Below are 57,671 nucleotides of genomic sequence, written 5' to 3' on the forward strand. Positions count from 1 at the left end.
CGGTCGCGCAGCATCATCAGGCAGCCCAGCGGCGTGCAGGGCACCATGGCCTTTTGCCCGGTGGCCAGCCGGCCCGCATTGATGACGTGGAAGCCGTCGACATCCTTGGCGGGTTCGATGGCGTTGAGGACGGCCTCGGCGTCCACATGCTTGGGCAGCGGCAGCTGCACCAGGATGCCATGCACGGCCGGATCGCGGTTCAACTGGTCGATCAGCGCCATCAGATCGGCCTGGGGTGTGGTGTCGGCCAGCTTGTGTTCGAAGCTGTTCATCCCCGCCTCGCGCGTCTGGATGCCCTTGTTGCGGACATAGACCTCGGACGCCGGATCCTCGCCCACAAGCACAACCGCAAGGCCGGGAACGATCCCACGCCCCGCAAGCGCCGACACACCAGACGCAACTCGCGAACGGATCAGCGTCGAAAACGCGCGGCCGTCGATAAGATTGAAATTCGCAATTACTTTAAGCGGCATTTCCAGCATCAGATACCCTTTCAGCCCCGGCACTGGCCGAAACGTTTCATTAGAGAGTTGTCTCATTAGGTCAGGATCGCGGTCTTTCCTTCGCGGGGTCGTAATGCGGGAATGGCGTTATGCGCGCAGCCAAGCGTTTTTGCTGTCCGTCGAGCTTGCCGACCTCGATTTCGGTGCCCTCGGCCGCATGGGTGACGTCGACGCGGGCCAGGGCGATCTGGCGGTCCATCAGCGGCGACCACATCGCCGAGGTGATCTCGCCGATCTCGGCGCGGCCGACATGCAGGCAATCGCCGTGATGGGCAGGGATGCGGGTGTCGATCTCGAGGCCGACCAGCTTCCAGCGCGGATTTTCCTTGCGCCGGATGAGGGCCTCGCGGCCGATGAAGTCATCGGGCTTGGTTTTCAGCGGCACGGTAAAGCCGATGCCGGCCTCGAACGGGTCGGTCTGGTCGGTGAACTCGTAATCGGCAAAGACAAGACCGGCTTCGATGCGCAGCAGGTCCAGCGCGGCCAGACCCATGGGGCGGATGCCATGCGGCTGGCCTGCGGCCATCACGGCATCGAATACCTCGGCCCCGTCCTTGGGGTGGCAAAAGATCTCATAGCCCAGCTCTCCGGTATAGCCGGTGCGCGACACCACGACCGGGGCGCCATTCGCACCGCCGATGCGGCCCACGGTCCAGCGGAACCAACCCAGTTCAGAGATGGCGGTCTGATGCGGCGCGGTCCAGATCGCCGCATTCATCAGATCGCGGCTTTTCGGACCCTGCACCGCCAGATTGTGCAACTGGTTGGTTGATGAGCGGATCATCACGTTCAACCCCAGCGCAACCGCCTGCTGCCGCATCCATTCGCCGCCGAAATCGCTGCCGCCGATCCAGCGGAAACGGTCTGGACCCATGCGGAACAGCGTGCCGTCGTCGATCATGCCGCCATGAGGATAGCACATCGCCGAATAGACGACCTGACCCACGCCCAGCTTTTTGACGTCGCGGGTCAGCACCCATTGCATCAGTGCCTCGGCATCGGGGCCGGTCACCTCGAACTTGCGCAGTGCCGACAGGTCCATCACCGCGACGGCGTTGCGGCAGGCGCGGTATTCTTCTTCGGGAGAGGAGTTCGGGAAGGTATTGGGCAGCCAAAAGCCCTTATATTCGACAAAATCGCGGGTCAGCGCGGCAAAGCGGTCGTGAAAGGCGGTCTGTCGGGTCATGATGGGGTCGCTGTCCGGCATGGGGCGCCAGGCAGAGGCGCGCTGGAATGTTTCGGTCGCGCCATAGCTGCGCACATGGATATCGCTGAGATGCCAGCCATTGGCCGGGCTGGTATCGTCGGGGCAGGCCGAGGACACGCAGACCACATCGGTCAGCGCCCGCATCAGGACGTAATCGCCGGGGCGCGACCATGGCTCATCGGTCATCAACACGCCATGCGCGTCGATCCATGTGTTGAAAAAGAAGTTCGCCGCCATCCAGCCCTTGCGCGGATCGACGCCGTAAGGCGCCAGCGCGGCGTTGAAATTGTCCGAGCAGTTGGCATGGCCCGGATAGCCGATATCGTCGTAATATTTCGCGGCGCAGGCCATGGCGAATGCGTCATGGCGACCGCAGGTGTCTTGCACCACCTCGATCAGCGGGGTCATGTCATGGTCGAAATATTTCGCATGCAGGCCGGGCATCGCATAGCTGTGCCCCAGCAGGGTGCGCGTCGTGGTCACATCCAGCGGGTTCTGAATGCCGCGATCCAGCTTGCGGGCGTCAAAGCATTGGAAATCGGTGCATTGGCGACCGTCCACGTCCAGCACCTGAATATATTCTCCGGCGCGGACCAGATAGGCCTGCGCTGTCGCCGATGTGACCCGGATATCCAGAATGGGATCGGCCAAGGGATCGGGCAGTTCGAACCCGGTTTTGCGGCGCGGATCGGCGCGGTCGATCAGCAGCGTCAGGGGCGTGGCCGTCTGGTGACTGTCCGGGGCCATCGCGACGGCAGGGGCCGCGACGATCAGCCAGCCCGCCGCCTGCGCTGTCAGGCTGGCGCTGTCGCCTGCGGGGCTGGTGGGATCAAACAGCGTGACCGCGCGCAGATTGGCGGGGTCGACGCCGCGCAGCCGCATGCCCCGCGCAAGCTGGCACAGGCTGTCATCGCCTTGGGCCAGAACCTGCATGATCCCCTGCGCCAGACCGGCTGATGCCCGGTCCAGCAGATCGGCGGCGCGGCCCTGCAGCGTGGCAGTCGCCAGTTCGGCGCGCTGCCCGCCTTCGGCATTGATCACCGTCAGCCGGTCGCCTGCGGCCAAGGCCTGCATCAGCGCCCCGCCGCCGGGGATATTATGGCGTTCCTGCGCGGGGGCACGTCCGGTCGGCTGGCCCAGCCGCATCCGACTGGGCTGCGGCGGACCCGGCCGGAACAGGCGGGTGAAGGGGGTGTTCATGGCTAAGACCTTGGCTTTGAAAAATGGGGCGGCAGACCGGGCCGCCGCCCCAGTCGGGGGGAGGAAAAGCTTTGGCGGATGGCAAGAGCCGTCATAGGCTCAGCATGGCCTTGCGTGTTGCCGACCACCGCATCAGCAGATGGTCGACCATCAATCCGATGAAGGCGACGGCGAAACCCAGGACCAGCCCCTTGCCGACATCGGTCGACGAAAGCGCGCGTTGCATTTCTTGGCCAAGATCCTGCGTGCCGATGAAGGCCGCGATGATGACCATGAACAGCGCGAACATCACCGATTGGTTCAACCCGATCATGAAGGTTGGCAGCGCCAGCGGCATCCGCACGGACCACAGGATCTGCCGGCTTGTCGCCCCGCTCATCTGCGCGGCCTCGACCGTTTCCGGCGGGACCCCTTGCAGCCCCTCGACCGTGTAGCGGACCAAGGGGACAGTGGCGAAGACGATGACGGCGGCGACGACCGCCACGTCATTCACGCCGAAAAGCATGATCACCGGGATAAGGTATATGAAGCTGGGGAAGGTCTGGAACGTATCGCAAAGCAACAGCATGCGTGTGGCGCGGCCTTGATTGCGGGCCGCCCAGATGCCCAGCGGCACGCCGACAAGCAGTGCGAGCGCAACCGCCGTGCATATCGTATAGATCGTGATCATGGCCCGGTCCCACCATCCCGAAAGCGCGATGGGCACGAAGAAGGCAAGACAGATCACCGCCGAGCGCAGGCCGCCGATGCGCCAGCCTATGGCTGCAAGTGCAAGCAGAACGGCCGAGTAGGGCAGCCATAGCATGCCATTGCGCAGCGGGATCAGCAGCCAAGTGATCAAGAACCAGCGCAACCATTCGGTCAGTGGTTTCACCAGATCGATTAGCGCATTGACCGCCGCGTCGATCGGGCTCGCAAGGCTAAGCGCCTGACCTCGCTCGACCACGTGGAAATAGGGGATGACGTGCGCAAGCAGAAACCCCCCGATGACAAGACCGATCCACCAAAGGAACATCCGGTTCCGGCGTGCCCAGCCCGCGCTCGGCTCGGGGTGGTCGGGCTGATGCAGCGACCACGCCTTGGACAGCCGGTCCAGCGCAATGGCCAGCAGAACGATGGTGACGCCGATTTCAAAGGACAGCCCGATCTTCAGCGCCTGCAGCAGTTGCAGCAGCTTTTGACCGAGGCCCGGCATGCCGATGAACGACGCAAGCACCACCATGGCAAGCGATTGCATGATGACCTGATTGATGCCGACCAAGATCTCGGTCCGGGCGGCAGGCAGCCTGACCCTTGTCATCAGCTGCAGGCGGTTTGCGCCGCTCATCAGGCCGCTTTCGATGATCTCGGGCGACACGCGGCGTAGGCCCAGCATGGTCATTCGGATCATCGGCGGCACCGAGAAGATGATCGTTACGATCGCGCCGGATTTCGGGCCGACACCGACAAACACCACAACCGGGATCATGTAGGCGAAGTGGGGCAGGGACTGTGCGACGTTCAGGACGGGGTTCAAGAGCTTTTCGAACCAGCCATGCCGCCAGCCAAGAATGCCAAGCCCCAACCCCAAAGCGACCGAGATCGGTGTCGCGACGACGATCACCGACAAGGTCTCCATCGCCCATTTCCACTGTCCCATGACGGCGATCCAGACGAAGGTGCCGCCCGTCAGCGCCGCCAGTTTCCAGCCGCGCAGGACGTATCCCGCCATTCCGACCGTCAGGGCAATGACGACCCAGGGGATTGCGCCCAGATGCGGCCAGCGATTGCGCCCGTAAAGCAGGTTTGCCGTCACATCCAGCGCCGCCTCGACGCCCGAGGCGACCCAGCGGGTCAATTGCGTCATCCCAAGATCGTCGCGCAGAAAATCGAACACGGCGTTGATCCAGTCGGCGAAGGGCACGACCATCCCCTCGGGCAGGCGGATCAGGCCAGCCGGCAGCATTGGCTTAAAGGCGACCAAAGCCAGCGCAAAAGCCGCGATCAGGGCGGCGGGGGATGTCGTCATCCGACGCGCACCGCCCGCGCCCGCCTGCTTTGTGATGATGCCGGGGCCCATCATCCGCGTGCTCCCAGGATCACGTCCAGCGCCAGTTGTCGGTCCATCAGGCCGACCAGCCTGCCATCAGCCGCGCTGACCGGGATATGTTCGCGCGGATCGGCCAGGATATCCCTTGCGACATCATGCAGGGCGACATCGGCCGGCATCGCCTTGCCTTCGACCTGCCTTCCGTTTTCCGGGCTGGCCAGCGCGCCCAGACGCACGACCCGAGACCGATCGATTTCGGCGGTGAACTTGGCCACATAGGGCGTCGCGGGATGCATCACGATGCGGTCCGGCGTGTCGCATTGTTCGATCGCGCCGTCCTTCATGATGGCGATGCGATCCGCCAGCCGCAGCGCCTCGTCGAAATCATGGGTGATGAACACGATGGTCTTGTCCATCCCGCCCTTGAGCCGCAGGAATTCGTCCTGCATTTCGCGCCGGATCAGCGGGTCAAGTGCCGAAAACGGCTCATCAAGGAACCAGATCGCGGGCTCGATGGCGAGGCTGCGCGCGATCCCGACCCGCTGCTGCTGGCCGCCGGAAAGTTCGCGCGGAAAATGATCCTCACGCCCTTTCAGGCCGACGAGTTCCAGCATCTCGCGGGCGCGCTGGGTTCGGGCATGTCTGGGCTGTCCGCGCATTTCCAGTGGGAAAGCCACATTGTCCAGCACGTTGCGGTGCGGCAGCAGACCGAAGCTTTGAAACACCATGCCCATGCGGCTGCGGCGCAGATGGATCAGCTCGGCCTCGGTCAGATCGCCCAAGGGCCTGCCTTCGACGGCGACCTGACCGGCAGAGATGCCCAAGAGCCGCGACATGCACCGCACAAGCGTAGACTTGCCCGACCCGGACAGGCCCATGACGACCAGCATCTCGCCGCGCGGGATGGTCAGATCGACATTGCGCACGGCCGCGACATAGCCCGCCTGCCGCAGATCCTCGTGGGTCGGATTGTCGGCCAGCATCGATGCCAGCCGCTCGGTCCGGGCACCGAAGACTTTCCAGACGGAACTGCAGTCGATCACGGCGTCGGATGGGTTCATCGGCTGTCCCGAGGCAGGATCCCGGCCGGAGACGATCCTGTCCGAACGGGACAGGGTGTCGGGGGAAAGCTGTTGGTTCATTGCAGCCACGGCTTCCACACGGCTTCGTTCGCCTCCATCCATGTGCCTGCCGCATCCTCGGGCTCCATCCCGTCGACATCGACCAGCTTGGCCATCTCGGCGATCTGGGCATTGGTGAAGGTGACCTTGGTCAGCACGCCGTAAGCCGTCGGCCATTTTTCCTTCATGCCGTCCCAGGCCGCGATCTTCAGATAGCCGTTGGCGGGATTGCCGCAGTCATAGACCTTGTCGGGCATCGGACCGACAGCCGGATCCTTGTCGCAGCCGTCTTGCCAAGCGGGGAACTCGACGAACTCGCCCGGCCAGACCGCCTCGGCAAAGTTCGGTGTCCAGTTGAACAGGACGATGGGCTTCTTGTCCTTTTCTGCGGCCGCCAATTCCGCCCATAGCGCCGCCGCCGATCCCGCATTGACGACGGTGAAGTTCATCCCCAGAGCCTCGACCTTTTCCGCATCATGCTTGAGCCAGTCGACCGGCCCGCCCAGGAAACGGCCCTTGTCACCCGTTTCGGGGGTGGCAAATTTCGCGGCGCAGTCGTTCAGCGCCTTCCAGTCGGGCAGGCCGGGGCAGGCTTCCTTGGTCCATAGCGGATACCACCAATCCTCGCGGGTGACGGCCTGTTGGGTGGCAGCATCGTGGATGCCGCCCTTTTCGACGGCTGCACGGAAGGCGGCACCAAAGGCGCCTTCCCAGACCTCGACCTCAAGGGCGACGTCGCCAAGCCGGATCGATTCATAGACCGTCTGGCTGTCGGAAGAGACATATTCGACGTTGTTGCCCAGCTCTTCGAACATGCGTCCGACGATATGGCTCATGACGATCTGGCTGGACCAGTTATGGGTCGGGATCGTGATCGGATCCGAGGCATCGGCCGCCCAGGCCAAAGGTGCCGCAAAAACAAGTGCCGCTGCCGAACCCGACAGCAAAGCTGTATATTTCATGGTCTTTTCCCTGTGAGGCCGCCCTGTTTTCCGGGCATCTGTGCTGTGGAAGGTGGTCCCTCCAAGGAAAAGGCTAGATGCGGGATGTGAACGTGTAAGACCCTTGCGATGAACGGGCTAGGTAATGTTGTGAAAAAATGTTAACAGGTCACTGGAAGCCTGCGAAAGAAGCCCAGATGACCGCGCGCGCCAGACATATCGTTATCATCGAGGATGAGCCCGTCACCCGCGCGACGCTGACGGCCTATCTTGAAACCTTCGGCTATCGGATCACCGAATGCGCAAGTGCCGAGGCCGCAGAGGAAACCCTTGCACTGGATCCGGCCGATCTGTTGATCGTCGACATCAATCTGGTCGGAAAGGACGGATTGGAAATCACGCGTGAACAGCGTGCGAAATCCGAAATCGGCATCATTCTTTTGTCCGGGCGCACCGATGACGTTGATCGGATCGTCGGGCTGGAGCTTGGCGCGGACGACTATGTCTGCAAGCCTTTCAACAGGCGGGAACTGGCTGCGCGGGTCAAGAACCTGTTGCGGCGCACGGCAGCAATACGGCAACTGCAACGCCGCATCGTGCAGTTCGAGCAGTTCAGCTTTGACATTTCCGCACGGCAGCTGTCGGACGGAGAGGGCACCCATGTCCCGCTGACGCGCGCCGAGTTCGAGTTGCTGCGCGTGCTGGTTACAAATCCCGGCATCGTGCTGGACCGCGATCGGCTACTGGCCAATATCACCCACCGCATCGACGGCACAAATCTAAGGACCGTGGATGTCCTGATCCGGCGTCTGCGGCGCAAGCTAGGTGACGATCCCAAGGCGCCGCGCATTCTGGGCACCGCGCATGGCGAGGGCTATGTGTTCACTGCCAGACTGGCCTGAAGACTGGCCGGATCGGCCCTGAGCATCGCCAGCTCTGCCTTGACCCGCATTGCGCTGGACCGGGCGGTTTGCTGCAATGGCCCCCAGATCGACAGCGCCGGGCCATCGTCCTTCAGCGCGCGCTCGAAATCCTGCAGTCCGGCCACGAGTTCGGGCAGATGAAAATTCCCGCTTGCGCCGCGCAACCGATGCGCGGCCTTGATGGCTGCCGCTGTATCATGAGCGGAAAGCGCGAATTCGATCGCCGCGACATCCTTGGACAGGCGTTCCAGGAACAACTCGCAAAGTGCCATGACACGCGGGGCGGGCAGGTCGACAAGCGCCGCGGCCAGCACCGAGCACGTCTTTGCAGGCATGATCCTGCACAAGGCCGTCCACAGCTCGGAGGGCGAGATCGGCTTTGACAGCACCTGCGTCATCCCCGCCGCATGGCACGAGGCAATTTCCTCGGATTGCAAATGCGCGGAAATCCCGATTACCTCGACAGCTTGTCCGGCAGGCATCTGCCGGATCAGGCGGGCCGCATCGATGCCGGACATGCCGGGCAGATTGACGTCCATCAGCACGGCATCAAAACGCCCAGCCAGAACCCGCACCAGCGCGTCCTCGGCATTTTCCACCATCTCGAAGCGGTGTCCCATCCGGGTCAGATACCCTTCAAGGACCAGACGGTTCACCGCATGATCCTCGACCACCAACAGGTTCAGGGGGATGTCGGCCACCTCGCTGGGCGCTACATCTGGTGCGGCCTCTGCGGGCGGGAAATGTGCCTGGAACCGGAAGGTTGCGCCTTGCCCGGGCACACTTTCGACGGACAGACGCCCCCCCATCGCCGTTGCCAGCTGTCGGCTGATGGCAAGTCCCAGGCCGGTGCCGCCATAGCGCGCCGCCGTCGTCTCATCCTCTTGTTCAAAGATGCCGAAGATCCGCTCTTGCGCGTCCTGTGCAATTCCCTTGCCGGTATCCGAAACATACAGATCGACCCCGACCAGCCCATTTTCGGCGGGCGCGCAATGCAGGGTGACGGTGATGCCGCCCTGATCGGTAAACCGGATCGCGTTGGTCAGCAGATTGAACAGGATCTGACGAACCCTTGGCGGATCGAATTGCAGCCAGCGCGTTTCGGACAGTCGAGTTTGCAGCCGAAGCCCTTTTTCCTCGGCGGCGGGGGTCATCAGCGATACCGCGTCCCGCACCAGCGCGACCGGGTCGCAGGGCACCGGCTTCATCACGATTGCCGCATCCGAGTTCTTGGCATCGTCCAGCAATGTATTCAGCATCGTCATCAGGCCTTCGCCGGATGTCAGTGCGGTCCTGACACGATGTTCTGTCGCGGTCGGCAGTTTCTCTTGCGTCAATCCATGCAGCAGGCCGATGACGCCGTTCATCGGGGTGCGGATTTCATGGCTCATGGTCGCCAGAAACTGCGATTTGGCGCGGTCGGCCGCTTCTGCCCGGGTGCGCGCCGCCGCATGGGCATCGACCTCGTCGCGCAGTCTTTGGGTCTGCTCGTCGACCAGCTGGCGCAGTTCTTCGCGATGTCGTCGCAGTTCCTTGAGGTTTCGGTCCCGCTCTGCCGCCAGGTCGCGATTTTCCAGAGCCTGCAGGCGAAAGACCTCGACTGCCTTTTCCATTCGCCCGATTTCGTCCTGGCCCTTGGGGATAACCGCCTCGTGCAGGTCTCCTTGCAAAAGTGCCCCCATCCGGTCGGCCAGGGCATCCAGCCGCTTGGTGATTTTCCCCCTGACAAAGAACCAGACGACACTGGCCGAGATCAGCAGCGCCGCAAGCGAGCCCAGGGTCGAGGTGACCAGCGTCGCGCGGATGGCTGATTGGGCGGATTTTCCTGCCGCCGCGGCGCTGGCCGCGATCGTATCCGCAAGCGCCCCCGCCTCGACGTCCAGACGCAACGCGGCTTGCCGCAACCCGGCCTGGGTCGTTTCGATCTGCGCCTCCAATGCGATCAGCTGCGCGGTCAGTTCGATGATGTTCCGTGTCCGCGGCGGCGTGTCGATTGCGGGGTCAATCCTTCGCAACAACAGCAGCGCGCGTTCGGCCCGGCTGCGATCCGGCGTCAGAGCCATCCGTCTTGTGACGATCTGCAAGCGCGAAGTCAGGGCATTGCGAAGCGACGTCAGTTCGGCATTGCTTCTTGTTTCGCTGATGCGGTTCAAAAGCATGGCGATCTCGGCGACATGGGCCCGCAATTCGAACATCTGTCCCAGCTGGAAAAGGTCCAGTTCGATCAGCTTGTCGAGTGTTTCGCCCAAGGCCTGCTGCTGGTTCCAAAGATCGTAAAGGCTGGACACCCCGGCCGAAGTTGCGGCCTCGGCATTCGCGGCCAATGTATCGGTGATCTCCAGCAGCTCGGCGGTGACCTGATGGCCCTCGGTCAGATGACGTTTCTGTTCAGCCCCGGTCGCCAGGCGCCGCTGGACCAGCAGATCCAGCTGGTCGATGCCGCGCCGCACCTCGGTTTCGGATTGGGCAAGCGCCGGGGGAAGCACCCTGCCGCTTTGCTCATAACGGCCAATACGGTCGCGCAGAGCGTCGACCTGCTGGAAAAGGAACGCCGCGCGCTCGGCTCTGGCACCGTCATTTGGGACCGAGGCAAGCAGGGGCGCCATCGCAACGACGCGGCTGGCTTCCTCGGTGAATCCGCGCACCTCGGCAATCGCGGGCAAGGTCTGATCGTTCAGACGCGCCTGGCTTTCGGCAAGGTCACGCAGTTCCATCCAGCCCAGGATCCCCATGATGCCGGGTGCGCCGGCAATGACGACAAAGGCCAGCAAAAGCTGCCAACCCAATCTTGCCTTGCGCGAAAACGACCGCAAGAACTAACCTCCATGAGACGAGATGCCCGGCCGGGCTGACCAAGGCTATATCGAAACCCAAGCGTTCGTAACCGATATGCGACATTTTCTTGAACTGATCGGGGCCGGACTGTTCCTGATTGCGATGGCCCTGCCGTCGCAAGCTGATACCTGGTCGTTGCAGGTGTTCGATCAACCCTTTCACGACGAAGGCCGTTCGCGACATCTGGACTATCAGCCGCTTGAGCAGGCGACGCGCGGCTGGCGGCTTTGCGTCCTCTATCCGCATCTCAAGGATGCCTATTGGCTCAGCGTCAACTACGGCATGGTCGAAGAGGCCCGACGCTTGGGCGTTGGGTTCGATCTGTTCGAGGCGGGTGGCTATCCCAATCTGGAACGTCAGATCGCGCAACTGCGTGAATGTGCCGATCAACGATATGATGCCGTCGTGATCGGCACCGTTTCCTATGCGGGCCTGACCCCGGTGCTGACGGAAATTGCCCGCGCCAAACCTGTGATCGCCGTCGTCAATGATATCGATCCGTCGCCCCTTACCGCCAAGGCAAGCGTGCCATGGACTGAAATGGGACGTGCCGCGGGACGCGAGCTGGCTCGGCTGCATCCGAAGGGCACGCCGACTGTGGACATCGCATGGTTCCCAGGGCCGCACGGGGCGGGATGGGTGACCTTCGTCGATGCAGGTTTCCGGCAGGCGCTTGAGGAAAGCTCGGCCCGGATCGTCAGGGTGATGTATGGCGATACCGGCCGTGAAGCGCAGGCACAATTGGTCGAGCAGTTGCTTTCAGATGGACAGCACCTGGATTATCTGGTCGGAAGCGGCCCCATGGCCGAGGTTGCCATATCGATCCTGCGCAACCAGGCGGCGACGGAAAAGACGGGTATCATATCAACCTATATGAGCCATGGCGTGTATCGCGGCATCCGGCGCGGCCGCATTGTTTCAGCACCTGCAGATGCTCCGGTTATCCAAGGCAAGCTTGGGATCGAAATGTCCATCCGCACATTGGAGGGAAAGCTCAGCATTATACACGCGGGCCCAGCAATTAATATCATCACATCGGACAATGCGGACCGGTTCGACCGCTCTGCCAATCTGGCGCCGGCAAGCTTCCTTCCAACATTTTCGGTTCATGCAACGTCAAGGTAAATTGCATGGGCAGAGAGTGGAGAAAGGATCACAATTCATGCCGCACCTGAATGTCGGCCGGCATGAGGTGGCTTTTGTTCGCCGTTTGGACCTCTACGCTTTCGTTCCGATCTGCCGAGAGCGATGCTCTGTCAAAGGAACCAGCTACACACAGCGACGAGTTCAATTGGGATGCACTTTGTATTGCGCCCATCGGCTGGCAGCACCCTGAGTGCGCCGCCTCTATGACCGCGGCCGAAACGCCAGCGTTCGGCAAGCTATCAGCGATAGGCGGGGTCGGGCGAAGCGGCACGAACGCTGGGCCGACAGGTTGGATCGTCGATGATTTAAGTGTCGCAGCTGTCTTGTTCCGATACGTCCGGGATCGGATAATCCTCGGCATTCAGGACCCAGCCCGGTTTTTGCGAGAAATCCATCCGGGGCGGACAGAAAATATCGACAAGATCGTTGTGCCCTGTGCCGGTCGCCTGCGTCGTGTGGATGACGGGTGGCGGAATTACCAGCGCCGAGGGCGAGCCGACCTTGACGGCCATATCCTCGCGCCAGTCGCTCATATCCGTGGTCCAGCTCCAGCGCAGGAAATGGGTGAAGCTGCCCTGCAAGGCGAGCGAGCATTGTTCAAAATCGTCGTGATGATGCGGCGACATCCTGGCCGGGTCGCGCGGCCCGTTCATTGTTGGCAGCGCATTCACCATGAAGGTCGTGCAGCGATAGATGCGACCGAAACGCCCCGGTTGATCCGCCACATCGAGGGGATAGTGACGGACCTTCCAGCCCCCGGCAGGCTTGGGCCAGGGATGAAATGGCGGGATGTGGCTGCGCGGCGATCTGTAGCCATCCGCGTTCGGGCAAAGCGCGACAAGATCGGCCGACTTCACCGTAAACAGCCGCACCGGCTTTGCCCCGCTGGGAAAGGTGATGCAGCTGTCACCGGGCGGGACGAAGACGATCGAACCGCCCGGGACCGTCACCGTGGTGCCATTCCATTCGACCGTTGCACCGCTTTGCCGATCATCAAGGTAAAGCACGTATTCATCGGGTTGGGACTGGCGACCCAGTTTTGCACCCGGCGCAAGCTCGGAATACTCCAGCACGAAATTGCAACCGCGCAGATACCAGCTGCGCCGCAGCGCATCCGAGACCTGCGGGGCGTCGCCGTGGAATCGTCCCAGTTGCTCTTGTGCGATCAAACCGGTGGCGGGCGGTTGCGAATTGCCCGCGAAAAGATCGGCGCGGGGATCCTTGCCTTGAAACATCGTCTTCTCCTTTTCAGGTTCTGGTCGCCGCCATCATCTGGCTGGCGGATTTGCGCAGCATCGACTGATCCGAGCCGCAGACGAACAGGGTGACGCCCTTTGCGTGCCAGCTGGCGACTTGCGACGCATCGCTGACGAAAAGCCCCACGGGCACGCCGGCCTGTCGGCCCGCGTCGATCACCCGTTCGATGGCGCGGTTAAGTTCGGCAGATGGAAAGCCCACACCCATCGATTGCGACAGGTCGGCGGGACCGACGAAAAGCATGTCGATATCCCGGCAAGCGGCGATATCGGACAGCTCGTTCAGCGCCGACGCATCCTCGATCTGAACCATCGCCACCGTTTCGCGGTCGCATTTGGCGCGGTAATCGGCAAGGCCGAAACCGCCATAGTTTCCGGCCCGCGGTGACGGGGAAATGCCGCGTTTGCCGCGGGCGAAGCGCACCGCATCCGCAACTTCGTCGGCACCGGCGCGGTTCAGGACATGGGGCACCATCACACCCGTCAGCCCAAGATCCAACAAAGGCGCAATCCAGTCGGTCATCTTGCCCCAGCGCCGCGACAGCAGCGGCAGGCCTGTCGCGCGCGCGGCCAAGGCCAGCGCATCCATTTGCGCGATGCTGATCGGTCCGTGTTCCTGATCGACGACGGCAAAATCCAACCCGGCATAGCCCAGAATTTCGATGACATGCATCGACGGTGTCTTGACGAAGGTTCCGATCAAAAGCTCGCCCGCTTTCAGGCGGCTGCGAAAATCCGTGGTCATCCTTTGCTCTCCAGCAATTTGCCGGACCTGCGCAGCGGTCCGGCTTGGTATGGGGTCAGGCCGTGGGCGCGGGGGCGCCGTTGCGCGACGGGGCGTCATGCTCGGCGTCGGCATCGGCTTCTGCCAGATCGCGGCCATTGGTCTCGGGCAGCATCGACACCGCCAGCAGCACGAAGACATAGGCGGACATCGCGGCGATCAGCGTGGCCTCGCGCAGCGGCATCTGCCAGGTCGAGCTGACCACACCGATCAGCGCCGGATAGAATGCCCCAACTGCGCGGCCGAAATTATAGGAAAAGGCCTGACCGTTGGCCCGCACCGCGCTGGGGAAAAGTTCGGTGAAATAGGGGCCGAGTGCGCTGTAGATCCCAAGCAGAGAGAAACCCAGCACAAAGATCAGCACCAGATGCAGCGCAGGCACCGCGGGTGCGTATAGAAACAGCGGGATGGTGATCCAGTTCAGCGCGGTGAACAAAAAGAAGTTCCGGCGCCGGCCGATCATATCCGACAGATAGGCCGCGACCAGATAGCCAATGAACGAGCCGAAGGTCAGTACGAATACGTAATAGCCGACCGCCACGGTCGAAAGCCCGAAATTGGCCTTAAGCAGCGTGGGCAGCCACAGCAGGATCGAGAATGCGCCGCCCTGCACCCCCAGCGCCAGAAGCGAGCACAGGACCGTCGTTTTCAGGTGGCGGCTGCCGAAGATGGCCAACGGATTGACCTTAGTGCCTGCAGCGGCCAGTGCCTTGCGGCTTTTGACGAAAACCTCGGGCTCCTTGACGCCGCGCATGGCCAGAAACACCCAGACCGCCGGAATGGCACCCAGCCAGAACATCCAACGCCATGCGATCTGCGGGTCCAGCGCCGCAAACAGCAGCGACGAAACGATTGCTGCCGCGCCATAGCCCACCGCATAGGCGCTTTGCACCGTGCCGACCGCCTTGCCGCGATACTCGGACCGGATGGTTTCGCCGATCAGCACCGCACCGGCCGCCCATTCGCCGCCAAAACCGATGCCCGAAAGGGTGCGGGCAATCAGCAACTGCTCGAACGAATTCGCAAAGCCGCTGGCGATGGTAAAGACCGTGAACCAGATGATCGCAAGCTTCATTACCGGGACACGCCCGAAACGGTCGCACAGGATGCCCGCGATCCAGCCCCCGATCGCCGATGAGATCAGTGCCGAGGTTCCAAGCCAGCCCGCCTGAGCGGTGGTCATCGCCCAAAGCCCGATCAGCGTTGGGATCAGAAAGCTGAAAAGCTGTGCATCAAAGGCGTCCGTCGCCCAGCCCAGAAAGCAGGCATAGAACGTCTTTCGTTCTCGATTGTCCAGGTTATGATACCAGTTGAACATGTTCCCCCCCTTGAGACGCCGCCGCTCGATCAACGGAAAAGGCGTCGAATGATGTTGATCCGGCTTGATGATCCTAGCCGTCCAGTCCGATGACCGAGGCTGCATTGGTTGCGACCATGGCGTGGATATCGGTGTCGGAATAACCAAGCGCCAGACAGGCGCGGACCGCTTGCCGGAAGCCCTCAAGCGGGCTCATGGTCCCGACCTGACCCAGATCCGAGCACAGGATGGTGCGGCTGACGCCGACCGCGTCGATATGTGACTTCAGATCCTCTTGGCGCGAGGTCTGGAATTTTGAGCCGTCCAGGAAGAACGCAAGCGAATGCTCGACATAGGCGCCCATGTCGGCGATCTCGCGCGCATCGTCCAAAGTCGCGCCGACGATGTCTTCGGGATGGGTAAAGATCAGCCGCTCGACCCCGCGCCGCCGCGCCTCGGCAAAGACGATCTTGGTTTCCGAAACATGGACATGACCGCTGGCCAGCGCCATTCCGGTCGCGGCGACAACGTCAAGAACGTCCAGCAGTTCGGGCCGCAGGCGCCCTTCGTCGAAAAGCGGCACCGCAGTCGCGTGCCGCATCTTCTGGGTCGCGGCGGGGTGGGACCAGCCCGAGTTTTTTTCCCAGCTCAGATGGTTTTCTGCGGCAAGCGTTGGCAGCCAGACGATCTTGCCCTGCATCGCGGCGGTATGTTCGACCGCATAGGGGTTCAGACCGCCGACAACATTGTTGAGCACGATCCCGGAATAGATCGTCGTGGTCAGCTCGGGGTGATGCTTGCGGACCATCTCGGCGGTCATCACGCCGGAATAGTCGTGGTCCTTGGTTACCGCGGCGCGAAATCCCGCGGCCGAAAGCTGTCGGGCCAATTCCAGATGGTCCAGCGCGCGCGGTGCGATCGAAGGCCCGCTATGCACATGTGGATCCACCGCCCCATGCAGGATTTCGTCAATATCGCTGGCTCGCTCCAACAAGGCGTCCATCGCTCTCTCCTAAGCGTGTTCCGTTCATCGGGATGATGTTCTGATTTATAAAGCAGACAAGCGTCTCGGGTCAATAATTTCCCCAAAGACGCGGGGTGTCACGCGACGCTGTTGAATTTAAAGCAATCGTCTTGCCTGAAGTGATAGATGACCGCCCCCACAGCTTCGGCTGCAAGCGCTCTTCCCACTTTAAATTGCAGGTGCGCGCGAATCATATTATGGCTACCTTGTTCCGATCAGCGGAACGCGCTACGCTGTGGCGGTCAAGGCGAAGCAAAGGGGGATGACGTGTCGGACAAGGATGAGAAGAACGGCGACGGCCTGCAATCGGTCGTCATGACGATGCACATCCTTGAACAAGTCGCCCGATCCCCCCGCGGCGTGGGGGTGACCGGATTGGCGAACACGCTTGGCACCAGCAAAAGCCGGGTGCATCGCCATCTGCAGACTTTGGTGCAGCAGGGCTATGTCACCCAGCCCGAGGATTCCGAGCGTTACGAGGTCGGCCATCGCCTGATTGCACTTGGCCAGACCGTTTTTGACAGTTCGGGATTGCAGCGCGCGGCACAGGATCCGTTGCTGGCGCTGCGTGACGCGCTAGGTCATTCGGCGGTCGCATCGCAATTCACGCCGGATGGGATGCTGGTCATCGAAACCATCCCCGGTCGCTCACCCATCGAGATCGGCGTTCGCGTCGGCTCGATCCTGTCCTTTCACGCCTCGGCGCAGGGCAAGGTGGCGACGGCCTTTTCCTCGCCCGAATTCCAGGCCCGCGTGCTGCGCAACAAGCTAGAGCTTTTCACCCCGCATACGATCACGACGTCCAGCCTGCTGATCGAGGAGTTTGCCCAGATCCGGCGTCAGGGATGGGCCACCGCGCCGAACCAAATCGCCTTGGGTCTGGATACGCTGGCCTGTCCGATCTTCGACGCATCCGGCAGGGTTTGCGGTTCCGTCGGCATCGTCGATATGGTCCAGCAATTCGGCGATCGGCCCAGCGACCTTCACATAAGGCAGACCCAGCTTGCCGCAAATCAGATTTCGGAACGGCTGGGTTTCGCAGGCCCCGCCTGAAGATATCGCTTGTTCCGGTCGACCAAGACAGCAGGCCAGGCGATGACCAAAGGCGCGGCCGCGAAGCCGCGCTGTTGGCGTTTTTGGTGCGAAGACAAAGCGAAATGGCTCTATGACCGCCCAAGCCTGAACCGCATCACTTGAGGCTCAGCCAAGAGCTGAAGCGTTCGGCCAGTTCCGATTCATGATCAATCCAGAACTCATAAGATGAACTCAGGGCATTGGACATGTTGGCAGGGTTGGTCGGCATATGCGGTGCCATCTCGGTCTTGCCGTCCTCATAGAGGCCCACCAGTTTTGCCGAGGACTTGCGCGCAGGACCGTAACTGATCCATTTCGCCTGATCCGCAAGTCGCTGCGTGTCTGTCGCGAACTTGATGAATTCCAGCGCCTGCTGTTGCTTCTGGGCGCCTCTCGGAATGACGAACAGGTTGTATTCATAGACCTGCCCATCCCACAGGATTTCAAACGGTTTGCCTTCGGTGACGGCGGCGCCGAAGATGCGGCCGTTATAGGCCATGGTCATCGCCACCTCTCCATCGGCCAAAAGCTGCGGCGGCTGGGCGCCTGCCTCCCACCAGACAATGTCCTTCTTGATGCGGTCCAGCTTGGCAAAGGCGCGGTCAACGCCTTCGGGGGTCGCCAGCAGCGCATAAACCTGATCCGCCGGCACGCCATCGCCCATCAGCGCCATTTCCAGCACGGCCTTGGGCACCTTCTTGATGCCGCGCTTGCCGGGGAATTTCTGCGTGTCGAAGAAATCGGCCAAGGTCTGCGGCTTCAGATCGGGGTATTTCGTCCGGTCATAGGCAACGATCGTCGAAAACACGATCGAGCCCACGGCGCAATCCGAAAGACCCTGCGGCAGGAAATCCTCGGTTGCGGGGGTGCCGTCGGGCGCGGGCGGCAGCATCGCGGGGTTGATCGGCTCCAGCAGCCCCTCGTCGCAAAGCCGGATCGCGTCGGCATATTCGACATCGGCCACGTTGACTAGGACATTGCCGGCCTCGACCTGCGCCTTGAGGGGAATTGCCGGGTTGTCGCTGTCCAGACCGACGACCTTGATTCCGGTTTGGGCGGTGAAGGGTTTGTAATAGGCTTCGACCTGACTGCGGCCGTAAGCTCCGCCCCATGACATCACGTTGATTTCTTCGGCCATTGCCGCAGTGGCCGACAAGGTCATGGCCAAGCCGATGACGACTGTCTTGTTCATATCTGTGTATCCTGTTGGGTTTTAATTTTATTAAGCGGTGCAGCGCATTGCGCCGAAAAGATGTCGCTGCATGCGCTGCATGCGCTGCGTCGCCGGTTGCGGCTTGATCGGTAAGGCGACTTTCGCCCGGCTTACCGCAGCCCGGCGGGGCTGCGGTAACGTCATCGGTTACGCGGCCTTTGCGCGACCTTTGACGATCAAATGCTCGGGGCCATATGGGAAGCCGGTGATATTTGTGTTTCCCTCGTCTTCGATGACGAGAATGTCGTGTTCCCGGTAGCCACCTGCACCGGGCTGGCCATCGGGGATGGTGATCATCGGCTCCATTGACACGACCATCCCGGGTTCCAGCACAGTCTCGCAATCCTCGCGCAGCTCAAGCCCCGCCTCGCGGCCGTAATAATGCGAAAGGACACCAAAGCTGTGGCCGTAACCGAAGCTGCGATATTGCAGCAGGTTCCGGGCCGCATACATCTCATTCAGCTCGGCAGCGATGTCCGAGCATTTCGCGCCTGGCACCAGCAGTTCCTTGCCACGGTCATGGACCTGGCAGTTGAATTCCCACAATCGAATATGCTCCTCGCTGGCATGTTCGGCGAATAGGGTCCGCTCCAACGCGACATAATAGCCCGCGACCATCGGGAAGCAGTTCAGCGACAGGATGTCACCCGCCCTGATCTTTCGGCTTGTGACCGGATTGTGGGCGCCATCGGTATTGGTGCCCGACTGGAACCAGGTCCAGGTGTCCAGCAATTCGCCGTCAGGCCAGCTGCGGGCAATCTCGCGCACCATGGTTGCCGTGGAATGCAATGCGACCTCATGTTCGGGCGCGCCGACTGCGGTCGCTTCGACACATGCCGCACCGCCCAGATCGGCGATCCGCGCCATTTCGGTGATATGCACGATCTCCTCTGCCGATTTGATCATGCGCAGGCGCATGGCGGGGCCGGCGATATCCACGAATGCGATGCCAGGAAACTCGGCCTTCAAAGCCGCCAAAAGATCCAGATTCACATGGTCGAACTCGATCCCGATGCGCTTGGCCCCGCCGATGATCTGGCGGATGGCATGGAAATAATTGTCCTTTTGCCAGTCGGTATAGGTCAGGTTTGCGCCGCCAAACGTCCGGCGCCACGGCTGTCCGCCGTCAATGCCTGCGCTGATCGAGGTTGCCTTGTCCTGATCGACAAAAAAACCGTAGCGCCGTCCGAACTGGCAATACATGAAATCGGCATAATAGTTGATGTTGTGATAGGACGTGAACAGGGCGGCATCGACGTCGTTTTCGGACATATGCGTGCGGATTGCCGTCAGCCGGCGCTGCATCTCGGCCGCCGAAAATGTGCCTTTTGCCTTGTCGCCATTTCCAACGAAACTTTGCAGTCTTTCGCGTTCGGTCATCGACCCCTCCATGCGTTAGATTTGGCTTAGGTTCGGCTTGCGCGTTGCATGCGTCAAAAGAGGTTTTATAATCGATCGATCAGTTTTTCTCATGTGAGCGACGCATGACCCAGCCTCCGCTGAACGCTTTGCGCGCCTTCGAAGCGGTCGCCCGGACCGGAAGTTTTCGCGCGGCGGCCGACAGCCTGTTCGTGACCCAACCCGCCATCAGCCATCAGATAAAGCACCTTGAACAATGGCTTGGCGCGCCGCTGTTCGATCGCGGCGGACGGGTGCCCAAATTGACGCCGCGAGGCATGGCCCTTGCGCGGGACCTGACCGCAGCTTTCGACGGCATCGAGGCGGCGTGTCATCGGGCCCGGCCGCCGGTATCGGACGGCGCTCTGGTCGTCGCCGCCATTCCCTCGGTTGCGATCTGCTGGCTGATCCCCCGATTGCCGCGCTTTCGGGCACAACATCCAGACATTCAGCTGCGCGTCGTCTATGCCCATCACGGTCACGACATCGACTTCATGACGACAGATCTGGCGTTCACTTTCGCAAATACCTGCCCCATAGGCGAAGGCATTTCTGCCGAACCATTCATGTCTGGCCGCAGTGTCCCCGTGGCCAGTCCGGCGCTGGTCGAATTGGCACCGGCACAGTTGACATCGCGATGGCTGCTGAAGGTCGGGCTTTTGCATGACAATGATCCCTCGGGCTGGCAGACGTGGCTCAGCCGCACAGGTCAGACTGTGCCGGCCCGACTGCCGGGGACGGTTTTCGAAGATTTCAATCTGCTGCGCGCCGCCGCTCTGGCCGGTCAGGGCGTCGCGCTATGCTCATTGGCGATGATCCAGTCGGACCTGACCGAGGGGCGGCTGGTCAAACTGGCCGATGAAGCCGTTCTGGAAGACTTCGACTATTACCTGACGGAATCCAGCATGATCCCTGCCCATGGCGCACGAAAAAGGGCGCGCCAGCTTTTTCTGTCATGGATCAGATCCGAGCAGTCCTTGCCCTGAAAGGTCAGGCGAGTTCCGCCGCCTTCTTGCCTGACCTGCGGCTATGGCCGCTGCCGATCAGACAAATTCAGCAGGCGGTCCAAGCTTATTGTCGGTTTGCTTCTAAAGATCATGCTGACGCCTTGGCGACACGCGTCCCGTCGCGGTCGTAAATGAACGGATTGCCAAAACAAATTTCTGTCGCATCCACGGGTTGGCTAGCCTCTTTCCTATCAATCCGGTGGGAGGCACCAAGAATGGCAGACGACATGCTGCATGTCATGGAATGGCACAACGGCGAAAAAGATTTTTCGCCTTTCTCAGATGCCGAAATGAAGCGACGCCAAGTCGATGTTCGGGGTTGGATGGCCGAAAACGACGTGGATGCGGCGCTATTCACATCCTATCATTGCATCAACTATTACTCGGGCTGGCTTTACTGCTATTTCGGGCGCAAATACGGCATGGTGATCACCAACAATGCTGCGACCACGATCAGCGCGGGCATCGATGGCGGACAGCCGTGGCGGCGCAGTTTCGGCGGCAATGTCACCTATACCGACTGGCGGCGCGACAATTTCTATCGTGCGGTCCGGCAGTTGACGCCCGGCGTCAAGCGGCTGGGGATCGAGTTCGACCACGTCAATCTGGACTATAGACGCCAACTTGAAGCGGCGCTTCCGGGCGTGGAACTTGTCGATATCGCCCAGCCCTCGATGTGGATGCGGTCGATCAAATCTGCCGAGGAGCACAAGCTTATCCGTGAAGGCGCGCGGATTTGTGACGTGGGCGGCACGGCCTGTGCAGCGGCTGTCAAGGCAGGCGTGCCCGAGCATGAGGTTGCCATCGCCTCGACCAATGCCATGATCCGCGAGATCGCCAATTCCTTTCCCTTCGTGGAATTGATGGACACCTGGACCTGGTTCCAGTCGGGCATCAATACCGATGGCGCGCATAATCCGGTCACGAACAAAAAGGTCCAGTCAGGCGAGATCCTGTCGCTGAACTGCTTTCCGATGATCTTTGGCTATTATACCGCGCTGGAACGGACCTTGTTCTGCGACCATGTGGATGATGCCAGTCTGGATATCTGGGAAAAGAACGTGGCCGTTCACCGCCGCGGGCTGGAATTGATCAAGCCTGGCGCGAAATGCAATGAGATCGCGCTTGAACTGAACGACATGTATCGTGGCTGGGATCTGCTGAAATACCGCAGCTTCGGCTATGGTCACAGTTTCGGTGTGCTGTCGCATTATTACGGCAGGGAAGCAGGGGTCGAGCTGCGCGAGGATATTGAAACCGAACTGAAGCCCGGCATGGTCGTCTCGATGGAGCCGATGGTGATGCTGCCCGCGGGGATGCCCGGCGCGGGCGGATATCGCGAACATGACATCCTGATCGTGACTGAGGACGGCGCCGAGAATATCACCGGTTTCCCCTTTGGCCCCGAACACAACATCATCAGGAACTAGACAGTATCGGAAACGAACGGGCCTGCATCAGCGGGCCCGTTCTATCATCATCAGAATTCGGCGCGCAGGGCGCCCACCACGCCTTCGGTGCAGACCTTCAGCAGCAACTCGCCCTTTCCGGCAGTCGCCTCCTTGGGCGAGGACAGGGTGCCCGGTGTGGGCGTCCATTCGGGCTTGACCGGATAGACATCATAGGGCGGAAATGAGGCGGGGGTCACATCCACCGCGCGCGACAGGTCAACGAAATGCGGATAAAGTGCCAGCATCAGCGAGGTTTCCAGCACGCCGCCATGCTCTAGCGCCCAACCCGGAAAACCATCGGGATAAAGCCGGGCAATGTCATCCTCTCCGACGAAATCCCAATAGGACAGGACCAGGATCTTCATATCCGTGATCCCGTCCCAGCGCAGTTCGCGCAGTGCAAGGTCAATGCCCTCGATGATGAACCAGGAATTTTCGTAATGTCCGTTCACCAACCCGATCTTGCGAACGCCATGCCGCGCGAATTCCTTGATCACGTCGCGCAGCGAGGCGACAAGCGTCGCACCGTCAAGGCTGGTCGTGCCCGGAAAGTGATTGCCACCCCCCGATTTCTGGTGCGACTTGTAACCATAGGTGAAAGGCGGTGCCACCAGCGCGTCGATCTCCAGCGCGGCACGGCGGGCGAATTCCGTCGGCAGCAGCACATCGACATGAAGCGGCATGTGATGTCCGTGTTGTTCCATCGCGCCCATCGGGATCAGGATCGGCGTTGTGCCATCTTTTACCGCATCATGATAATCCGGCCAGGCCAACTCAGAAGCAAATGCAGTTCTCTGCGGCATCGGGACATCCTTTTTGATGAATCTTCACCGCAAGTAGAAATTCCGATGGACGATAAATGAAATATATTGTGGCAATCCTTGGATTGCGGGGGCAAATTCATGGCAGGCATCACCAATCTTCCGACCGATCTGCTGCGCACGTTCATCGCGGTGGTGGAACTGGGCGGCCACTCTCGTGCAGGCGTCGCACTGGGCCGCAGCCAGCCCGCAATTTCCTTGCAGATCCGGCGGCTTGAAGATCTGGTCCGCGCGCCCCTGCTGGCGCAGGAGGGCAGGGCCATCCTGCCAACCCCTGCTGGTGAGGCATTGTTAAGCTATGCGCGGGAAATGGTGCGCATCAACGACGAGGCCGTCAGCTATTTCCACAGATCAGAGAAAACGGGCGTGCTGCGCATCGGGCTGCCGACCGACTATGCCGTTGCATTCCTGCAAAGCACGCTGACCCGATATATCCATGGGCATGCCGAAGTTGAACTTGAGGTCCATTGCGATCTTTCACGAGAATTGCATCAACATCTGCGCTCGGACGATCTGGACATTATCGTCGCCGTCATGTCGGGGGCAACCATGCCCTATCTTTCGCGCATGTGGACCGAACAACCGATCTGGGTCGCGGCAGAGGGGCTGTCGCTGCCCTCGCATAGCCCCATTCCCCTGGGGGCGCACCCGGAAGGGTGCGACTATCGGGCCCGGATGATCCAATCACTCGATGCCATCGAGCGCCGCTGGCGTATCGTATACACGAGCCCCGGTATCTCTGGGCTGCAGGCAGCCGTAGTGAACGGGCTTTGTGTGTCCGCGCTTACCCGGGCGACGCAATTGCCTGGGATGCGAATTCTGACCGAGGCGGACGGTTTTCCTGCGCTTGAGCCTTTGCGCGTCGGCCTGTTTTACAAGCACCCCCGATTGTCGGCGGCCGGGCTGCAGCTCGTCAGCGATCTCGTCGCAGATATGGAAAGCGTCGGGTCCGGCATCCATCCGGTTCCCGGCTAAGGCGATAACCGGCGCAAATAGCACGATTGCAAGAACAGATTTTGCATCGGCGATGGCATCTCCTAGCCTTGTCCAGGAACAAAAAAACAACATGACAGGGTGATGATATGACTTTGATAAACGGGGGCAGCCCCGGCCTTTCAAGGCGCGCAGCCTTGGCACTGGGGGCCGCTGCACTGGCGACGCCGATGTTGTCGCGGCGTGCCTTCGCTGCACCAACCGAACTGACGATGCTGGCCTGGTATGGCCATGCGGAACCTGACATCGTTGCCGAGTTCGAGGCCGAACGGAATGTCAAGTTTGTCCCGAAATACTATACCGGCGGCGACAATATGCTGGGGCTGATCTCGCAAAGCCCGCCCGGCACCTTTGACGTGATCCTGTCGGATGCCGAATATGTCCAACAATTGAACTCTGCGGGCTATATCGAGGCGCTGGACCCCGCCGACTATCCGTTCGACGAATTCTTCCCCGAATTCCAGCATTTCCCCGGCCATTGGGACGGCGATACGCTGTATTCGGTCATTACCCGCTTCGGCTTTCTGGGCGTGGCTTACAACACCGACGCGCTGACCGAGGCGCAGGCTTCGACCTATGACGTGTTCTGGGATCCTGCGCTGAAAGGCAAGGTCGGACATTTCGACTGGCATCTGCCCAATCTGGGCCAGATCAGCCTGCTGAATGGCAATGCCAGCCCCTATGACATCGACCCGACGGCTTGGGATGCGGTCAAGGAAAAGACGATGACGCTGCGGCCGCAAGTCGGCGGCTTCTTTGATTATGGTGGCACTTTTTCTTCGTTGAACAATGGGCAGATGCTTGCCTTTGCGGGCATCGGCGACTGGATCACCGGCACGCTGGAACGCAACGGCGCCAAGGTCCGCAGCGTGATCCCCGAACAGGGAGGATTGCAGTTCACCGAAAGCTTCTCGATCGGCAAAGGATCAAGCAAGGCTGAACTGGCGAAAGAGTGGATCCAGTACGTCACCTCGGCCAAGGGACAGGCAAAATCGGCGCAGATGGCCGCCTATCCCTGCATCGTCCCCAGCCAGAAGGGCTGGGAGGTGCTGAATGCCGAAAATCCGGCCGAGGCCAAACGTCAGGGCATGGTCGAGGGTCCAGGCAGCGCCATCGATCTGATCCGCTCGGGTCGCATCAAGTATCGTCAGCTTCTAGTCCAGCAGTCGCTGGAAGAGTGGAACGACTTCTGGTCGGACTACAAGGGCGCCTGACGCCGGATGACAGGGCAGGCGGAGGTTCCGCCCGCCGCACCCCAAGCCCGGAGGTTTTGATGCGCCGCCACGTGTCACTTTATGGCCTGACCGTTTCGCTGCCCCTGCTGATCTGGCAGCTGCTGTTCTTCGTATTCCCGCTGGTCTTTCTGATCGCGCTCAGCTTCTGGACGGTGCGGAATTTTCGCATGCAGCCGGATTTCGACACGGTCAACTGGATCACCATGTATGGCCGGGGGATCTTTTGGCAGGCCTATGCCACCACGCTGGCGCTCGCCACCATGGCTGCGGTGCTGACCAGCATATTCGCCTTTCCCTGTGCCTATGCCATCGCCTTCAAGCTGCCCGAACGCGCGCAACGCTGGGCGATCATGCTGATGGTGATCCCGTTCTTTACCAGCTATCTGGTGCGGATCTATTCCTGGCAGGTCTTTCTGTCGGACGCGGGCATCATCAACGTCATGCTGGGCTGGATCGGGCTGGGGCCTTACGGCTTGCTGAACACGCCCGGCGCGACCCTGCTGGGCTATGTCACGCTGGCGCTGCCCTTGGTTGTGCTGCTGCAGCTTTTCAGCCTGATCTTCATCGACCGCACGCTGGTCGAGGCCGCGCATAACATGCGCTGCGGCCGCCTGAGGACGGTGTTCGAGGTGATCGTGCCATCGGCCCGCGTCGGTCTGGTGATCGCGGGGCTGTTCGCCTTCATCCTGTCTTTTGGCGATTTCGTCAGCCCGATCTATCTGGGCGGCGGCGATCCGACGACGCTGTCGATCCTGATCACCGACACCACGAAATCCGGCCAGCAATGGCCGCGCGCGGCGGTGATTGCGCTGACCATGATCGTGACGCTGATGATCGTGGCCTTCTTGTCCATCCGCTTTGCCTATCGGGGACGCAAATGAATCAGGAAAATCAGGCCAACCGCAACCCTTGGGTCAGTGGCGCGCTGAAGCTTTATGTCGTGCTGGCCTATCTGTTCATCTTCGCGCCAATACTGGCCAGTTTTGTCTTTTCCTTCAACTCGGACCGCTTTCCGACCATCCCGCTGGGGCATTTCTCGACCGAATGGTATCGGGCGGTCGCCGCCGATCCGCTGGTCTGGGAGGGCCTGCGCAACACGCTGCTGGTGGGCGTCGTGGTGGGCGTGATCTCGACCGCACTTGGTTTCGGGGCGGCATACACAGACTATCGCTACAGCTTCATGGGTAAGCAGCTATACATGGCCCTGGCGTTGCTGCCGCCGACCATTCCCGTGGTCATCATGGGGCTTGCGATGCTGGCCTTCCTGTCGCGGCTGAACCTGTCAGGCGACGCGCTGGCCGTCATCATTGCCCATGTCGTGATCTGCGCCCCTTTTGCCATGGCGGTAATCCGGCTGCGGCTGTCGCAGATGGATCCGTCCCTTGAACCCGCAGCGTGGAATCTGGGCGCATCGGAATGGGCGACGATGCGCCATGTCATCGTCCCTTTTTGCCGACCGGCTATCTTGGGTGCGCTGTTCGTGACCATGGCGGTGTCTTTCGACGAATTCGCCATCGCTTGGTTCGTCAGCGGTCTGAATGAGACCTTGCCCGTCAAGGTGCTGGGCTTTCTGCAAGGCCAAGTCAGCCCGCGCATCAACGCCATCGGCACTTTCGTCTTTGTCATCTCGATGACGCTTTTGATCCTAGCGCAGCTGCTTTTGGGCCGCACCGCCGCCAAAGACAAGGAATGACCTTCATGACCCAAGCGCCCCTTGTTTCCTTCGAAGGCGTCGTCAAGCGGTTCGGTTCGTATACCGCCGTCCAGAAAATCGACTTGGACATCTCGCAGGGCGAATTTCTGGCCCTGATGGGCTCGTCGGGCTGTGGTAAGACGACCACCCTGCGGATGCTGGCCGGGCTTGAGGCACCGACCGAGGGCGTGATCCGGCTGTCGGGCCAGCCCATCAACGATCTGCCCAGTTGGTCGCGCGACACGCCGATGGTCTGGCAAAGCTTGGCCCTGTTCCCATTCCTGAACGTGGTCGAGAATGTGGAATTCGCCTTGAAAATGCGCGGCATGGGCAAGGCCGACCGCCGGCGCCGGGCGGAGCAGTGGCTGGACCGGATGCAGATCGCCGAATTCGCGGGGCGCAATATCAGCCAGCTTTCGGGGGGCCAGCGGCAGCGCGTCGCGCTGGCCCGATCGCTGGTGGTGGAACCCAAGATTCTGCTTCTGGACGAACCGCTGTCGGCGCTTGATGCGGCGCTGAAGGTAAGGATGCAGTCGGTGCTGAAGAACCTTCAGCGTGAGACGGGCATCACCTTTGTCTATGTCACCCACAGCCAGTCCGAGGCGTTTTCGATGGCCGACCGCGTGGTGATCATGAGCCGCGGCAAGGTCGAGCAGATCGGCACGCCTCGGGACATCTATCGCGCGCCCCGCAGCCGTTTCGTCGCGGACTTTCTAGGCTCGTCGAACATATTTTCCGGCGAGCTTGCGCGGGATGCGCAGGGGCGCCCGACCATCGTCACCGACAGCGGCGATTTCATTCTGCCAGGCGTCGGCGCCCCCGGCATCGAAGGTCAGAAATCCAGCCTGACGGTATTGGACACGCGGATGCAGGTCCATGCCGACGCGCCACAGGATGTCCAGAACTCGGTCGCAGCACGCATGGTCGGAGAGGAGTTCACCGGCGCAACCGCGACGATCTACTTCGAGACCCAAAGCGGGCAGGAAGTTCGCGTGCAGAAAACGCATGAGGAACTGGCCGGCCTGGATCTGCAGATAGGCCAGCTTTTTCATTTGTCATGGTCGCCTTCCGATGGGCATTTGGTCAATGAATAACCCGAAAACACCCCCTCCCGATGCGGGCCAGCCCCGCCTGTCGCAAGCCAGCCTACACAGTTTTCTGTGGGCGGGTCGGCTAGGGCCGATCTGGCTTTCGGATGCGCCTCAGCCAAATCAAGGGGTCATCTCTTTTCGAAGGCTGCCGCTGAGATGGAGCACCGTCCGGGCGCTGCGTTTTCCATTTCGGGCGCATTTTCAGGCGCTGCGGCGGGAAATCGGTTGGCTTCCAGGCCGCGAGGCTAAATCACGTTCTACCGCTCGGTGGGCAGGAAAAGTCTGAAAGCCCGAGCGTGGCGCGGGCAAAAAACGGTCGGCAGAGCGCACTTCGCTCGTCGTGACTGACATTGCTATTTTTCATCGCTGGCTACGCAGATAAGCTCAATTATCGAGATATTCGCGGTTTTTTCAGGCGCTGTCATGAGCATGGCATAATGCTGACTGGCAGATCGGCCAGGGCGTCGCATTCCATTCTGCGACGCCGATCTGTGCTGATGTGCAAGCTCGACGGCACTCGCGACGGCGATACCAGGGGCACGCCGCCGCGGTCCATCATGAACGGGATGTTATGCCTTGGCCCGCTCGGATCGTGCGTGGAAAATGAACCCAATGAAGTTCAGCAGAACCTGCGCCGCAAGGATCGCGGTGCCGCCGGTGTGGTCGTAATCGGGCGCGACCTCGACCAGATCGATGCCGACCACCTCGTTGCGGTTCGCCAAGGCCTGCAACATCTCCAGCACCTCGTAATAGACGAAGCCGCCATGGCTGGGCGTGCCCGTGCCCGGAGCGATCGAGGGGCAAAAGCCGTCGATGTCGATGGTGACATAGACCCGCGCGCCCGCAGGGATCCGCTCGATCACCGCCTTGGCCCCAAGCGCCCGCATCTGCCGCACCGACAGAATGTCCGAGCCCATGCTGCGAGCGGCCTCGTAGCCCTCTTTCGCGGTGGATGAGACGTTGCGGATGCCAACCTGCGTCAACCCGGTGACATAGGATTTTTCTGCCGCGCGGCGCATCGGGTTGCCGTGGCCGTTCCGCACGCCGTGCCGTTCGTCGACGAAATCCAGATGCGCGTCGATTTGCAGGACGTGGATGTCGCCCCGTCCCTCGAATGCCTCGATACAGGGGATATTGATCGAGTGGTCGCCGCCGATCACCACCGGCAGTGCCCCGGCATCCAGAATGGCCTTCACGCCGGTCTTGATGCTAGCATGGCTGGCGGTGGTGTCGGTGTGGACGATGTCGGCATCGCCGATATCGACGATACGCACATCGCTGTCCAGATAGGTGCAGTCGTCTTCGTGATCATAGGCCCCGGCATGGCCAAAGCTGAACAGGGTCGATGCCTCGCGCACCGCGCGCGGCCCGAACCGGGCCCCGGCGCGAAACTGGGTGCCGAAATCGAACGGCGCACCAAGGATGGCCACATCGGCGTCGATCTGGCTCCAGTCGGCGACATAGGGGCGTTTGCCGAAGGTCGCGATCCCGACAAAAGGCAGGTTCAGGCGGCCGGACTGATAAGTATGGGCGGTCATGTCTAGATGTCCTTTGGAAAGTTAAGGCAGCGCGGGGGCGTCAGTCGCGCTGCAATGCCGAGCCCGCCTTGCCGGCGGTGCTGATCGCGATGGCGGCGAAGGTGACGATGGCCGCCACGACAAGGAACCAGGCCGGGGCCAGTTTCGAACCCGTGGCGCCGATCAGCCAGGTCGCAATCAATGGGGCCGTGCCACCGAACAGGGCATTGGCGCTGTTGAAGCTTAGCGCGAAGCCCGAAAACCTTACGCGGGTCGGGAACAGTTCGCACAGGAAGGTGGGCAGCGTGCCGCCATTCATCGACAGCAGCGCCCCGAACAGGGACCAGATGCCAAGGATCACCAAAAACCCGGGTGAGATCAGGCCTGTGAACGCCGCGCTGGACAACATGGCGAACATCGGAACGGTCAGGATGGCGAACAGTGCCGAGCAGGCCATCAGCACCTTTTTCCGGCCGATTCTGTCCGACAGCGCCCCCATCACAAAGATCGAACCCAGATAGACAGCCAGTGAGACGGTCGAACCGATGAAGGCGGCGGTCTCGGATACGCCCAGCTCAGCGGCCAGATAGGTCGGCATATAGCTGAGCACCAGATAAAAGCCGACCGCGTTCAAAAGCGTGCCGCCAAAGGCGATCAGCACCTCGCGCCGGTGGTTGGTCATCAATTCGATCACCGGGGTCTGCGGCACGTGCTGCGCCCGCTCAAGCGCCTTGAAATGCGGGGTCTCGTCCAGCTTGCGGCGGATATAGGCGCCGACATAACCTAGGGGCAGCGCCATCAGGAACGGCAGGCGCCATCCCCAGCTGTGCAATTGTTCGACCGTCAGCACGCCATGCAGGATGGCAACGAACAGCGATGCCGCCAACAGGCCCGCCGCCTCACCCGCGGGAACCAGGCAGGTCAGCATGCCGCGTTTGTCGTCCGGTGCATATTCCGCCAGAAACGACGCCGCTCCGGCATATTCGCCCGAGGCCGCGAAGCCCTGCACCAGCCGCGTCGCCAGCAACAGACCCACTGCCCACAGCCCGATCATGTCATAGGTCGGCAGGAACGCGATCACAAAGGTCGCGGCCGACATGATGAAAATCGACAGCGAAAGCGTCTTCTGCCGCCCGATCCTGTCGCCGAAGTGGCCCCAGATAATGCCGCCGATGGGGCGCACGATAAAGGACAATGCAAAGACCGCATAGGTCGCGATCAACGCGGTGCGGGCATCCGTGGCCGGAATAAAGACCACGGCGATGACGGTGGCGAGAAAGCCGTATGAGGCATAGTCGAACCATTCGACGAACGTGCCCATGAAGCTGGCCATGCCGGCGCGGCGCAGCACGGTTCCGGTCGCGTCAGGCGCCAGCCTGGCGGTGGTGTCGGTCATTGCGAAAGTCTCCTCCCTTTCGCGGTGATGCCATGCATCGCCCCCGGCCCAGCCTATCCTTGGCCGGTTCCTCCCGGGGGTCTGCGTGCCGTATCGGAAAGTTTGTGCGGCAAGCGATGCACCCGATAAATCCGAAGTTGAATATGTTCACATCAGATTTCCTGATGTATCCTTCGAACCATGCGGATCAGCGATTTCACCCTGCGCAACATGCGCACCTTTTGCGCCGTCGCCGATCATCGCGGTTTCGCGGGCGCGCAAGCCGTGCTGGGGATGAGCCAATCCGCCGTCAGCACACATATCAAGGATCTGGAGGTCACTCTTGGCTTTGCGCTGTGCCGCCGTGGCCGGGGTGGCTTTGCGCTGACCGAAAAAGGTGAGGCGGTCTATGCATATGCGCGCCAGATGCTGTCGGGGATCGAGGATTGCGAAGCGCGGCTTGGGACGTTGGGCAGGGTGCTGGCGGGCCATCTGCGGGTCGGCGTCGTAGATAGCGAGGCCGACAACCCCGAACTGCCGGTCCATCGCGCGATCCGCCGCTTTTTCCTGCGCGAACAAGAGGTGCGGCTCAGCCTTGAGGTCGGAACCCCCGAGGATCTTGGCAAGGCCCTGCAGACCGGCGACATCCACGTCGCCATAGGACCCTTTCCCACTCGACACCCGAATATCGAATACATGCCGGTCTATGCCGAGGAGCATGCGTTGTTCTGCGGCAACCACCACCCGCTGTTTGGTCTGGAACAGGACATCTCGCTTGAGGTGCTGTCCCAACACCCGATGACGGTGCGCCCCTATCTGCAACGCGCCGAACTGGCCCCCTTGGTCAATCCGCGCGTCATCGCATCGGTCTCGAATATGGAGGCGCAGGCGATCCTGATCCGCAGCGGCTGTTTCCTTGGTTTTCTGCCGGTGCATTTTGCACGCAAATGGCTGGACACGGCCGAGATGCGGCGCATCGACCTGCCCGGAATCGGTTGGCATTCGCAATTCTTCGTCGCCTTGCGCGCGCAGCCAGAGCCGACCGAAGTAGCGCAACTGTTCGCGCGCGACGCCGTGCTGGAATTGGCTGGCGGCGGCAATTGACGCCGATGGGCATGTGCGGCCGAGCACGAGATTTCACGATTGGCTCGCGCTCACAGGTCAGTCCGAAAAGCCAGAGCGTATCTAGGGATATCGTCCACAACGGCCCATGACCCAGCGGGGCAGGGTCTCTGGCCAATCGTCCTGCCTGACGGTCTTTGGGGTAGGGCGATCCCAGTTGCGAATGGCCGAAAATACCGCGATCGATCTCTACGGATGCTTGTGCTGAACGTGCCCAGCCAGTTGCGGTGAGGGTTGGATCTTGAGTTCGCACGGATCAAACCAGCTTTGAAGAGAGGGTCTTTTTCCGACCGCAAAGGTGGTCTCGAAGAAGCCGGCCGGCAGTCGCCACCGGCTTCTTGCTACTACAAATCTTCCCTGGAAACCGCATTGCCCGCTTCACAGGGCGCACGCGTGAAGTGTCCGCCGCCGACATATTGCCAATCCATGCCGACCGAGGCCGCAAGAAAATCATCGCCACTGCCTGTAAGCTCGGCCTGGCGATGATGTGGCAGCACCAGCAATTTCATCAGCACCAGATAGAACAGGAAGCCCAACGGGAAGCCGATCACGAAAGCGAATGCCGACCACCATGCCGCGATGGCGCCCGCCAGCACCCAGGCGATCAGCCCGGCCAGGTTGAAGCCGTGACGGTAACGATACTGACCCTGGGGATCGAACAATGCGGGCACGTTCACGCGACGGCGGCGGATGACGTAATAATCCGCGACCATGATGCCGCCTATGGCCGACAGGAAAGCGCCGTAATAGCCCAGAAAGACGAACAGGTTGTCGAGAATTTGCCACGGAAAACACAGCGTGCCGACGACACCCGCGATCACCACCGCCATGCGATAGTTGATGATGTGCGGCGCAAGATTGATGAAGGTCAGGGCTGCGGGGATGAGGTTGGCCGAATTGTTGGTGGACCATTGAGCAAGCACCACCAGGATCAACAGGACCAGCAGCGCGATGCCTTGCGCGTCGCCCTGAATGACCTCGATCGGATTCCAGTTGCCGGTGGCGATGAACGATACAGCTCCCAGCCCGGCGATCATCGCCTGCGTCACGGGCAATGCGACCAGTTGCGCCAGAAAGATCGACCGGTTGCGCTGCAGGAATTTGCGGGTTCCGGTTTGCATCTTCACGAAGCGCGACAGGTTCGGAATATCGATGGCCATCGTTGACCAAAAGCTCATGTTGGCAATGAACAGCACGATCAGGGACGCTTGTCCCTGGGCCTGAAAGGTCCAGATGTTCAGCCCTTTGGTTTCCGCGATGCCTTCCAGCGTGAAATACATCCAGCCCGAGATCGCGATGATCGCAGGCGCGGCCAGGGATGCCAGCCGCTCGACCGACTTGATCCCCAACATGGTGTTGGCGACCTGAACTGCGGCAAACAACGCATACCACAGGAACCAGTTGGAGAAGCCAAGAAAGTATTCGCCGATGCCGTTCAGCGCCAAGGCCCCGAGATAAGTCTGGATGCCGAACCACATTGCCGCGACGATGCCGCGCGACACCGAGGGCAAATGCGTGCCATGGATCCCGAATGGCGCACGCAGGTAGACCGCGAAGGACAGCCCGTGCTCGGTGCCGATATCGGCGGTCATCAGCATCACCGCGCCAATGGCCAGATTGGCCAGAAAGATCGTCAGCGCGACGGTGGCCAGGCTGAAGCCGCCCTGGATGCCGGTGGCGCCCAGCGAATAGGTGGCGATGATGACTGCGATGCCCACCCAGATCCAGGCATAGCCCAACATGCCGATGGGCCGCTCGCCTGCCTTGGTGGGCAGGATGCTTTCCTCGATCAGGGCGGTGCGGTCCGGCCCGGTGGCCAATTCCTCTTGTGTCAGTGACATGTTGTTTTCCCTTTGGTGAAGATGTGCGATCGTCACGTGGCAGACTTCGCCACGTGCGGTCGTTCTTATGCTGGAAAGGAAATAGGGCCGCTTGATGCGGCCCCTTGGTCAGTCCTGGCGCTGCATCGCCAAGCGCAGCCTTTCGGTCGTCGCCATGTCCACTGTCTCGGTTTCCAGATCTATGGCGATCCCGTAGACTGCGCGCGCGTCCTTTACGGAACAGAACCCGTCCAGGACATCCTCAAGCACCTTGCGCGGTGCGCGCTTCAAAGGTTCGCCGTAGCCGCCACCGTTCGGACTGTAATAGGTCATCACGTCATTGGCCCCAACCGCCAGGCCCGAGAACTTGGAATGCATCTCGGTCTCTTGGCCGGGCCTATCGGGGTTGCTGATCGTGCAACGTCCGACCGCGCCATCCTGCCCGCCAAAGATGCCCCAGGGCGCGTCGGTATGGCGTTCGGATTCGTGGGTGATGAAGGCCGGCGTCAGCACCCGCTGGGCCTTGACGACGCCGATGCCGCCCCGGAATTCGCCCGCGCCCGGAGGCGCATCGTCACGCAGTTCATAGCGGTCGCAGACCATCGGGATATGCATTGCCAGATCTTCCAGCGGATTGTTGCGGGTGTTGGCCATCAGGTTGTCGATGCTGTCAGGTCCGTCAGATCGCGGCCGCCCGCCATAGGCACCCTCGTTCACTTCCAGAAACACCCAGTAGTCGCCCGAGGGCCGCACACCGGAATAGGCCGCGAAGCTGATCGAGGCGGAAGATCCCGCGATCACCTGCTCGGGCATCACCGGGGCAAGCGCGCGGATGATCAGATCGATCATGCGATTGCACTGGGTAAAGCGGGCTTCTGCAGATGCTGGCGCGCGCGGATTGAAGATCGAGCCCAGCGGTGCCGTGACCTTGATCGGACGGAACGACCCCTCGTTCGAAGGCACGCGCATGTCAGATGTGGCCGCGTCCAGCAGCAGCTTCCGAAAGCCCGCATAGGCCGCGACCTTGGTCGACCCTTCGAAGGGCACGTTATAGGCGGTGGGCGTCTGATCGGCAGATCCCGTCAGGTCCACCTCGACCTCGTCACCACGCACCCGGACCGTCACCTTGACCTTTAGCCGCTGGTCACGGTTGCGACCATCGTCGTCCAGCCAGCCTTCGGCGGTATAGTCGCCATCGGGGATTTCGCTGATCCGCTGCCGGGTCATCCGCTCGGCGTAATCCATCAACTGGTTGGCTGCGCCGAAGACCTTTTCCTCGCCGTATTTTTCCAGCAGTTCGACGAAACGGCGCGCGCCGAGCCGGGCCGAGGCGATCTGTGCCTCGATATCCATGACCAACTGCCCTGCCGCACGGGAATTGCGCCGGATATAGTTCCACATGGCGTTGTTGGGTTCGCCCTTGCGGTAAAGCTTCGTCCCCGCGAACAGCATCCCTTCGGCATAGACATCGGGCACGTCGATGATCAGTCCCGGCGTCGCCGCACCGATATCGACGTGGTGCGCGGTGTTTCCGGCAAACCCGACAAGGCGCCCCTTGAAGAACACCGGCACGACGATGGCCAGGTCCGGGGTGTGGGACGATCCGTGATAGGGATGGTTGTGGACGACCGCGTCGCCTTCATACCATTCGCCATCCTCCAGCGTCTCGGCGATGCCGCGCAGATATCCGGGGATGGACCCGATGTGCATGGGCGTCGATTCGGATTCGCAGAGCGTGTTGAAATCCGTGTCGAACAGGCCCGCGCCCAAGTCCTGGCTTTCCCGGATGATCGAGGAAAAGGACATCCGATACAGGACGTGCCCCATCTCTTCGGCGATGGTCTCGAAGGCGCCGCGGATTACTTGCAGCGTGATCGGGTCGACCTCGGTGATCTTGCTCATCTGGTTCATCTCATGCCCCCTTGCTGACGCGCGTATTGCCATAGTCCAGCGTCTCGGCGACGTAGCCGGGCGGGACCAGGGTGGTGGAATTGTGCTGGACCAGAATGGCCGGCCCCGGCACGCGGTCGCCTGCAAACAGCTTCGTGCGATCATAGCGCGGCGTTTCCAGCGTCCGCCCGCAGTCAAAGGTCGTCGGGCGCACGAACATCAGCGCCCGGTCGATGGACGAGCCGTCGGTGGGCTGCACCTTGGGGATCTCGATCTGGCGCACGCTGGCCGAGCCGATGACCCGCAGCGTGATCAGTTCCACCTCGGCCTTGCGATAGGCATAGCCGTAATCCCGTTCATGCGTGTCGTGGAAGCTGTCGATGATGACGTGCATGTTCTGTGGCGTCAGCGGCCCATCGGGAAAATCGGCGCGTAGTTCAAAGCCTTGCCCCTGATAGCGGCATTCCGCGATGACCCTCAGATCCTGCGCAGCCCGCTCGATGCCATCGGCGTCCAGTTCATCGTGGACCGCGTTCTGCAGCTTTTCGATATGGCCATTGATCCGGGCGATGTCGGCATCGGTGGCAGAGTTTAGAATCAGGATCTCCGCCTCGGTGTGCTCGTATTGCAAGTCGGTTTTCAGCAGCCCCACGGCGGCGGTGATGCCCGGCGCGACTGGCACGATCACGTCGCGCGCGCTGACCGCCTCGGCCAGGGCCACGCCATGCAGCGGGCCGGCGCCGCCAAAGGGCATGATGGAAAATTCGCGCGGGTCGATGCCGCGCGCGACCGAGTTCGACCGGATCGCCAGCGCCATGTTGTTGTTGATGATCTTTATGATCCCCAGAGCCGCTTCCTTGACGCTGAGCCCCAAGGGGGTCGCGATCTTTTCCTCGACTGCCTTGCGCGACAGCTCGGCGTCCAGCCGCAGGTCGCCGCCCAAAGCCATGTCAGGGTCCAGGCGGCCCAGCACGATCTGGGCATCGGTGACGGTCGGCTCTTCTCCGCCGCGGCCATAGCAAGCGGGACCGGGTTCGGAACCGGCGGAACGCGGGCCGACGTTGAAGGCACCCGCTTCGTCGACAAATGCCACTGACCCGCCACCCGCGCCGATCGTCACAAGGTCGATCATCGGGGTCAGGACCGGATAGCCTGACACATAGGTGTCGCGCTGGTTCATGATCTTCAGCTGGCCGCCCGGAATGGTCGAAATGTCGGCCGATGTGCCGCCGATATCCACTGTGATGATATTGGGCGTGCCCGCCATCTCACCTTCGGACGCGCCGCCGATGACACCGCCGGCCGGGCCGGACATCAGGATGCGGATCGGACGACGCGCGCAGGATTCGACAGTGGATACACCACCGTTCGACTGCATGATCCGCAGCTTGGACGTGACCCCCGCCTCGCGCAGCCGAGCATCGAGGTCGCGCAGGTAATAAGCGGTCTTAGGGCCGACATAGCAGTTCATCGCAGCGGTCGAGAAGCGTTCATATTCCCGCATCACCCGCGCCAGTTCCGAAGACATGGTAACGTAGGCGCCGGGAATTTCCTCCATCACGATCTCCTTGGCTCGGGCTTCGTGGGCATCGTTCAGAAAGCTGAACATGAAGCCGATCACGACCGAGCCGATCCCGCGCTTGCGAAACAACGCGCAAGCGTCGCGGACGGCCTGTTCATCCAACGGTTCCAGTATCTCGCCGGTCGGCGGCATGATCCGCTCGCGCACAGCGATACGGTTTCGACGTTTGACCAGCGGCTGGCTTTGCCACGGCACGTCGAAATGCAGACTGAAGTTATAAGGGCGCTTGTGTCGGCCGATATGCAGGATGTCGCGAAAGCCGTGGGTGGTGATCATCCCGCATTCCGCGCCATTGTGTTCAATGGTGATATTCGTCGCCGTCGTGGTGCCGTGGACAATGGTTTCAACTTCGGACGGGTCGATCCCCGCCTGGCCGCAGATGCCCTGCACACCCTGAACCACGCCGATCGACTGGTTTTTCAGAGTGGTCGGAACCTTGTGATAGAAGACACCCTTCGCGCATTCCAGAACGAGATCTGTATTTGTCCCGCCTACGTCGACGCCAATTCTAGCCATGTGATTTGCTCCCGTTGGAGTGGTGTTTTATTTGATAGTTCAGCCGCGCCTGGGAAGTGGGCTCAGGTTTTCGGCTTTGAGGTCTGCGTCGTCGCGGTCCTGTCTGGTAAACGACCGACCTGCCGTTTCGGGCGAAAACCACGTCACCAGTAGCGCCATGCCCGCGACCAGCGAGATATAGATCGCCGGAGCTAGGCGGTTGCCCGAGGCCGAGATCAGCCAGGTCGCGACGAAGGGTGCTGTGCCGCCGAAAACCGCATAAGCGACGTTATAGGTCACGGCTGAGGCGGTATAACGAACTCGCGTGGGGAACACTTCGCACAACAATACGGCGGTGACGACATTGGCGCTGACCGCACCTAGCGCCAGCAGAATTTGCGCACTGAACGCCGATAGAAAAGTTCCGTCGGACGCAAGGGTGTAGGCGGGAACAGACAGCACCCCCAGCAGCAGCGCGGCCGCCGCCATGATCGGGCGACGCCCGACGCGGTCGCACACCCGGCCAATGAACGGTGCCATCAGCGTGGCAGCTACAAGGGCGAGCACATTCGACATCAGGACGTGTCGTGGCTCCATGCCAACCACGCTGCGCAGGAAAGTCGTCATGTAGGTCGAGAAGATATAGAAGGACAAAGCTGTCAGGCTGATGAAGCCGGCCAGCCGCACCATCGGACGCCATTCATTCAGCAAGGTATCTCGAAGGGGGGTATGGGCATGTTCGGCGGCTGTTGTCTGCAGCACCTGCTGGAACAGCGGGCTTTCGTCCAGCCGATGACGGATATACAGCGCCACCAGCCCAAGCGGGGCGGCGATCAGAAACGGAATACGCCAGCCCCATGCATTCATCTGCTCTGGGCTGAGCGAAACGGTCAGAAGCCAAGAACACAGTGCCGCCAACGCAAAAGAGGCAAAGGTCGCTGCTGGCATGTAGCTGGACCATCGCGAGCGTTGATCCTCGGGCGCATGTTCGATCACATACGTTACGGCGCCGGCATATTCGCCACCGGCCGAGAAGCCTTGGACACAACGCGCGAGCGTCAACAGGATTGGTGCCCAGATTCCGATGGTGTGATAGCTGGGCAGCAAGCCGATCGCCGCCGTTGCCAGCGACATCAGAAGCACTGTCAGGGCGAGGACGCGCTTACGGCCTAAACGGTCGCCCATCAGGCCGAAATACGCGCCTCCGATGGGGCGCAGAGCGAAAGCGACAGCGAAGATCGCGAAGGTTTGCAGCAAGCCCGCCATCTGGTTGCCGGGTGGAAAAAAGGTCACGGCGATGATCGGTGCCATAAAGCCGTAGATCGCGAAATCGAACCATTCGATAACGGTTCCCGCGATTGCGGCGTTCGTGACCTTGCGTAGCGTCGCAGCATCTGCGTGCTTGGTCATTATTGTCTCCCTGAGATTTTTTGTTGCCCTTGCGAGGATGTTGTCCAGCAAGGGAAAAGGGCGCCCGCTCGGGCGCCCTTCGGGATCATTCAGCCGCGACCTTCTGCGCACCAAGACCGTCGATGTAGCTCACGCATTCATCCACGGTGTGAACGTCGCCGAACTTGGCATCGATGTCGAAAAGATTCCAGGCGACCGCGCCGGGCACCCGGTCGCCGATGGCTTCCTTGACCGCAATGGTGCGGAAGCCGTCAGCAATGCCGTCGCAGATCGTCTGGCGCACGCAGGCGCAAGCGGTCACGCCGGTGACCAGGATGGTATCCACATTGTTTGCGCGCAGAATGCCTGCCAACTCGGTGCCATGGAACGACGAGGCGCGCTTTTTCAACAGCGTGTATTCGCCTTCGATGGGTTCGATGCGGCTGTCGATGGCCCACAGGTCCGTGTCCTTGATGTCGACCACGTCGACCGGGATCTTGTTGTGCCACAGGCCCATGTCGGTGAAATCGGCATTGCGGTCGGTGATCTCATAGGCGGTGGTCACATGCACCACAGGCAAACGCGCGGCCCGGAAGGCCTTCAGCAGCTTCTGCATCCCCGGGATGATCTCGTTGTCCATCTTCTCCTGGTCGCAGGTGAAGGGATTGCCGGGACGGGTCCAAGCATTGGCCAGATCGACGCTGACCAGCGCGGGACGTTTGCCAAAGCCGACACGCCGTTGAAACCCGCGCTCTTTGTAAAGCTTGCTCGCGGTGTCGAAAGCTTCTTGCAGCAGACGGTCCAGTTCCTTGGTGTCCATTTCGCTCATGATCAGATCCTTAACTTGATGAGAATGGCGCACGGATAAGCCGTTTTCACACGCAGTGAGTGTTCAGTCATCCGTCGCACTGGTGCCATACTGCCTTGCTCCGTTGACGATGGTGAAATGGCATGTCAGCAATTATTCATGCGCCGTATGCATTAATGAGAGGTTGTCATTCCGTGAGTGATCATTTCGGCATCGAGAATGTTCATTCGTTCATCACACTTGCCGAAGAGCTCAGCTTTCGTCGCGCCGCCGAGCGGCTGCATCTGGATCAATCGGCCCTAAGTCGGCGGATCCAGAAACTGGAAGCGACATTGGGGTTCCGCTTGCTGGAACGCACAACTCGGGAGGTGCGTCTGACCCAAGCTGGTCGCAGCTTTTATGACGACAATGCGGGGCTGCTTCGGGGCTACGAAACATCGATCCACCTGGCGCGGCGGATCGCCGATGGGAAACTCGGAGCGCTCAACGTGGGGTACATGGCCTTTGCCGCAACCGAGTTGATGCCTGCGGCAGTGGCGCGTTTTCGACATGCCCATCCTGAGGTCGATCTGACAATCCGCTATATCCGGACCCAAGGCCAAAAGATCGCACTGGCGAATGACGAGATCGACCTGGGCTACATGATAGGCCCTTTCGATCATTCCGATTACCACACCCTGACCCTGTCGGTGGAGCCGCTCTATGTCGTGACGCCCCGCAATCACGCCTTGTTGCGTCTTGCGACGGTGACGCCTGCCGATCTGTCGGGGCAAGACGTCATCCTTGGCGACACGCACGAATGGGATGAATATCGCTGGCGCCTGAACAACTTGTTCAGCGCCGAAGGAATATCCCTGAACATCACGCTGGAGGCATCGAATACATTGGCTTTGCTGGGGCTGGTTGCGGCGGGACTGGGGGTGACTATCTATCCCGAAAGCCTGATCGGCTTCTTGGGACGCAGTGTCGAGGCACGCCCCATCATGCACCCGCAATTCCGTATCAGCACCGTGCTGGCCTGGAAAAGGTCGAACAGGTCGCGTCAGGTCCGTGAATTCGTGGATGTGGCCAAGCTATCCGGCATACGTTAGCATTTTGACGCTTCGTCCACAAAGACGAGGAGATCAGGAATGCGGAAACGCAAGAACCATGACGCGGGCAACAAGGCGCGCGTCGCGCTGGAGGCTCTGAAAGGCGAGTGCACTGTGTCGGAACTAGTGACCGGATACGGAGTGCATCCGACAACTCGGGTAACAACCACCCTGACCCGGCCCATTGCTGCCAGTCGGCCTCGACCAATGCTGCTTTGCCGCATTCCCGGAAGCTGCCGCTCGACACGCGGCGCAGCATTTAGAGCTGCAGAGCGTCTGCGGTTGGGACGAAGCGGACTCTTAATCAGCCGGACAGGAAAGCGCGCAAAAGTGGTGACAGCTCCGCCGGAGCCTCCATAGGGATCATATGCCCCACTTCAATGATCTTCATTTGAGCGTCGGGAATGGCGGACTGCATCTCGGCCGCCTCTTCTAAGGATCGTAGTCGATCCTTACCCCCCGCCACGATCAAGGTGGGACAATCGATGGTCGGAAGCTTGTCAAGATCGCCGTCGCGCCGGAACACGGCTTGATTACGGAATGTCTGCCCACCGAGGCGCACGCTCATTGCATGTATCCGTTCGACAAGGGCGTTGTCTTCTTCGCGTTCGGGCGAAAGAGAGCGACGAATGGATTGGCGGCTAAGACCACGAAACGCCGAAGGGTCCGCGTCAGCGATTGCGACTTTCCTTCGGGCCTGAAGATCGCTGTCGCCCCGCGCGGAGGTGGCGAGCAGCACCAGCTTTGACACTCTCTGAGGCGCTATGCGCTGAATCTCGCGGGCGACATAGCCTCCCATGGAAAAGCCCACAACCGCGAATGTGTTGGGAGCCACCGCAAGCGTTTTTTCCGCCATGTCCTCGATGGACAAGGCCCCCATTGGGTCAGCGTGAATGATTGGGCCAAACGTGGCGAGGTCATGGATCACATCTGACCAAAGGTCGGCGTCGAGCATGAACCCTGGCACAAGGATGATTCCCATCTGTAGTTCTCCGCGGGCTTCAATCGCGAACGCAGCTTATGAAATACCTGACGGAGTTCAACCTTTCGACCCGCAGCGTAGAGCTCGACGCGACGATGCTGCTCGCCCGCGCGGGCGCCGGCTCCGACGTGCCGTAGGCGATGGGACGAAGCTGCCACTCAAACATGTTTTTTATTCATCACTATGGTGCGCTACAGCGGCGAATGTTGATGAAAAGCTAGCTTCCATCCCTCATCGCGCCGGATATAGGCTGACCCGATCAGCGCCGAATAGGGTTGGCCATCGGCTCGGTTCACGTCGGCACGGTAACTGATAATTGCCACGTCTGGCGAAGGCTGAAGAACACTGCGGTCCGTCATGCGCAGGTCTTTCCATCTATTCTCTGACGTTGCGGTTCTTGCGACGTCCTCACGCGTCTGGACACCGTGCATTTCACCGGCCTGAGGAAATGCAAGGACGCAATGTGCATCGAGATGCGCTGAAAAATGCTCCTTTCCAGACAGCCAGAACCCCTGTTCAATCGTGAAAAGCTCTTGTTTAAGTCCCATGACATCCCCCTTCTCAACACCAATCGCCGAGCATTGAGGATTGTTCCAACGGCGGCAAAGGGCTCGACGCAGCGCAGCATCCCCAGGGGGTAGGGTAAGGATGCCTGGGGTCGGCTCGCCTTCCCTCCCGACCCTAAGCCGACGGTCGAACCTTTCCGAATGCTGCGCCGCAGCATTTCTCGAAGCTGCCATTCGACTAAGAGTGCCGCATTTTCATCGCTTGAGCTTCTCGCGCAGGCGAGACTGCCAGTGATCGCGGCGGCCACCTCGGCTGATCCAGGACGCAAGCACTCATTTGCGGCTTCCTTGGTCACGATCTAATTTTCGTGTCCACGAAACCGACAGCAGGTCAGACGGGACAGACCGCAGTTCTGAATTTAGTTCGCCATACCGGCCAAAAAGAGGTCATTTCCTATCCGCCAATAGCACATCCGTGCTAGCAGATGCTCAAAACGACATGCGTTAAGCTGACCGCTATGTCACGAGCGCTTTTTCGCAGTCAGGTCAGGGAAAAACGGCAATCTGAATGGGTGGGCCGTCCGATGGTGGCGAACGGTGTCCCGGCCGGGGCGACTGCGCTGTTCGCGGCCGTATTCGTGGTGGCGACCGCCTGTTTTATCGCTTTTGGCGAATATACCCGGCGGGTGAAAGTGTCAGGTGTGATCCTGCCTGCAGGTGGCCTGACACGGCTGGTGGCAAGCCAAGCGGGCTGGATCAGCGAACTTGCCGTTAGCGAAGGTGACCGCGTGCGCAAGGGGCAGACACTCTATGCCTTGGATATCGACACCGCGACGGCGCGGGGCAATACACAGGACGCTGTGACGGAAATTCTCGACCGCAAGCGGGGCGAATTGCAGCAGGCTTTGGCGTCGCAGCAGGAATTCGACGTCGCAGCACTAGAGCGCCTGCATCAGCAGATGAGAAACCTTGACGACGAACTTCCCCAGCTTGAGGCGCAAATTGCAGCCGCCGCCGAGTTTTCAGAACAGTTACAGTACTTTACGGATCGACAACGCCGCAATCTGGAACGTGGCATGGGCCTTGCGGCTGACTATGAGGCTCGGTTGCAATCGCAGCAGTCACAACGCGCTATCCTTGCCGGGCTGCGTCGCGAGAAAGTGCAGTTGACGGGCCAGCGCGAAGTGCTGGGTCGCGAAATCGCAGGCTTTATGCCCGAGGCGCGTGCCCGGATCGCGGTGCTGGATGGTCAGCTTCTGGATGTCGAACAACAGCTTTCTCAGGTTGAGGCCTTGCGTGGCCTGCGCATTATCGCGCCACGGGACGGCATCGTGACGGGCATCATCAGCAAAGCGGGGCAGACCGTCGCCGAGGGTACGCCTTTGCTGACCATCGTTCCCAACGATCAGCCGCTTGTCGTGCAGCTTGTGGCGCCGGGCGGTTCGGTCGGATTTCTGCGCGAAGGTGCGGATGTTCTGTTGCGATATCCAGCCTTTCCCTATCAGAAATTCGGGCAGTATCCCGGCCAAATCAGCGTCATATCACGGGCCAATCTGTTGACGGACGAGGCAGCGGATTTAGTTTCCGCCACCGATGCGGACAAGGGGCCAAGCCTGTTTCGCGTGACGGTCGTGCCCGACAACCCCTATGTTCTGGCCTATGGTAAAGCCGAGCCATTGCAGGCTGGAATGCAGGTCGAAGCCCATTTGTTGCTGGAAAGCAGACCTTTATGGCAATGGATTCTTGAGCCCCTGTTCGGGCTGCGGGGGTCATTCGCCCGAACCGGGTCCGGTGACAAGACATGAGCCGTGCCCTGCTTGACCGACTGTCGTCGCGTCTGACCAGCAAAACCCCTGTCATCCTGCAATCCGAGGCCGCGGAATGCGGCGTTGCCTGTATGGCGATGCTAGCCGGATATCATGGCCGCAGGCTGGACATGCTGGCAATAAGACGCAGGATTTCTTTGTCTATGCATGGCTCGAACCTAAAGGATCTTGTCCAGCTTGGCACCGGACTAGGCCTTGCGACACGGGCATTGCGGCTGGAGATGAGCGATCTTCACCGCCTGCGACTGCCCTGCATCCTGCACTGGGATCAAAAGCATTTCGTGGTCCTGACGCGGCTGACGGGTCGGCATGCCTATATCAATGATCCGGCCGTCGGTCAGCGGCGGCTTAGCTTCGATCAGGTATCCGATTCCTTCACCGGCGTCGCCCTCGAGGCGTGGCCAACGGGCGAGTTCCAACGCGGTGATGAACGCGTGCGGATCCGGCTGGGCGAATTGGTCATGCGCACGTCGGGGATAGGGCGGGCAGCAGTTCATGTCCTAGCCATCTCGGTTTTGGTCGAAATGGTGACCATCGCACTGCCCATCGGTTTTCAGTTGGTGCTAGACGAGGTAATCGTGGCGGCCGACCACGATTTGCTGACGCTGATCGCCATGGCCTTGGCCCTATTGCTGATCCTGCAGGTCGCAGCGACGTTGGCCCGCACCTGGATCGCCATGATGGTCGGCTCCAGCCTGATCCTGCAATGGCGCGTTGCGCTGTTCGACCGTCTCCTGCGTCTGCCTTTGGGGTTTTTCGAAAAGCGGCATGTGGGAGATATAGTGTCGCGGTTTTCGTCCGTGGACAGCATGCAAGAGGTGCTGACCACGCGGGCCATCCAGTCGCTGCTTGACGGTGTCATGACTTTTGTTCTGGTGCTGATGATGCTGCTTTACAGCGGCTGGCTGGCACTGGCCGCCTTGATCAGCATGGCACTTTACACGCTGTTTCGCTTGATTTCGTATCGCGCGTTCAGGCGCGGCGCCGAAGAAATGATCGTTCATTCCGCGCAGGAAGGAACCCATTTCATGGAGACCGTCCGTGGGATTGCCAGCGTCAAAGTGTTGGGCCTTGAGCCCCGCCGCCGCAGCATTTGGGTCAATCATCTGGTCGAGCGGATCAATGCCGGCCTGCGCATCCAGCGCATGGAAACCTGGCACCACGCGGCCAGCACGGCTTTGTTCGGTCTGGACCGGGTGCTGATCATCTGGCTGGGCGTCCGCGCGGTGATCGATGGTTCCTTATCGGTCGGCATGTTTGTGGCGTTTCTGGCATATAAGGATCAGTTCGCGACACGCATCGTCGCTCTGATCGACACGCTGGTGCAATTCCGAATGTTGTCCCTGCACGGAGAGCGCATCTCCGACATTGCCTTGGCTGACACCGAAGAGGGGGATGACAAGCAATCGCTTGCCACACCGGCAATAATGGATCGCGGGGCATCGGCATTGGAGGTCCGGGGACTGGCCTATCGCTATGCCGACAATGAACCGATGCTGCTGCGGGATCTGAACCTGAAGGTCGCGCCGGGTGAGTGTATTGGCGTGGCCGGTCCCTCGGGCGTGGGCAAGACGACCTTCCTGAAACTGCTGTCCGGCCTTGCCAGTCCGCTCGAGGGGCAAATCCTGATTGATGACATTCCCGTATCCAGCATTGGTCTGGCATCCTATCGCAGCCGCATCGGCTGTGTATTGCAGGACGACCGTCTGTTCGCGGGATCGATCCGCGACAATATTTCGGCATTTGACGGCACGACACCCGAAGAATGGCTGCATGAATGCGCGCGCATGGCGGCGATCCACGACGACATCATGGCACTGCCAATGGGCTATGAAACGATGGTGGGCGATATGGGCAGCTCTTTGTCGGGGGGACAGCGGCAAAGGGTCGTTCTGGCGCGTGCCCTGTGCCGTCGTCCGGCGGTGCTGTTTCTGGATGAGGCGACCAGCCATCTGGACAGCATGAACGAACAGGCAATCAATGCGGCCGTTCGTCGTCTGCCAATGACACGCATCGTTGTCGCGCATCGCGAAACGACGCTTGCAATGGCAGATCGCGTGGTGCGGCTGGATGGGTCAGGCGGGATTGTTGCGGTGCCACCGGGCCTGCGCACGCCGTTGCAAAGCACCCATGCGCAGGCCTCCGCCGACAGAGTGTAAATTAGTGCATTTGTGCTAATGGCCAAGAATCCATGGGGCTGACAGCATTAAGCCGTTCGGAAAACAGCACGGAGGAATGCCGTTTTCTGGCCGTCCATCGCGGGGCGGTTCCCGCGCTTTTCAGCAAGAGGAGAAGACAATGAGCCTTCGCAAAATCATCGCAGACCGCGTGTCGCATCAGGGCACTGACACCGATGCGCCATCGGCCGATCTGCAATTTCTAAGCGACGACGAACTTGGTTTGGTGTCTGGCGGACAGGTCTGTTTCGGTCGGGCCGAATTCCTGCGCGGCAATGGTCACAACAAGACCACGACCACGGGGCAATGCGAATAGCAAGCTGACGCGCTCGGCCGCTGAGACGGGATCGAAAGGACATCGTCATGCACAACAAAGAAGCGAAATCCCTTGATCTGATCATCAAGGTGGCCGAGCGCTGTAATATCGCCTGCACTTATTGCTATTTCTTCTTTGGAGGCGACGACAGCCACAAGCATCACCCGCCCTATCTCACCGCAGATGCCGCATCCGAGATCGAGGCGTTTCTGGAACGTGTCACTGCGGATGGCGCAGTCGAAAATCTGATGATCTATTTTCACGGTGGCGAACCGATGATGGCACCCAAGCCCATCATTGGCCGGATCGCGCGCGCAGCGTCGCAGCTGGCGGAAACTGGGAAGGTCGCAGAAGTCGGCCTGTCGATGCAAACGAACGGCATGCTGGTCAATGAGGCCTGGATTCGCTTTTGCACTGAACATGGCATTGGTGTGGGCGTCAGTCTGGACGGCGACAAAGCAGCCAATGACCTGCATCGGATCGACAAAAATCGGCGTGGCACCTATGACCGCGCGGTTCAGGGGTTTCGCCGATTGTCGGGCGGAAATGACAATGGCGTCGATCTGAAGCCCGGCCTGTTAAGCGTGATTGACCCCCAAGGCGACGGCGCAGCGCGGCTTGACCATTTCGTCGATCAGATCGGGGCAGAGCGGATGAACTTTCTTTCCCCCGATGGCGGCCACGACAAAGATATTGGCCAAGCCCAAATCGCCGGAATCGAAAATTTTATGCTGGGCGTATTTCGCGCTTGGGTGCGTCGCGCTGACGGCAACCTGCGCGTGCGCTTTATCAAGGATGTTCTGGACACACTGCTCAGCGACGAGGGGGCGCGAACCTGCACCGCATCGGCGCAGCGCATGTCCCGGATATTGACGGTGTCCTCTGACGGGATGCTGAGTGCCGAAGATACGGCCCGCACGCTGGATGCCCGCTTTCGCGATATTGGACATGTCCGCGATTTTGACCATGTCGCTCAGATATTCAGCACGCCCGCATTGGCTGAAATGCAGCATGCGGCCCTAACCGCGCCTGAGGCCTGCCAAAGCTGTCCTTGGTGGGGGGCTTGTCGCGGCGGTACATTCACCAACCGTTACTCTGCACGCGATGGTTTCGACAATCCCAGCGTCTACTGTGACGCCTTGAAGGGCTTTTTCGAAGAGGTGACGGCGTGGTTGGTACGCGGCGGTATCCCAATCGAAGATATTGAACGTCGGCTGATCCTGTCCGGCTCGTTCCCGGGTGCTGTGCATGGTCCCGATTACACCGACCACAAAAAAGTGCACCTGCGTGCGAGCGCCTGACAAAAAATGCGGCGCGGGCGGGAATTCGTGTCAGTATGACGGTCCAAAGGCAATCCAAGGGGGCTGTCATGGGCTTTGGCGTCAGCTTTACGCGGATCCGCCGAGCGATATCGGGAACGCGGCAACCCGACAGCAACTACGATGCCGAGGCAGGCCAGTCGTTGGTTCGCGTCGTCCTGACACTGGTGGCGGCACTTTACGCCTTGGCAGGCAGCCTGTCCGGCTTGATCGAGGACTGGGCGGACCGAGCATTCCAGATATACTCCCCGATCTATATGCTGATCACTTGCCTGTTGTTTGCGGCAGTCCGGCTTTGGCCCGGTGTGAACCATCCACGTCGGATCTTTGCACTGCTGCTAGATTTCTCCAGCCTGACATTGCTGATGGCTTTGGGGGGCGCGTTTATGGCTCCTGTTGCATCGCTCTTGCTGTGGATCACAGTCGGCTTTGGCATGCGCTACGGCGTGCGCTATCTTGCAGGGGCAACGGTCGCGGCCCTCGTCAGCCTGGCTGTTCTGGGGATTGTCAGCCCGTTCTGGGCGGGGCAGCCATATGTACTGGCAACCATGGTGCTGACCTCGTTGATCGTCCCGTTCTATGCCAGCCTGCTGCTCGCCGACACACACGAGGCGTATTGCGCGGCTGATACGGCAAACCTTGCAAAATCCCGCTTTCTTGCGCAGGCCAGCCACGATCTGCGCCAGCCGATCCATGCCATCGGACTGCTCACCAATTGTCTGCGCGATGCCGGCTTGCATCCAACGGAACGCGAAATGGTCGATAATATCGAGCACTCGCTGCACACAGTTCGGCGCATGTTCAGATCGTTGCTGGATTCGGCAACATTGGACAGCGGCAAAGTTGTTCCTCGCCCGCAGGCCGTCGCCTTGGGTCCGCTGATCTGTGATGTCGTGACTCAAAATAAAGAGCCCGCCCGGCGCGCCGGGATCCAGTTGCGATTTGTGGAAACCGGCCTGATCGTTCGTGCCGATCCGGGCCTGTTGGCGGTCATGTTGCAGAACCTTGTGTCGAACGCTGTCAAATATGCCCCAAAAGCCAAGGTTCTGGTGGGGTGCCGCCGCCGCGGCAAGACAATCAGCATTGTCGTCATCGACAACGGTATTGGCATCGCGGCCGAACATCAGCCGCATCTGTTCGACGAATTCTATCGTGTTCAGCACCTTGGCCGGAATGTCGAAGGCATGGGCCTTGGGTTGGCGATTGTGCATCGCATGGCCCGGCTGATTGGGATTGGCGTCGAGTTAAGATCGTCGCTGGGTCGGGGGACATGCGTGACACTGACAGGGGTTCCGGTGACCGACTTGCCAGCACCTCCTACGACGATCAGCACTGCTTCGCAAAGTTTGCTGCACGGCATGCAGGTGTTGCTGATCGAAGACGACCCCGCTGTTCTGCTGTCGACAAAAATGCTGATCGAGCGTTGGGGCTGTGAGGTTCTAGCCTATGCCGAGATGCCCTCTCCGGTCCCTCAATGCGACATGGTGATCGCCGATTTCGATCTGGACGGCCCCATGAACGGCGGCGGGGCGATCGCAGCCGTTCGCCTGGCCTTAGGTGCCGCTGTTTCCGCCATCATCATCACCGCCCATGACGAATCCCGTGTCCGGGAAAAACTGGATGATGCGCAGCTGCCGATCCTGCCCAAGCCCATGCGCCCGGCCGAGTTGCGGGCGCTGATGCTGTCGCAGAAAATGCAATCCTGTCCTAAAGGCCGCGCTGGCCCGCGTATGCCGCAGCAGCAGCCCGCGTTGGTACGTCAAGGAGGCGCAAAATAGCCGAGACGTGAATGCGCACGGTAAATGGAGAAATACACAGTTCGCGCGCGATTTGCTTGTTTGACGCCCCCTGCGCAATAAGGCAAAGCACCTCTCGCTGTCGATTGCTGAGTGCGGCCAGCGGATCAAGCGCGCTCGTCGTCATCGGCCCGCCTTTGCTAGGCTTGACGACGACTTCGCCATCCCGGATCGCGCGGATCGCTTCGGCCACGTCGTCGGGCATGACAGCCTTACCGATGAATCCATCCGCGCCAGCCTGCATGATACGCGACAGCGTCTGGTCATCATCGACCATAGATATGACGATGATCGTCGCACGCGGATAGTTTTGCCGCAGTTCCGCAATACCTGTTTCAGGATCGAAGCCCGGAAAGAGCAGGTCCATAAAGAAAGTCGACGGTGGGGGTGTCGTTTCGGCGTGGCGCCGAACTTCTGCAAAATTCGCAGCTTCCAGCAACTCCGCATGTGGAACCAGCTTTGCAACGATTCGCAGAAGACCTGACCGAAATACGGGATGATCATCGGCCAGAATGATGCGCTCGATCACTCGTGATCGCCGTCTTGGATGAGGCAGCGTCTCGAAGAACGAGTTAGCAATGGGAAACTCCTTGATCCAATTCAAAAAAATTCGCTGGTTCTTGTCTCAGAACAGCTTGCGCGCGTTCAGGTGTCAACTATTCCTTCGCCAAGATGGGGCATGTGGCTTGCTTTTGCCTGCGAAAAGCGGCCCATAGCAACCGGTCAAACCTTGGCGATGCTGCACGGCGGCATTCTCCGAAGCAGCCATTTGGCACTTGACGCAGCATTTCGAGATGAAGAGCGTCTGCGGTCCGGGACAAACCGGCCGCTCGCCCGCTGCGGTTAAGGGGCCAATCCTACGTCACGAAAAGCTCCAAACCAGACATTTCTGCTTTGGCTGCGGAGCCCACAATCAACACTCAAGTTAGGCCGGCCCATTGCGGCCATTCGGTCGCGACGGATGCTGCCGCGCGGCATCCGTGGAAGCGGCCGCTCAGACACCGCGCGCGAAAGCCTTGAGGAGGTTACGGCGCTGCTGAGATTGCTGCCATTCACGGTGGTGGGAAATCGGAAAATGATGTGGATGTTTGAGCCCCATGTGGCCATCGGCAAGACTTCAGGCGCGAACTCATTGCGGGATTTTGGTGCGGATATCCGATTATCCCAGATGCCAATGTGCCGGCGCACCTTCAGTTCCGCCGGGGTCTTCGAGACTAAGGGACACCTGCAACCAGGTGCCCCCTGATTATCTCAAAGAATAAAGCTGTTGGCATTGAGCGTTAGGCTGTCGTCCAGCAAGATCGCCAGATCCGCGATGCGATCGCCATTCACATCGGCTACGATAAGGGTGCCACCCGCGACACTTCGATACGCCAGCTCACCAGCATTTCCGGTAAAGCCGCCAGTGCCGATAAAGCTGAACGCCTGATTTCCAGCAACATTGGTGCGCGCGTCCAATGCACTCAGGTCGATACGGTCGCCTTGGGCAAAGCTGAAATCCGTGATCACGTCGCGCCCGGCCACGGCCGTGGTCGAATCCGCAAGTGTTTGGAACACGAACACATCCGCGCCCGCTGAGCCAGTCATGCGATCTGCGCCCTGTCCGCCGATGATGCGGTCAGCGCCTGCACCGCCGATCAGGATGTCATTGCCCAAACCGCCATGCAGCGTATCGTTGCCTGCGCCACCCTGGACATTGTCGTTGCCCAATCCGGCAAAGAACAGGTTATTGCCTGCATTGCCGATAATCTGGTTGGCCATAACATTCCCCGTGCCATTGATATGCGCCATGCCAGTCAGGGTCAGATTTTCGACATTCGCCCCCAAAGTGAAACTGACCGAGGATTGCACGCGATCGACGCCCGCATTCAGGCCCTCGACCACACGGTCGCCAATAATGTCCACGATATAGGTGTCGTTACCGGCGCCGCCCTGCATGGTGTCAGCTCCCAGCCCGCCATTCAGGATGTTGTTTCCGGCATTGCCCAATATCTGGTTGGCCAATGCATTCCCTGTGCCATTCAGGTGCGCCGCGCCAGTCAGGACCAGGTTTTCGACATGTGCGCCCAATGTATAGTTGATCGCGGACAGAACACGGTCGGTTCCTGCATTCCATCCCTCGCTCACAACGTCGCCAATATTGTCGACGACGTAGGTATCGTTCCCAGAACCACCCCTCATGGTGTCGGTACCAACTCCGCCGTTTAGGACATTGTTTCCGGCATTGCCGACAAGCAGATTCGCCAGGACATTGCCGCTGCCGTTGATGTGACCCGATCCAGTCAGGGTCAGGTTTTCGACGTTGGCCTCGATCGCGCGGCTAAATGCGCTATGAACCGTATCGATGCCACCATCGGCGGCCTCGATTACCAGATCGCCCGGCGTGACATGGTAGACATCATTGCCTGAGCCACCGGTCAAAGTATCGACCCCACTTGTGCCGTAAAGCACGTCGCGACCTGCGCCGCCGGTGATACGGTTGTCATCGGTGATGCGGATCTCGACGACCTGTATGGTGCCGCCGTCCGGAAAGGTCATGTTGCCGCTAAGTTCGATCACCAGATAGGCGGTTTCTGTCGTCTCCATCACCCCATCGCGGATCGCCGAGATGGAGAAGCTCTGCTGTCGCGTCGTCGGAAAGGTCGAGGCCACGCTGAGATAGCCGTTGCCCGAGGTGGCCCCGATATCCCCCACACCTGCGGTGCCTCCCGAGGTGGTGGTATAATAGCTGTAGTTGACCCAGTGGTTGGTCATGCCGACAAAGTTCAACGCCAGATTGGCCGTCTGACCTTCTCGCAGGGTGATTGTTTCGGGAAATGCCGCGACATAGGTCGTTGGCGTGGGGGCTTGTGCGCCGATCAGTTCGAACGAGGTATCGAAGCCCAGTTCGCGCAACTGGTCATTGGTATAGATCCGCCGATTGCCATATTCGTCGGTGATCCAGACCTGTCTGATATCGACGGTCCCTGAATAGTTTGCAGCGGTGATTTCCCGAAATGCACTGCCGTTCACTTCGCCGGGTGAAAAGGTCACATTATTGAAGCTGTAGCTGCCGGCGCTGCCATAACGAACCGCGATATCTCGGTCGAATATGATCGCGATATCGCTGACTTGGTTGACATCGCTGCCAGCGGCCCAAAATTCAGCCATGACATTACCATTGCGCAGATCTACTCGGTCAGGCAGGTTAAGCGAAGTCAGTTCCGGCGCGGTTCTGTCAGGATCGGTGCTCTGGATGGTGATCGAGGTATCAACCCCAAGCCCGCGCAGGGTCGGCCCCGAGACCGTTGTGCGATTCCCCAGATTGTCGGTGATTTCGACATGGGTGATGTTGAGCGTGCCGCCGATATTATGCGGCAGGACCTGCGCTGCGTAACTGTGGCTGCCATCAGCCCAATCCGCGCCCCAACCATGAATGATCTGGAACGCGTAGGCCCCGGTTTCGGTGGCCAGCGGACGGTCGAAATAGACGGTGACCTGCTGGACGCCGTCGGGGTCGCTGACGCTGGCAGCAAAGATCGCCTGGACCTGCCCGGCCCGAAGATCAAGCACCGAAGGCGCATCGACAGAAAGCAGGCGGGACGGGCCGGTATCGGGCATGATAGCTCCAAATAAATGGCTACTTTAAAACGGGAAAAAAACGCAGATCGTCATTCTCGACGTAGCCGCGGCATACTTCGCCGAGCAAGTTGTCCTTTCGGTTAGATGACTAGAGGTGCGCGTGTTCCTTGGGCGGCCAGCATGACGCGATTGTCCACTTCTCGCCGGGACATTTCGTTGACATTCTGAGCGACAAACGCACATGGCTGCTACGATAAGGCTCCGGATTCGGCCAAAAGATGCTTTGGGCCAATCCAACGCTGCAAACACTGAAAACTGCTCGGGCGCGAGAGTCATCTATGGGCTCCGGGCAAGATGCTGCGGCCCAGCAACCGAGGGACGGACTCATTCAGATCACGACCAAGCCGAGCGTCGCCGGCCCTTAGCTGCCGGTCGGCACGCGCCGATGCTGCCTGGCCGCATTCTGCAAAAGCAGACATTCGAGACGTACCGCAGCAAGGCGCGCCCGAGCCATGTTCGAAATGCGGTTAAATCCGACCAACCGCGGCGCAGCATCCACACATCGCGATGATAGGAAAGCGTGCGTTCAAACACAGCCCTCCAGATCACATGGGCGGCGAGTAGAACTGGCTAGCACTTGCTCTTGTCAGGTCTCGTCTGACACCGTCATCAGCAAACGGACGAGAGCCGTGTTGATGTAATAGTTGCTCTTCCCGGCGCGGTGTTTTTCGACAAACCCGTTCTCGGAGAGCGTGTCGAGATATCGGGCGGCAGTCTGACGCGTGATGCCGAGTTCGCTCTGGACGTAGTCGATCCGTGTGTAGGGGTGCCGGAATAGATTGTTGAGCAAATCCTGGCTGTAGATCTTGGGTAGCTCCGACCGGAGCCGATGCTTCGCGTCTCGCATTTGCATCCCAATGCCCTCGACCAGCTCTGCGGTAATGATAGCCGTGTCGGCCACTGCATCCAGCATGAAGATTACCCAGTCCTCCCACGCGTCATCGTCGCGGACGGCTTGCAGCAGTCGATAATAGTCGCCCTTGTGCCGGGTGATATGGCGCGAGAGGTAGAGGATAGGGATGTCCAGCAAGCCGGTGCGCGTCAGGTAAAGCACATTCAGGATACGACCGATACGCCCATTCCCGTCCGCAAACGGGTGAATGCTTTCGAACTGATGGTGGATCAGCGCCATCTTGATCAGCGGGTCAAGGTCGGACAACGCGTCATCGTTCACGAACCGCTCGAGTTCGGTCATCAGGCGGATGATCTCGTTGGCATCCTGCGGTGGCACGAAGACGGTTTCCCCGCTCCGCTCGTTCTTCAGCGCAGTTCCGGGCGTTACGCGAAAGGCATCGTCGCGGTCTTTCAGAAGGCGAAACATGTCGATGAGGGTCGAGTTCGGGACAAGCCCACCTGTCTCAATCAGCCTCCGGTGCCCAAGCCTCAGCGCATCGCGATAACGTGCGACCTCCTTGGCGGCCGGGGACTGTGGATCATCGGGGAACATGTCTGCCTGAAACAGCTCATCCTGTGTCGTAACGATGTTCTCGACTTCGGAGGAGGCCTTTGCCTCCTGCAATGCCAAGGTGTCGATCAGGATACCTTGGTTTGGTATCGTTCTGGCCTGACCTTTCAGATTCGCCAGCGCCCGCGAAGCGCGGTTGAGGCTTTTCAGGACCGGCACGGTCTCCAGATCGACCGGTGGAGGCAGCCCCGGGAGAATGTATGTCGGCTTTAACATGAGATTATCAACTTGTTCGAAAAATCTTGTTTTCTTAACATGACATGTGGCTCATGTTCGCTCAAGTGGCATTCCGCGAACATGAGCTTGATCTAAGCGAGAGAGGATGACGAGGTGCACGCCGTCCCGGGTATCCGCGATGAGCTGGGCGTGCGGCCGTCGCATCCGGCGGCCGCTGGACACCTTACAGGTCAACTCCTTCAGAGAGCGCCAACGCGTCATCCAGGTCGACGCCGAGATAACGAACGGTGCTATCCATCTTGGTATGGCCTAATAAAAGCTGAACAGCCCTCAGGTTTCCTGTCTTCTTGTAGAGCTGAGCGACTTTCGTCCGCCGCATCGAATGGGTGCCATAACCGCTGGGTTCGAGGCCGATCGACAGAACCCATTCACGAAGGATGCGGGCGTACTGGCGCGTCGAGAGGTGCTGACTGGCATGAAGGCGGCTCGGCCATAGATACTCACTGCCGATCATCTCGGGGTCCGCAATCCAGCGCTCCAGCGACTGTCGTGTGGTCTCGGTGATCTCGAAGCGGACTGGCTTCCCGGTTTTGCTCTCGTCACCGACGCACGATCCTTTGCTCTGCCGGCGACAAAGACCTCTCGAACCATCAGGCAAACAAGATCACACCCCCTCAGCTTGCTATCAATGGCCATATTGAACAGTGCGAGATCACGCTTGTTGCCGGACATCTCGAGACGAACCCGGATCGACCAAACATGCTTAGGCAACAGCGGGCGTTTCTGCCCTATGATGCGGCCCTTGTTCCACGCAGGGTGATCAGGTCGGACGATAGGAAGGAAGTCTGTGGACATGACAGTATCCTCTGCCACCGTCCCGCCCCAGCTCCGGATTGTCCGACATCGCTAGCATATCACGGGGGCCTGAGTCGCATCGAACGGATTGCGGGGTCTCAGAAGCGGTATACTGCGGCACAGCAATCGGTAGGTCCGGAGGGCTTCGCGGATATTGGCGCTGCTCCGGCGAGCCGCCCCCGGACATAGTCGACCCAAGTGCTTCGGGACGGCTTGCCGAGCGGCGCGATCAGGCGCCGACAGCAAAGTCGTCGCAGACGGACATCAGCAGCGCAACTACGGCATCGCGCGATGGATCGCGCACGTCGCGTGGCCAGACGACATGCAGCGGCAGGCGCAGGCTTGGCGCATTCTGAGGGGTCTCCAGCTGAACAATGCGCACGCCACGCGGCACCAGACCGGACCACCAGCGCGGTACAATGGCAGCCCCGATGCCTGCGGCGACCATGTTCATCATGGTCTGCTTTTCGTCGGCATTCTGCACGATCCTCGGCTCAAGCCCCGCGCGCTCGAACAGCGAAAACACCAGATCGTGGCTATGCGGGCGCGAACGGCGATCGGGCACGATCAGCGGCACATCCCGCAGGTCTTGAATGGTCAATTCGCCCCTTTCGGCCAGCGCATGGCCTTCGGGCAGGACCACGACCGAGGTTTCGCTTAACAGGAAATGGCCTGTCAAACGGCGGTGAAACGGTTTCAACCCCGGACGCACCAGCGCCAAATCCAGACTGCCTGCCAGCAGGCGCGGGATCAGCTTGATGGACCGATCCTCGACCAGTTGGATCTTCAGGTCGGGCAGGGCGGCGTGAACGGCTTGCAACAGCCCCGGCACCATGCCGCTGGCCGCCGTATCAATGGCACCAAGCCGCAATACCTGCCCAGCCCGGCGACCCAGCTTGCGCCAGCGATGTTCGGCGGCGTCCAGATCAGTCAGCAGGGACCGGGCCTCCTTGATCAGCTTGCGGCCTTCCGGCGTGACAGTGACGGCGCGGGTCGTGCGCTGAAATATCTCGATACCGAGCCCGTCTTCCAACTGGCGCACGGTTCGTCCCAAGGCGGCGGGCAGCATCTCCAGCCGCATGGCGGCACGTCCGAAATGCATCTCGTCGGCGACGGCGACGATGCAGCGGAGCTGTCTGATTTCCATGCGACCCAGTCCAGTTTGTATCGTTTCAGTATATAATCTTTGAACGATTGAGAAAAGGCCGTTCCAACCGCTAGGTTCGTTCGAAGGCGCTGAGGAGAGCGCATTCAATCCGGGAGGACAATATGAGCGATGCGCTCGAAAAGCGCGTCATGA

Annotated in this window: 44 protein-coding genes and 1 pseudogene (1 of these 45 running past the window's edge); 18 read left to right on the forward strand and 27 right to left on the reverse strand. The window is 60.5% G+C overall.

Annotated elements, in window-relative coordinates:
- The 5 genes from FN835_RS17160 to FN835_RS17180 form a co-directional block, all read right to left on the reverse strand.
- The coding region (locus FN835_RS17160; protein ID WP_281285420.1) for a tetrahydrofolate dehydrogenase/cyclohydrolase catalytic domain-containing protein at nucleotides 1-482 on the reverse strand (482 nt) is incomplete at its 3' end.
- A gap of 61 nt (nucleotides 483-543) precedes the next feature.
- Entirely contained in the window at nucleotides 544-2,910 is a 2,367-nt protein-coding gene (locus FN835_RS17165; protein ID WP_142664465.1) for a trimethylamine N-oxide demethylase, read from the reverse strand.
- A gap of 91 nt (nucleotides 2,911-3,001) precedes the next feature.
- Nucleotides 3,002-4,969: an ABC transporter permease gene (locus FN835_RS17170; RefSeq protein WP_425467483.1), complete on the reverse strand. Its 1,968-nt coding sequence runs from the start codon at nucleotides 4,967-4,969 to the stop codon at nucleotides 3,002-3,004.
- Nucleotides 4,969-6,000: a quaternary amine ABC transporter ATP-binding protein gene (locus FN835_RS17175; RefSeq protein WP_142664466.1), complete on the reverse strand. Its 1,032-nt coding sequence runs from the start codon at nucleotides 5,998-6,000 to the stop codon at nucleotides 4,969-4,971. Before FN835_RS17175 ends, FN835_RS17170 begins: the two co-directional genes overlap by 1 nt.
- Nucleotides 6,001-6,077: 77 nt before the next feature.
- The gene (locus tag FN835_RS17180) at nucleotides 6,078-7,022 is read right to left on the reverse strand and encodes an ABC transporter substrate-binding protein (RefSeq protein WP_142664467.1); all 945 of its coding nucleotides are present in this window, start codon (nucleotides 7,020-7,022) and stop codon (nucleotides 6,078-6,080) included.
- A 176-nt stretch (nucleotides 7,023-7,198) separates the two neighbouring features.
- On the opposite strand from FN835_RS17180, the gene FN835_RS17185 reads away from it, so the two are divergent.
- Nucleotides 7,199-7,903 carry a response regulator gene (locus tag FN835_RS17185; RefSeq protein ID WP_142664468.1) on the forward strand — a complete coding sequence of 235 codons (705 nt, stop codon included), beginning with the start codon at nucleotides 7,199-7,201 and terminating at the stop codon, nucleotides 7,901-7,903.
- Here FN835_RS17185 and FN835_RS17190 read toward each other — a convergent pair.
- Nucleotides 7,876-10,737 (reverse strand): ATP-binding protein, encoded by a 2,862-nt coding sequence (locus tag FN835_RS17190; RefSeq protein WP_142664469.1) that lies wholly within the window; start codon nucleotides 10,735-10,737, stop codon nucleotides 7,876-7,878. The two genes, FN835_RS17185 and FN835_RS17190, sit on opposite strands and share 28 nt — an antisense overlap.
- 22 nt (nucleotides 10,738-10,759) lie before the next feature.
- Between FN835_RS17190 and torT the strand changes: the two genes are divergently transcribed.
- On the forward strand, nucleotides 10,760-11,884 hold the full coding sequence (gene torT, locus FN835_RS17195; protein ID WP_246098788.1) for a TMAO reductase system periplasmic protein TorT: 1,125 nt from the start codon (nucleotides 10,760-10,762) through the stop codon (nucleotides 11,882-11,884).
- A gap of 326 nt (nucleotides 11,885-12,210) precedes the next feature.
- Here the strand turns inward: torT and FN835_RS17200 are convergent, their stop codons facing one another.
- From FN835_RS17200 to FN835_RS17215, 4 genes are all read right to left on the reverse strand, one after another.
- Nucleotides 12,211-13,140, reverse strand: a complete 930-nt coding sequence (locus tag FN835_RS17200; protein WP_142664470.1) for a cupin domain-containing protein — start codon at nucleotides 13,138-13,140, stop codon at nucleotides 12,211-12,213.
- 13 nt (nucleotides 13,141-13,153) lie between these two features.
- Nucleotides 13,154-13,906 (reverse strand): HpcH/HpaI aldolase family protein, encoded by a 753-nt coding sequence (locus FN835_RS17205; protein ID WP_142664471.1) that lies wholly within the window; start codon nucleotides 13,904-13,906, stop codon nucleotides 13,154-13,156.
- 55 nt (nucleotides 13,907-13,961) lie between these two features.
- Nucleotides 13,962-15,263, reverse strand: coding sequence for an MFS transporter (locus FN835_RS17210; RefSeq protein ID WP_142664472.1), 1,302 nt, complete (start codon nucleotides 15,261-15,263; stop codon nucleotides 13,962-13,964).
- Between the two features lie 73 nt (nucleotides 15,264-15,336).
- A complete protein-coding gene (locus tag FN835_RS17215; RefSeq protein ID WP_142664473.1) occupies nucleotides 15,337-16,245 on the reverse strand; it encodes a DUF6282 family protein in 909 nt (302 codons plus the stop codon).
- A 147-nt stretch (nucleotides 16,246-16,392) separates the two neighbouring features.
- On the opposite strand from FN835_RS17215, the gene FN835_RS17220 reads away from it, so the two are divergent.
- Nucleotides 16,393-17,319 (forward strand): IclR family transcriptional regulator domain-containing protein, encoded by a 927-nt coding sequence (locus tag FN835_RS17220; RefSeq protein ID WP_142664474.1) that lies wholly within the window; start codon nucleotides 16,393-16,395, stop codon nucleotides 17,317-17,319.
- 136 nt (nucleotides 17,320-17,455) lie between these two features.
- Here FN835_RS17220 and FN835_RS17225 read toward each other — a convergent pair whose 3' ends face one another.
- The gene (locus FN835_RS17225) at nucleotides 17,456-18,532 is read right to left on the reverse strand and encodes an ABC transporter substrate-binding protein (RefSeq protein WP_142664475.1); all 1,077 of its coding nucleotides are present in this window, start codon (nucleotides 18,530-18,532) and stop codon (nucleotides 17,456-17,458) included.
- Between the two features lie 168 nt (nucleotides 18,533-18,700).
- Complete coding sequence (locus FN835_RS17230) at nucleotides 18,701-19,933, reverse strand: aminopeptidase P family protein (RefSeq protein ID WP_142664476.1); 1,233 nt, start codon at nucleotides 19,931-19,933, stop codon at nucleotides 18,701-18,703.
- Nucleotides 19,934-20,037: 104 nt separating this feature from the next.
- Between FN835_RS17230 and FN835_RS17235 the strand changes: the two genes are divergently transcribed.
- Nucleotides 20,038-20,937, forward strand: coding sequence for a LysR family transcriptional regulator (locus FN835_RS17235; protein ID WP_142664477.1), 900 nt, complete (start codon nucleotides 20,038-20,040; stop codon nucleotides 20,935-20,937).
- Between the two features lie 236 nt (nucleotides 20,938-21,173).
- The gene (locus FN835_RS17240) at nucleotides 21,174-22,388 is read left to right on the forward strand and encodes a M24 family metallopeptidase (protein WP_142664478.1); all 1,215 of its coding nucleotides are present in this window, start codon (nucleotides 21,174-21,176) and stop codon (nucleotides 22,386-22,388) included.
- A gap of 50 nt (nucleotides 22,389-22,438) precedes the next feature.
- Here the strand turns inward: FN835_RS17240 and FN835_RS17245 are convergent, their stop codons facing one another.
- The gene (locus tag FN835_RS17245; RefSeq protein WP_142664479.1) at nucleotides 22,439-23,212 is read right to left on the reverse strand and encodes a creatininase; all 774 of its coding nucleotides are present in this window, start codon (nucleotides 23,210-23,212) and stop codon (nucleotides 22,439-22,441) included.
- A 99-nt stretch (nucleotides 23,213-23,311) separates the two neighbouring features.
- Between FN835_RS17245 and FN835_RS17250 the strand changes: the two genes are divergently transcribed.
- The 5 genes from FN835_RS17250 to FN835_RS17270 all read left to right on the forward strand — a co-directional run bounded on the left by FN835_RS17250 (nucleotide 23,312) and on the right by FN835_RS17270 (nucleotide 28,245).
- The gene (locus FN835_RS17250; RefSeq protein ID WP_142664480.1) at nucleotides 23,312-24,205 is read left to right on the forward strand and encodes a LysR substrate-binding domain-containing protein; all 894 of its coding nucleotides are present in this window, start codon (nucleotides 23,312-23,314) and stop codon (nucleotides 24,203-24,205) included.
- A gap of 107 nt (nucleotides 24,206-24,312) precedes the next feature.
- The gene (locus tag FN835_RS17255; protein WP_142664481.1) at nucleotides 24,313-25,437 is read left to right on the forward strand and encodes a polyamine ABC transporter substrate-binding protein; all 1,125 of its coding nucleotides are present in this window, start codon (nucleotides 24,313-24,315) and stop codon (nucleotides 25,435-25,437) included.
- A gap of 59 nt (nucleotides 25,438-25,496) precedes the next feature.
- Entirely contained in the window at nucleotides 25,497-26,339 is an 843-nt protein-coding gene (locus FN835_RS17260) for an ABC transporter permease (protein ID WP_142664482.1), read from the forward strand.
- A complete protein-coding gene (locus FN835_RS17265) occupies nucleotides 26,336-27,151 on the forward strand; it encodes an ABC transporter permease (RefSeq protein ID WP_142664483.1) in 816 nt (271 codons plus the stop codon). The genes FN835_RS17260 and FN835_RS17265 overlap by 4 nt, the downstream gene beginning before the upstream one ends.
- Before the next feature lie 5 nt (nucleotides 27,152-27,156).
- Nucleotides 27,157-28,245 (forward strand): ABC transporter ATP-binding protein, encoded by a 1,089-nt coding sequence (locus FN835_RS17270; RefSeq protein WP_142664484.1) that lies wholly within the window; start codon nucleotides 27,157-27,159, stop codon nucleotides 28,243-28,245.
- 566 nt (nucleotides 28,246-28,811) lie between these two features.
- Here the strand turns inward: FN835_RS17270 and speB are convergent.
- Both speB and FN835_RS17280 read right to left on the reverse strand, forming a co-directional pair.
- Nucleotides 28,812-29,780 (reverse strand): agmatinase, encoded by a 969-nt coding sequence (speB, locus tag FN835_RS17275; protein WP_142664485.1) that lies wholly within the window; start codon nucleotides 29,778-29,780, stop codon nucleotides 28,812-28,814.
- Between the two features lie 40 nt (nucleotides 29,781-29,820).
- Nucleotides 29,821-31,155 (reverse strand): MFS transporter, encoded by a 1,335-nt coding sequence (locus FN835_RS17280; protein WP_142664486.1) that lies wholly within the window; start codon nucleotides 31,153-31,155, stop codon nucleotides 29,821-29,823.
- 180 nt (nucleotides 31,156-31,335) lie between these two features.
- On the opposite strand from FN835_RS17280, the gene FN835_RS17285 reads away from it, so the two are divergent.
- The gene (locus FN835_RS17285) at nucleotides 31,336-32,238 is read left to right on the forward strand and encodes a LysR family transcriptional regulator (protein WP_221930464.1); all 903 of its coding nucleotides are present in this window, start codon (nucleotides 31,336-31,338) and stop codon (nucleotides 32,236-32,238) included.
- Between the two features lie 362 nt (nucleotides 32,239-32,600).
- On the opposite strand, the gene FN835_RS17290 is transcribed toward FN835_RS17285, so the two are convergent.
- From FN835_RS17290 to FN835_RS17310, 5 genes are all read right to left on the reverse strand, one after another.
- Nucleotides 32,601-34,097 carry an NCS1 family transporter gene (locus FN835_RS17290; protein WP_142664487.1) on the reverse strand — a complete coding sequence of 499 codons (1,497 nt, stop codon included), beginning with the start codon at nucleotides 34,095-34,097 and terminating at the stop codon, nucleotides 32,601-32,603.
- Nucleotides 34,098-34,205: 108 nt separating this feature from the next.
- Complete coding sequence (locus FN835_RS17295; RefSeq protein WP_142664488.1) at nucleotides 34,206-35,987, reverse strand: hydantoinase B/oxoprolinase family protein; 1,782 nt, start codon at nucleotides 35,985-35,987, stop codon at nucleotides 34,206-34,208.
- 1 nt (nucleotide 35,988) lies between these two features.
- Nucleotides 35,989-38,064 (reverse strand): hydantoinase/oxoprolinase family protein, encoded by a 2,076-nt coding sequence (locus FN835_RS17300; RefSeq protein ID WP_142664489.1) that lies wholly within the window; start codon nucleotides 38,062-38,064, stop codon nucleotides 35,989-35,991.
- A gap of 39 nt (nucleotides 38,065-38,103) precedes the next feature.
- A complete protein-coding gene (locus tag FN835_RS17305) occupies nucleotides 38,104-39,453 on the reverse strand; it encodes an MFS transporter (protein ID WP_142664490.1) in 1,350 nt (449 codons plus the stop codon).
- An 85-nt stretch (nucleotides 39,454-39,538) separates the two neighbouring features.
- A complete protein-coding gene (locus FN835_RS17310) occupies nucleotides 39,539-40,252 on the reverse strand; it encodes an isochorismatase family protein (protein WP_246098789.1) in 714 nt (237 codons plus the stop codon).
- Between the two features lie 131 nt (nucleotides 40,253-40,383).
- Here FN835_RS17310 and FN835_RS17315 point away from each other — a divergent pair, with 131 nt between their 5' ends.
- Complete coding sequence (locus tag FN835_RS17315) at nucleotides 40,384-41,331, forward strand: LysR family transcriptional regulator (RefSeq protein WP_425467481.1); 948 nt, start codon at nucleotides 40,384-40,386, stop codon at nucleotides 41,329-41,331.
- Nucleotides 41,332-41,635: 304 nt separating this feature from the next.
- On the opposite strand, the gene FN835_RS17325 is transcribed toward FN835_RS17315, so the two are convergent.
- Nucleotides 41,636-42,313, reverse strand: coding sequence for an alpha/beta fold hydrolase (locus tag FN835_RS17325; protein WP_142664493.1), 678 nt, complete (start codon nucleotides 42,311-42,313; stop codon nucleotides 41,636-41,638).
- Nucleotides 42,314-42,504: 191 nt separating this feature from the next.
- Nucleotides 42,505-42,861, reverse strand: a complete 357-nt coding sequence (locus FN835_RS17330; protein WP_142664494.1) for a hypothetical protein — start codon at nucleotides 42,859-42,861, stop codon at nucleotides 42,505-42,507.
- A 476-nt stretch (nucleotides 42,862-43,337) separates the two neighbouring features.
- Between FN835_RS17330 and FN835_RS17335 the strand changes: the two genes are divergently transcribed.
- The 5 genes from FN835_RS17335 (at nucleotide 43,338) to FN835_RS17355 (ending at nucleotide 50,235) form a co-directional block, all read left to right on the forward strand.
- Complete coding sequence (locus FN835_RS17335; RefSeq protein WP_185958735.1) at nucleotides 43,338-44,624, forward strand: HlyD family secretion protein; 1,287 nt, start codon at nucleotides 43,338-43,340, stop codon at nucleotides 44,622-44,624.
- Nucleotides 44,621-46,804 (forward strand): peptidase domain-containing ABC transporter, encoded by a 2,184-nt coding sequence (locus FN835_RS17340; protein ID WP_142664496.1) that lies wholly within the window; start codon nucleotides 44,621-44,623, stop codon nucleotides 46,802-46,804. The genes FN835_RS17335 and FN835_RS17340 overlap by 4 nt, the downstream gene beginning before the upstream one ends.
- A 139-nt stretch (nucleotides 46,805-46,943) precedes the next feature.
- Nucleotides 46,944-47,138: a hypothetical protein gene (locus tag FN835_RS17345; protein ID WP_142664497.1), complete on the forward strand. Its 195-nt coding sequence runs from the start codon at nucleotides 46,944-46,946 to the stop codon at nucleotides 47,136-47,138.
- A 47-nt stretch (nucleotides 47,139-47,185) separates the two neighbouring features.
- Nucleotides 47,186-48,439: a radical SAM protein gene (locus FN835_RS17350; protein ID WP_142664498.1), complete on the forward strand. Its 1,254-nt coding sequence runs from the start codon at nucleotides 47,186-47,188 to the stop codon at nucleotides 48,437-48,439.
- Nucleotides 48,440-48,507: 68 nt separating this feature from the next.
- The gene (locus tag FN835_RS17355; protein ID WP_142664499.1) at nucleotides 48,508-50,235 is read left to right on the forward strand and encodes a hybrid sensor histidine kinase/response regulator; all 1,728 of its coding nucleotides are present in this window, start codon (nucleotides 48,508-48,510) and stop codon (nucleotides 50,233-50,235) included.
- Here FN835_RS17355 and FN835_RS17360 read toward each other — a convergent pair.
- From FN835_RS17360 to FN835_RS17380, 5 genes and pseudogenes are all read right to left on the reverse strand, one after another.
- The gene (locus tag FN835_RS17360; protein ID WP_142664500.1) at nucleotides 50,165-50,782 is read right to left on the reverse strand and encodes a LuxR C-terminal-related transcriptional regulator; all 618 of its coding nucleotides are present in this window, start codon (nucleotides 50,780-50,782) and stop codon (nucleotides 50,165-50,167) included. The genes FN835_RS17355 and FN835_RS17360 overlap by 71 nt on opposite strands.
- A gap of 722 nt (nucleotides 50,783-51,504) precedes the next feature.
- A complete protein-coding gene (locus FN835_RS17365) occupies nucleotides 51,505-53,853 on the reverse strand; it encodes a calcium-binding protein (RefSeq protein WP_142664501.1) in 2,349 nt (782 codons plus the stop codon).
- Nucleotides 53,854-54,460: 607 nt separating this feature from the next.
- Nucleotides 54,461-55,555: a Fic family protein gene (locus tag FN835_RS17370; protein ID WP_142664502.1), complete on the reverse strand. Its 1,095-nt coding sequence runs from the start codon at nucleotides 55,553-55,555 to the stop codon at nucleotides 54,461-54,463.
- Between the two features lie 184 nt (nucleotides 55,556-55,739).
- Nucleotides 55,740-56,371 (reverse strand): annotated as a pseudogene (locus tag FN835_RS17375) (tyrosine-type recombinase/integrase).
- Nucleotides 56,372-56,600: 229 nt separating this feature from the next.
- Nucleotides 56,601-57,518 carry a LysR family transcriptional regulator gene (locus tag FN835_RS17380; protein WP_142664503.1) on the reverse strand — a complete coding sequence of 306 codons (918 nt, stop codon included), beginning with the start codon at nucleotides 57,516-57,518 and terminating at the stop codon, nucleotides 56,601-56,603.
- A gap of 122 nt (nucleotides 57,519-57,640) precedes the next feature.
- On the opposite strand from FN835_RS17380, the gene FN835_RS17385 reads away from it, so the two are divergent.
- On the forward strand, nucleotides 57,641-57,671 hold the 5' portion of the coding sequence (locus FN835_RS17385) for an MFS transporter (protein WP_142664504.1). It continues 1,283 nt past the right edge of the window; only the first 31 of its 1,314 coding nucleotides appear in the window; its start codon is at nucleotides 57,641-57,643; its stop codon lies beyond the right edge, outside the window.

The organism is Paracoccus laeviglucosivorans (assembly GCF_900182695.1).
GTDB lineage: Bacteria > Pseudomonadota > Alphaproteobacteria > Rhodobacterales > Rhodobacteraceae > Paracoccus > Paracoccus laeviglucosivorans.

Excerpts from the sequence above, each read along its gene's own strand:
- FN835_RS17165 (WP_142664465.1), bottom strand. The coding sequence starts at position 2,910 with ATGAACACCCCCTTCACCCGCCTGTTCCGGCCGGGTCCGCCGCAGCCC.
- FN835_RS17170 (WP_425467483.1), bottom strand. The coding sequence starts at position 4,969 with ATGGGCCCCGGCATCATCACAAAGCAGGCGGGCGCGGGCGGTGCGCGT.
- FN835_RS17175 (WP_142664466.1), bottom strand. The coding sequence starts at position 6,000 with ATGAACCCATCCGACGCCGTGATCGACTGCAGTTCCGTCTGGAAAGTC.
- FN835_RS17180 (WP_142664467.1), bottom strand. The coding sequence starts at position 7,022 with ATGAAATATACAGCTTTGCTGTCGGGTTCGGCAGCGGCACTTGTTTTT.
- FN835_RS17185 (WP_142664468.1), top strand. The coding sequence starts at position 7,199 with ATGACCGCGCGCGCCAGACATATCGTTATCATCGAGGATGAGCCCGTC.
- torT (WP_246098788.1), top strand. The coding sequence starts at position 10,760 with ATGCCCGGCCGGGCTGACCAAGGCTATATCGAAACCCAAGCGTTCGTA.
- FN835_RS17200 (WP_142664470.1), bottom strand. The coding sequence starts at position 13,140 with ATGTTTCAAGGCAAGGATCCCCGCGCCGATCTTTTCGCGGGCAATTCG.
- FN835_RS17205 (WP_142664471.1), bottom strand. The coding sequence starts at position 13,906 with ATGACCACGGATTTTCGCAGCCGCCTGAAAGCGGGCGAGCTTTTGATC.
- FN835_RS17210 (WP_142664472.1), bottom strand. The coding sequence starts at position 15,263 with ATGTTCAACTGGTATCATAACCTGGACAATCGAGAACGAAAGACGTTC.
- FN835_RS17215 (WP_142664473.1), bottom strand. The coding sequence starts at position 16,245 with ATGGACGCCTTGTTGGAGCGAGCCAGCGATATTGACGAAATCCTGCAT.
- FN835_RS17220 (WP_142664474.1), top strand. The coding sequence starts at position 16,393 with ATGACCGCCCCCACAGCTTCGGCTGCAAGCGCTCTTCCCACTTTAAAT.
- FN835_RS17225 (WP_142664475.1), bottom strand. The coding sequence starts at position 18,532 with ATGAACAAGACAGTCGTCATCGGCTTGGCCATGACCTTGTCGGCCACT.
- FN835_RS17230 (WP_142664476.1), bottom strand. The coding sequence starts at position 19,933 with ATGACCGAACGCGAAAGACTGCAAAGTTTCGTTGGAAATGGCGACAAG.
- FN835_RS17235 (WP_142664477.1), top strand. The coding sequence starts at position 20,038 with ATGACCCAGCCTCCGCTGAACGCTTTGCGCGCCTTCGAAGCGGTCGCC.
- FN835_RS17240 (WP_142664478.1), top strand. The coding sequence starts at position 21,174 with ATGGCAGACGACATGCTGCATGTCATGGAATGGCACAACGGCGAAAAA.
- FN835_RS17245 (WP_142664479.1), bottom strand. The coding sequence starts at position 23,212 with ATGCCGCAGAGAACTGCATTTGCTTCTGAGTTGGCCTGGCCGGATTAT.
- FN835_RS17250 (WP_142664480.1), top strand. The coding sequence starts at position 23,312 with ATGGCAGGCATCACCAATCTTCCGACCGATCTGCTGCGCACGTTCATC.
- FN835_RS17255 (WP_142664481.1), top strand. The coding sequence starts at position 24,313 with ATGACTTTGATAAACGGGGGCAGCCCCGGCCTTTCAAGGCGCGCAGCC.
- FN835_RS17260 (WP_142664482.1), top strand. The coding sequence starts at position 25,497 with ATGCGCCGCCACGTGTCACTTTATGGCCTGACCGTTTCGCTGCCCCTG.
- FN835_RS17265 (WP_142664483.1), top strand. The coding sequence starts at position 26,336 with ATGAATCAGGAAAATCAGGCCAACCGCAACCCTTGGGTCAGTGGCGCG.
- FN835_RS17270 (WP_142664484.1), top strand. The coding sequence starts at position 27,157 with ATGACCCAAGCGCCCCTTGTTTCCTTCGAAGGCGTCGTCAAGCGGTTC.
- speB (WP_142664485.1), bottom strand. The coding sequence starts at position 29,780 with ATGACCGCCCATACTTATCAGTCCGGCCGCCTGAACCTGCCTTTTGTC.
- FN835_RS17280 (WP_142664486.1), bottom strand. The coding sequence starts at position 31,155 with ATGACCGACACCACCGCCAGGCTGGCGCCTGACGCGACCGGAACCGTG.
- FN835_RS17285 (WP_221930464.1), top strand. The coding sequence starts at position 31,336 with ATGCGGATCAGCGATTTCACCCTGCGCAACATGCGCACCTTTTGCGCC.
- FN835_RS17290 (WP_142664487.1), bottom strand. The coding sequence starts at position 34,097 with ATGTCACTGACACAAGAGGAATTGGCCACCGGGCCGGACCGCACCGCC.
- FN835_RS17295 (WP_142664488.1), bottom strand. The coding sequence starts at position 35,987 with ATGAACCAGATGAGCAAGATCACCGAGGTCGACCCGATCACGCTGCAA.
- FN835_RS17300 (WP_142664489.1), bottom strand. The coding sequence starts at position 38,064 with ATGGCTAGAATTGGCGTCGACGTAGGCGGGACAAATACAGATCTCGTT.
- FN835_RS17305 (WP_142664490.1), bottom strand. The coding sequence starts at position 39,453 with ATGACCAAGCACGCAGATGCTGCGACGCTACGCAAGGTCACGAACGCC.
- FN835_RS17310 (WP_246098789.1), bottom strand. The coding sequence starts at position 40,252 with ATGGACACCAAGGAACTGGACCGTCTGCTGCAAGAAGCTTTCGACACC.
- FN835_RS17315 (WP_425467481.1), top strand. The coding sequence starts at position 40,384 with ATGTCAGCAATTATTCATGCGCCGTATGCATTAATGAGAGGTTGTCAT.
- FN835_RS17325 (WP_142664493.1), bottom strand. The coding sequence starts at position 42,313 with ATGGGAATCATCCTTGTGCCAGGGTTCATGCTCGACGCCGACCTTTGG.
- FN835_RS17330 (WP_142664494.1), bottom strand. The coding sequence starts at position 42,861 with ATGGGACTTAAACAAGAGCTTTTCACGATTGAACAGGGGTTCTGGCTG.
- FN835_RS17335 (WP_185958735.1), top strand. The coding sequence starts at position 43,338 with ATGTCACGAGCGCTTTTTCGCAGTCAGGTCAGGGAAAAACGGCAATCT.
- FN835_RS17340 (WP_142664496.1), top strand. The coding sequence starts at position 44,621 with ATGAGCCGTGCCCTGCTTGACCGACTGTCGTCGCGTCTGACCAGCAAA.
- FN835_RS17345 (WP_142664497.1), top strand. The coding sequence starts at position 46,944 with ATGAGCCTTCGCAAAATCATCGCAGACCGCGTGTCGCATCAGGGCACT.
- FN835_RS17350 (WP_142664498.1), top strand. The coding sequence starts at position 47,186 with ATGCACAACAAAGAAGCGAAATCCCTTGATCTGATCATCAAGGTGGCC.
- FN835_RS17355 (WP_142664499.1), top strand. The coding sequence starts at position 48,508 with ATGGGCTTTGGCGTCAGCTTTACGCGGATCCGCCGAGCGATATCGGGA.
- FN835_RS17365 (WP_142664501.1), bottom strand. The coding sequence starts at position 53,853 with ATGCCCGATACCGGCCCGTCCCGCCTGCTTTCTGTCGATGCGCCTTCG.
- FN835_RS17370 (WP_142664502.1), bottom strand. The coding sequence starts at position 55,555 with ATGTTAAAGCCGACATACATTCTCCCGGGGCTGCCTCCACCGGTCGAT.
- FN835_RS17380 (WP_142664503.1), bottom strand. The coding sequence starts at position 57,518 with ATGGAAATCAGACAGCTCCGCTGCATCGTCGCCGTCGCCGACGAGATG.